This is a genomic window from Trueperaceae bacterium (assembly GCA_036381035.1).
GTDB lineage: Bacteria > Deinococcota > Deinococci > Deinococcales > Trueperaceae > DASRWD01.
Genome location: DASVDQ010000150.1, coordinates 1 through 57671, shown reverse-complemented (window position 1 = coordinate 57671; position 57671 = coordinate 1). Strand labels below are relative to the sequence as shown.

54 protein-coding genes (1 of these 54 running past the window's edge) are annotated in these 57671 nt (G+C 73.5%); 25 read left to right on the top strand and 29 right to left on the bottom strand.

The annotated features are described in order from the left end of the window. The 9 genes from VF202_15500 to VF202_15460 form a co-directional block, all read right to left on the bottom strand. Nucleotides 1-706 carry the 5' portion of an ABC transporter permease gene (locus VF202_15500; GenBank protein ID HEX7041521.1) on the bottom strand. Its footprint begins 38 nt before the window's first position, so only the first 706 of its 744 coding nucleotides appear in the window; it begins with the start codon at nt 704-706; its stop codon lies off the left edge, out of view. 1 nt (nt 707) lies between these two features. After that, on the bottom strand, nt 708-1634 hold the full coding sequence (locus VF202_15495; GenBank protein ID HEX7041520.1) for an ABC transporter ATP-binding protein: 927 nt from the start codon (nt 1632-1634) through the stop codon (nt 708-710). 137 nt (nt 1635-1771) lie between these two features. Further along, on the bottom strand, nt 1772-2524 hold the full coding sequence (locus tag VF202_15490) for an MBL fold metallo-hydrolase (GenBank protein ID HEX7041519.1): 753 nt from the start codon (nt 2522-2524) through the stop codon (nt 1772-1774). A gap of 143 nt (nt 2525-2667) precedes the next feature. Continuing rightward, nucleotides 2668-2976: an EthD family reductase gene (locus VF202_15485; GenBank protein HEX7041518.1), complete on the bottom strand. Its 309-nt coding sequence runs from the start codon at nt 2974-2976 to the stop codon at nt 2668-2670. After that, the gene (locus tag VF202_15480; protein HEX7041517.1) at nt 2973-3416 is read right to left on the bottom strand and encodes a thioesterase family protein; all 444 of its coding nucleotides are present in this window, start codon (nt 3414-3416) and stop codon (nt 2973-2975) included. Before VF202_15480 ends, VF202_15485 begins: the two co-directional genes overlap by 4 nt. Beyond that, nucleotides 3413-4750, bottom strand: coding sequence for a phenylacetate--CoA ligase (locus VF202_15475; GenBank protein HEX7041516.1), 1338 nt, complete (start codon nt 4748-4750; stop codon nt 3413-3415). Before VF202_15475 ends, VF202_15480 begins: the two co-directional genes overlap by 4 nt. 81 nt (nt 4751-4831) lie before the next feature. After that, nucleotides 4832-6043 (bottom strand): acetyl-CoA C-acyltransferase, encoded by a 1212-nt coding sequence (locus tag VF202_15470; GenBank protein ID HEX7041515.1) that lies wholly within the window; start codon nt 6041-6043, stop codon nt 4832-4834. Next, nucleotides 6040-7764 (bottom strand): 3-hydroxyacyl-CoA dehydrogenase NAD-binding domain-containing protein, encoded by a 1725-nt coding sequence (locus VF202_15465; GenBank protein HEX7041514.1) that lies wholly within the window; start codon nt 7762-7764, stop codon nt 6040-6042. The genes VF202_15470 and VF202_15465 overlap by 4 nt, the downstream gene beginning before the upstream one ends. Continuing rightward, nucleotides 7761-9293, bottom strand: a complete 1533-nt coding sequence (locus VF202_15460) for a helix-turn-helix domain-containing protein (GenBank protein ID HEX7041513.1) — start codon at nt 9291-9293, stop codon at nt 7761-7763. Before VF202_15460 ends, VF202_15465 begins: the two co-directional genes overlap by 4 nt. A 124-nt stretch (nt 9294-9417) precedes the next feature. Between VF202_15460 and VF202_15455 the strand changes: the two genes are divergently transcribed. The 12 genes from VF202_15455 (at nt 9418) to VF202_15400 (ending at nt 22958) form a co-directional block, all read left to right on the top strand. Beyond that, nucleotides 9418-9972, top strand: a complete 555-nt coding sequence (locus VF202_15455; protein HEX7041512.1) for a flavin reductase family protein — start codon at nt 9418-9420, stop codon at nt 9970-9972. A gap of 113 nt (nt 9973-10085) precedes the next feature. Further along, nucleotides 10086-11501 carry a dipeptidase gene (locus tag VF202_15450; GenBank protein HEX7041511.1) on the top strand — a complete coding sequence of 472 codons (1416 nt, stop codon included), beginning with the start codon at nt 10086-10088 and terminating at the stop codon, nt 11499-11501. Nucleotides 11502-11669: 168 nt separating this feature from the next. Further along, nucleotides 11670-12635, top strand: a complete 966-nt coding sequence (gene dapA / locus VF202_15445) for a 4-hydroxy-tetrahydrodipicolinate synthase (GenBank protein HEX7041510.1) — start codon at nt 11670-11672, stop codon at nt 12633-12635. Beyond that, nucleotides 12632-13480 (top strand): fumarylacetoacetate hydrolase family protein, encoded by an 849-nt coding sequence (locus VF202_15440; GenBank protein HEX7041509.1) that lies wholly within the window; start codon nt 12632-12634, stop codon nt 13478-13480. Before dapA ends, VF202_15440 begins: the two co-directional genes overlap by 4 nt. Further along, a complete protein-coding gene (hpaE, locus tag VF202_15435; GenBank protein ID HEX7041508.1) occupies nt 13477-15021 on the top strand; it encodes a 5-carboxymethyl-2-hydroxymuconate semialdehyde dehydrogenase in 1545 nt (514 codons plus the stop codon). Before VF202_15440 ends, hpaE begins: the two co-directional genes overlap by 4 nt. A 13-nt stretch (nt 15022-15034) precedes the next feature. Then, complete coding sequence (hpaB, locus tag VF202_15430) at nt 15035-16519, top strand: 4-hydroxyphenylacetate 3-monooxygenase, oxygenase component (protein HEX7041507.1); 1485 nt, start codon at nt 15035-15037, stop codon at nt 16517-16519. Between the two features lies 1 nt (nt 16520). Beyond that, nucleotides 16521-17507: a 3,4-dihydroxyphenylacetate 2,3-dioxygenase gene (gene hpaD / locus VF202_15425; GenBank protein ID HEX7041506.1), complete on the top strand. Its 987-nt coding sequence runs from the start codon at nt 16521-16523 to the stop codon at nt 17505-17507. 38 nt (nt 17508-17545) lie between these two features. Then, the gene (locus tag VF202_15420; GenBank protein HEX7041505.1) at nt 17546-18718 is read left to right on the top strand and encodes an ABC transporter substrate-binding protein; all 1173 of its coding nucleotides are present in this window, start codon (nt 17546-17548) and stop codon (nt 18716-18718) included. Between the two features lie 86 nt (nt 18719-18804). Continuing rightward, entirely contained in the window at nt 18805-19845 is a 1041-nt protein-coding gene (locus tag VF202_15415) for a branched-chain amino acid ABC transporter permease (GenBank protein ID HEX7041504.1), read from the top strand. Continuing rightward, nucleotides 19842-21677, top strand: a complete 1836-nt coding sequence (locus VF202_15410) for a branched-chain amino acid ABC transporter ATP-binding protein/permease (protein ID HEX7041503.1) — start codon at nt 19842-19844, stop codon at nt 21675-21677. Before VF202_15415 ends, VF202_15410 begins: the two co-directional genes overlap by 4 nt. Continuing rightward, nucleotides 21674-22528, top strand: a complete 855-nt coding sequence (locus tag VF202_15405; protein HEX7041502.1) for an ABC transporter ATP-binding protein — start codon at nt 21674-21676, stop codon at nt 22526-22528. Before VF202_15410 ends, VF202_15405 begins: the two co-directional genes overlap by 4 nt. A 169-nt stretch (nt 22529-22697) precedes the next feature. Then, nucleotides 22698-22958, top strand: coding sequence for a DUF378 domain-containing protein (locus VF202_15400; GenBank protein HEX7041501.1), 261 nt, complete (start codon nt 22698-22700; stop codon nt 22956-22958). Between the two features lie 18 nt (nt 22959-22976). Here the strand turns inward: VF202_15400 and VF202_15395 are convergent, their stop codons facing one another. Further along, on the bottom strand, nt 22977-23822 hold the full coding sequence (locus VF202_15395; GenBank protein HEX7041500.1) for a deoxyribonuclease IV: 846 nt from the start codon (nt 23820-23822) through the stop codon (nt 22977-22979). Nucleotides 23823-23856: 34 nt separating this feature from the next. Between VF202_15395 and nucS the strand changes: the two genes are divergently transcribed. The 5 genes from nucS (at nt 23857) to VF202_15370 (ending at nt 28261) form a co-directional block, all read left to right on the top strand. Beyond that, on the top strand, nt 23857-24612 hold the full coding sequence (nucS, locus tag VF202_15390; GenBank protein ID HEX7041499.1) for an endonuclease NucS: 756 nt from the start codon (nt 23857-23859) through the stop codon (nt 24610-24612). Nucleotides 24613-24886: 274 nt separating this feature from the next. Beyond that, nucleotides 24887-26077 carry a hypothetical protein gene (locus VF202_15385; protein ID HEX7041498.1) on the top strand — a complete coding sequence of 397 codons (1191 nt, stop codon included), beginning with the start codon at nt 24887-24889 and terminating at the stop codon, nt 26075-26077. Nucleotides 26078-26180: 103 nt separating this feature from the next. After that, nucleotides 26181-27164, top strand: coding sequence for a hypothetical protein (locus VF202_15380; GenBank protein ID HEX7041497.1), 984 nt, complete (start codon nt 26181-26183; stop codon nt 27162-27164). Continuing rightward, nucleotides 27161-27451 carry a hypothetical protein gene (locus tag VF202_15375; protein HEX7041496.1) on the top strand — a complete coding sequence of 97 codons (291 nt, stop codon included), beginning with the start codon at nt 27161-27163 and terminating at the stop codon, nt 27449-27451. The genes VF202_15380 and VF202_15375 overlap by 4 nt, the downstream gene beginning before the upstream one ends. Next, nucleotides 27452-28261 (top strand): mechanosensitive ion channel domain-containing protein, encoded by an 810-nt coding sequence (locus VF202_15370; GenBank protein ID HEX7041495.1) that lies wholly within the window; start codon nt 27452-27454, stop codon nt 28259-28261. It abuts the gene before it with no gap. Between the two features lie 88 nt (nt 28262-28349). Here the strand turns inward: VF202_15370 and VF202_15365 are convergent, their stop codons facing one another. The 8 genes from VF202_15365 to VF202_15330 form a co-directional block, all read right to left on the bottom strand. Next, nucleotides 28350-28727: a DUF3208 family protein gene (locus tag VF202_15365; protein ID HEX7041494.1), complete on the bottom strand. Its 378-nt coding sequence runs from the start codon at nt 28725-28727 to the stop codon at nt 28350-28352. 41 nt (nt 28728-28768) lie between these two features. Continuing rightward, entirely contained in the window at nt 28769-29467 is a 699-nt protein-coding gene (locus VF202_15360) for an HAD-IA family hydrolase (GenBank protein ID HEX7041493.1), read from the bottom strand. A gap of 22 nt (nt 29468-29489) precedes the next feature. Next, nucleotides 29490-30329, bottom strand: a complete 840-nt coding sequence (locus VF202_15355) for a cytochrome c oxidase assembly protein (GenBank protein HEX7041492.1) — start codon at nt 30327-30329, stop codon at nt 29490-29492. A gap of 18 nt (nt 30330-30347) precedes the next feature. After that, entirely contained in the window at nt 30348-31373 is a 1026-nt protein-coding gene (locus tag VF202_15350) for a c-type cytochrome (protein ID HEX7041491.1), read from the bottom strand. A 15-nt stretch (nt 31374-31388) separates the two neighbouring features. Continuing rightward, the gene (locus VF202_15345; GenBank protein HEX7041490.1) at nt 31389-32027 is read right to left on the bottom strand and encodes a cytochrome c oxidase subunit 3; all 639 of its coding nucleotides are present in this window, start codon (nt 32025-32027) and stop codon (nt 31389-31391) included. Further along, entirely contained in the window at nt 32024-33910 is a 1887-nt protein-coding gene (ctaD, locus tag VF202_15340) for a cytochrome c oxidase subunit I (GenBank protein ID HEX7041489.1), read from the bottom strand. Before ctaD ends, VF202_15345 begins: the two co-directional genes overlap by 4 nt. After that, nucleotides 33910-35016, bottom strand: coding sequence for a cytochrome c oxidase subunit II (coxB, locus tag VF202_15335; protein HEX7041488.1), 1107 nt, complete (start codon nt 35014-35016; stop codon nt 33910-33912). Before coxB ends, ctaD begins: the two co-directional genes overlap by 1 nt. 259 nt (nt 35017-35275) lie before the next feature. Continuing rightward, on the bottom strand, nt 35276-36760 hold the full coding sequence (locus VF202_15330) for a YifB family Mg chelatase-like AAA ATPase (GenBank protein ID HEX7041487.1): 1485 nt from the start codon (nt 36758-36760) through the stop codon (nt 35276-35278). A gap of 214 nt (nt 36761-36974) precedes the next feature. On the opposite strand from VF202_15330, the gene VF202_15325 reads away from it, so the two are divergent. Beyond that, nucleotides 36975-37688 (top strand): hypothetical protein, encoded by a 714-nt coding sequence (locus VF202_15325; protein HEX7041486.1) that lies wholly within the window; start codon nt 36975-36977, stop codon nt 37686-37688. Between the two features lie 149 nt (nt 37689-37837). Here VF202_15325 and VF202_15320 read toward each other — a convergent pair whose 3' ends face one another. Next, nucleotides 37838-38692, bottom strand: coding sequence for a DegV family protein (locus VF202_15320; protein HEX7041485.1), 855 nt, complete (start codon nt 38690-38692; stop codon nt 37838-37840). 72 nt (nt 38693-38764) lie between these two features. Next, nucleotides 38765-39808 carry an aspartate-semialdehyde dehydrogenase gene (locus tag VF202_15315; GenBank protein HEX7041484.1) on the bottom strand — a complete coding sequence of 348 codons (1044 nt, stop codon included), beginning with the start codon at nt 39806-39808 and terminating at the stop codon, nt 38765-38767. An 89-nt stretch (nt 39809-39897) separates the two neighbouring features. Here VF202_15315 and proB point away from each other — a divergent pair, with 89 nt between their 5' ends. The 4 genes from proB to hisG are packed head-to-tail and all read left to right on the top strand — an operon-like array spanning nt 39898 to nt 43386. Beyond that, nucleotides 39898-41040 (top strand): glutamate 5-kinase, encoded by a 1143-nt coding sequence (proB, locus tag VF202_15310; protein HEX7041483.1) that lies wholly within the window; start codon nt 39898-39900, stop codon nt 41038-41040. Next, the gene (locus VF202_15305) at nt 41037-41501 is read left to right on the top strand and encodes a DUF4345 domain-containing protein (GenBank protein HEX7041482.1); all 465 of its coding nucleotides are present in this window, start codon (nt 41037-41039) and stop codon (nt 41499-41501) included. Before proB ends, VF202_15305 begins: the two co-directional genes overlap by 4 nt. Further along, nucleotides 41498-42751, top strand: coding sequence for an ATP phosphoribosyltransferase regulatory subunit (locus VF202_15300; protein ID HEX7041481.1), 1254 nt, complete (start codon nt 41498-41500; stop codon nt 42749-42751). The genes VF202_15305 and VF202_15300 overlap by 4 nt, the downstream gene beginning before the upstream one ends. After that, nucleotides 42748-43386 carry an ATP phosphoribosyltransferase gene (gene hisG, locus VF202_15295; GenBank protein HEX7041480.1) on the top strand — a complete coding sequence of 213 codons (639 nt, stop codon included), beginning with the start codon at nt 42748-42750 and terminating at the stop codon, nt 43384-43386. The genes VF202_15300 and hisG overlap by 4 nt, the downstream gene beginning before the upstream one ends. Nucleotides 43387-43440: 54 nt before the next feature. On the opposite strand, the gene VF202_15290 is transcribed toward hisG, so the two are convergent. From VF202_15290 to VF202_15275, 4 genes are all read right to left on the bottom strand, one after another. Continuing rightward, complete coding sequence (locus tag VF202_15290) at nt 43441-45018, bottom strand: hypothetical protein (protein ID HEX7041479.1); 1578 nt, start codon at nt 45016-45018, stop codon at nt 43441-43443. Between the two features lie 10 nt (nt 45019-45028). Continuing rightward, complete coding sequence (locus VF202_15285) at nt 45029-46090, bottom strand: DUF6384 family protein (protein ID HEX7041478.1); 1062 nt, start codon at nt 46088-46090, stop codon at nt 45029-45031. A gap of 8 nt (nt 46091-46098) precedes the next feature. Next, entirely contained in the window at nt 46099-47352 is a 1254-nt protein-coding gene (locus tag VF202_15280) for a hypothetical protein (GenBank protein ID HEX7041477.1), read from the bottom strand. A 174-nt stretch (nt 47353-47526) separates the two neighbouring features. Next, nucleotides 47527-48324 (bottom strand): MBL fold metallo-hydrolase, encoded by a 798-nt coding sequence (locus tag VF202_15275; GenBank protein HEX7041476.1) that lies wholly within the window; start codon nt 48322-48324, stop codon nt 47527-47529. Between the two features lie 56 nt (nt 48325-48380). Here VF202_15275 and VF202_15270 point away from each other — a divergent pair, with 56 nt between their 5' ends. Further along, nucleotides 48381-51278, top strand: coding sequence for an AAA family ATPase (locus VF202_15270; protein ID HEX7041475.1), 2898 nt, complete (start codon nt 48381-48383; stop codon nt 51276-51278). 67 nt (nt 51279-51345) lie between these two features. Here the strand turns inward: VF202_15270 and VF202_15265 are convergent, their stop codons facing one another. From VF202_15265 to VF202_15255, 3 genes are all read right to left on the bottom strand, one after another. Next, on the bottom strand, nt 51346-51789 hold the full coding sequence (locus VF202_15265; GenBank protein HEX7041474.1) for a hypothetical protein: 444 nt from the start codon (nt 51787-51789) through the stop codon (nt 51346-51348). After that, nucleotides 51786-53357, bottom strand: a complete 1572-nt coding sequence (locus VF202_15260) for a histidine kinase (protein HEX7041473.1) — start codon at nt 53355-53357, stop codon at nt 51786-51788. Before VF202_15260 ends, VF202_15265 begins: the two co-directional genes overlap by 4 nt. Before the next feature lie 63 nt (nt 53358-53420). Next, nucleotides 53421-54059 (bottom strand): response regulator transcription factor, encoded by a 639-nt coding sequence (locus tag VF202_15255; protein HEX7041472.1) that lies wholly within the window; start codon nt 54057-54059, stop codon nt 53421-53423. A 158-nt stretch (nt 54060-54217) separates the two neighbouring features. On the opposite strand from VF202_15255, the gene VF202_15250 reads away from it, so the two are divergent. Further along, nucleotides 54218-54964 (top strand): hypothetical protein, encoded by a 747-nt coding sequence (locus VF202_15250; GenBank protein ID HEX7041471.1) that lies wholly within the window; start codon nt 54218-54220, stop codon nt 54962-54964. 126 nt (nt 54965-55090) lie between these two features. Here the strand turns inward: VF202_15250 and bshB2 are convergent, their stop codons facing one another. Next, complete coding sequence (gene bshB2, locus VF202_15245) at nt 55091-55942, bottom strand: bacillithiol biosynthesis deacetylase BshB2 (protein ID HEX7041470.1); 852 nt, start codon at nt 55940-55942, stop codon at nt 55091-55093. Nucleotide 55943: 1 nt separating this feature from the next. Continuing rightward, nucleotides 55944-56297 (bottom strand): YojF family protein, encoded by a 354-nt coding sequence (locus VF202_15240; GenBank protein ID HEX7041469.1) that lies wholly within the window; start codon nt 56295-56297, stop codon nt 55944-55946. A gap of 114 nt (nt 56298-56411) precedes the next feature. On the opposite strand from VF202_15240, the gene VF202_15235 reads away from it, so the two are divergent. Beyond that, on the top strand, nt 56412-57593 hold the full coding sequence (locus VF202_15235; GenBank protein ID HEX7041468.1) for a Xaa-Pro peptidase family protein: 1182 nt from the start codon (nt 56412-56414) through the stop codon (nt 57591-57593). Nucleotides 57594-57671: the final 78 nt, after the last annotated feature.

Genomic DNA, 57671 nt, shown 5'->3' with positions numbered 1-57671 from the left:
ACAGCACGGCGTAGGCCGCCATCACCAGGAGGTCGCGGGTCTCCGGCATCGCACCGCCCATCGTCGCCACGAGGCCGGCGACGACCGCGCCGCTGGGCATCAGGTCGGCGACGGCGCGCAGCGGCCCGGCCATGCCCTCGAGCGGGAAGTAGACGCCGGCGAAGAACAGCAGGGGGAAGTAGAAGGCCATGCCCATGCCCTGCGCCGCCGAGGACGTGGGGGCCAGCGCCGCCACGAGCATGCCGATGCCGAAGAGGCTCGCCATGCCGAGGGCCAGCACGAGGGCGAACGCCAGCGGGGCCCCCGGCAGCGGGACGCCGTAGGCCAGGCGGCCGACGACGAGCGCGGCCACGGTCGCGACCACGCCCACGGACGCGTGCACGAGGAGCTGCACGAGCACGAGCCGCGCCGGGCGCAGGGGCGTGGTGGCGAGGCGCCTCAGGAAGCCGCGCTCGCGGTAGGTGACGAGCACGGTGGGCAGGACGTTGATGCCCAGCGTCACCAGGCTGAAGGCGATCACCGAAGGGGCGTAGAGGTCCACGAAGCGCCGGCCGCCGAGGTCGGGGCTGGGCTCGCGGGCGCCCGGGACGACGGCGCCGATGACGAGGAGCAGCAGCGAGGGGAAGACCAGCCCGAAGAACAGCGCGAGCGGCTCGCGCGCGAAGAGCTTGGCCTCGGTCCTGGTGATGGTCAGCAGCGCTGTCATCTCATGCCTCCGTGGCGGCCGCTGGCTCGAGCCGACGGCCGGTCAGCGCGATGAAGGCGTCGTCGAGAGTAGCCTGCTCGACGCGCAGCTCGTGTGCGATGACCTGACGGGTGGCCAGCAGCGAGGTCACGGCGTGGACGACCTCGCCGCCGCCCGAGACCACGACGCGCTCGCCGTCGCGGGCCACCGAGCGGACGCCCGGCAGCCCGCGCAGCTCCTCGAGTTCGAGGGGCGCGCCGGGCCTGAAGCGCATCACCTGCGGAGCCACAGCGGAGGCGACGAGGCCCGCCGGCGTGTCGAGCGCGACGAGGCGACCCGCGTCGACCAGCGCCACGCGGTCGGCGAGGCGCTCGGCCTCCTCCATGAAGTGGGTCACGAGGACGACGGTGACGCCGCGCCCCTTGAGGCGCTCGACCAGGCCCCAGGTCTGCCGCCTGGCGTTGGGGTCGAGGCCGGTCGTCAGCTCGTCGAGGATCGCCACCCGGGGACGCCCGAGTAGCGCCACGGCGATCGACAGCCGCTGACGCTGGCCGCCCGAGAGCTTCGCGAACGGGGTGTTCCGCTGGTCCTCGAGGCCGAGCTCCGCCATCAGCTCGCGCCATGGCGCCGGCGACCGGTAGAAGGAGGCGAACAGCTCGAGGGCCTCGGCCACGCGGAGGCGGTCGGGGAACCGGCTCTCCTGGAGCTGTACGCCGAGGACCTCCTTCACCGCGTCGGCGTCGGCCACGGGGTCGAGGCCCGCCACCCGCACGGTGCCCGCGTCAGGACGCCGCAGGCCCGCCACCGTCTCGACGATCGTCGTCTTGCCGGCGCCGTTCGGCCCGAGGAGCCCGAAGGTCTCGCCCTCCTCGACCGCGAAGCTGACGTCGTCGACGACGGTCCTGTCGCCGTACCTCTTGGTGAGTCCCTGGACCGTGATCATCGTCATGACCACGAGGTTCGCAGGGGCGGGGCCCCGCGCGCGTCGACCGGTCGGTCGCGCCGACGCCGCCGAACGGTGGATGCCCGGTCGGCCGGTAGGTCCCCGGGCGCTCGTCCGCTTCCGGGCCTAGCTCCCCCCGGGGGTCAGAACTCGATCCTGTCCCCGTCGCTGCCCATGACGGTGTCGGGGAACGACGCGCGCGCGGCTTCCAGCCACTCGGCGGCCCTGCCGTTGAGCGGGGGGAGGTGCACCAGCACGAGCCTGCCCACGCCGGCCTCCTTCGCCACCCGGCCGGCGGAGGCCGACGTGGAGTGGCCGGGACCCTCGCCCGTCGCCTCGTGGAGGAGCAGGTCCGCTCCCTCGGCCAGCCTGACGATCGACGGCGAGTACTCGGTGTCGCACGAGTAGGCCACGGAGCGGCCGGTCCGCTTCGAGTCGAAGCGCAGGCCCACCACGGGCACCGAGTGCCTGCCCGGCGCGGCGCGCACGACGAAGTCGTCGTCCTCGAGGACGAGGGCGCCGTCCTCGAGCGCGAACTCGCGGTAGTCGAGCCGCGGGTAGTTCGGCCAGGAGCCGATGTCGAAGGCGTCGTGGATCTTTCGCGCCTGGTCGAGCGCCGGCCTGATGCCGCGCACGGCGAAGCTGGCGCCGATGCCGGCGAGCCACAGGCGCTCCATGAGCAGGGGGAACCCGGAGACGTGGTCGGCGTGCTCGTGCGTGACGATGAGGTCGGAGACGGTGGGCAGCTCGATGCCCGAGGCGAGCAGGCGCTGGGCGGCGTCGCCGCCGCAGTCGACGAGGTGGAGCGACGAGCCGCCCTCGACCGCCAGCATGGTCGTGGTGCGCTCGGGGTCGGACAGGGCAGCGCCCGTGCCCAGGAGATGTACGGTGGCCACGCGACCTCCCTGCCAGGCCAGAGGATATCCGTCAGGTCGCCGGCGCAGATAGGACGCCTAGCACACGCCGGAGACGAGGCGCGCCCGGCCGGTGCCGCCGCGAGGCGCCGTCGACGGGACCTCGGAGCCTCGCCGCGTACGCGCTAGACCTCCTTCACCTCGCTGACCAGCACCCTCACCTTGCCCTTGGCGAAGCTCATGAGGTCCGCGGCCAGGCGCTTGTTCTCCTCCGAGCGCATCGCGGCCTTGAAGGCGTCCCTGTCGGCGAAGGACATCGTGGCGACAAGGTAGTGGGGCGGCTCGCCGCCGAAGGCGTCGGCGGTGACCCGCAGCAGCTCCAGCCCCTGGAGGCCGGGCAGCTCGCGCGTGAGCGGCGCGTGCACCTTCTCGTAGTGGTCCCAGAACGCCGCCTCGTCGTCGGGCTTGTCGTAGATGGCGATGAGCTTGATCACGTCGCGCTTCCTCCGGCGTGCACGCGCGCCCGCTCGCGCAGGCGCGCGAAGTTGGCCTCGAGCCTCTCCCGCGGCAGGATCACCTGCACCGTCGCGCCCTCGCCGATCACGTCGCCCAGCTCGTTCCTGGCCACGCAGTCGGCGTGGACGCGGTTCTTGACCATCTCGCGGAAGCGGGCCTCCACGCGCACGCGCATGCCGGGCAGGGCGGAGGCGAGGTGCGTGACCTCGACGCGGAAGCCGATGCCCTCCTCGCCCTCCTCGAGGAACGGCAGGATGACCTTGCGGCTGGCGAGCTCCATGTGCTTCGCCATCCAGTACGTGGCGTACACGGGGTGGAGGGCCCCGAGCCCGGGGTCCTCCTGCTCGAAGTCCACGGTCATCGCGGGCGTCACGACCAGCTCGTGCGCGGCCACGTACCCCGTCGGGATCTCCCTCACAGCTTCCTCTCGTCGACGATCCGCCGCAGCTTGCCCCCGGCCGAGCGCGGCGCGGTGCCCGGGGCCAGCAGCGTGACCTTGATGCCGATGCCGACGCTGTCCCTGATGCGGTGCTCCACCTCGTGCGCGAGGCGCTCGACGGGGTCCTCGACGTTGAGGGCGCCGTCGTCGCGCGGCGCGACGCCGAGGCGGGCGTAGGTCTCCTGGTCGAGCTCGAGCCGCAGCTCGACCTCGTCGAGGGTCCGCTCGCGGCGCACGACGAGCTGGTAGTGCGGCGAGGCGTGGGGCACGTGCTCGAGCACGGCCTCGATCTGGGTCGGGTAGACGTTCACGCCGCGCACGATGATCATGTCGTCGGTGCGCCCGCGGATCATGCCGATGCGCGCGTGGGTCCGCCCGCTCGGCCCCACCTCGCGGGTGAGGCTCGTGATGTCGCCGGTCCAGAACCGCAGCAGCGGCAGCGCCTCCTTCGTCAGCGTGGTGATCACGAGGACGCCGTCCTGGCCGTCGGGGACGGGCTCGCCGGTGTCCGGGTCGAGGATCTCCGGGTAGAAGTGGTCCTCCCAGACGTATGAGCCCTCGCCCTCGCCGACCGCCTCGTTCGCCACGCCGGGGCCGATGACCTCTGAGAGGCCGTAGATGTTCGTGGCCTGGATGCCGAGGCCCCTCTGCACGTCCTGCCTGATCGCCTCCGTCCACGGCTCGGCGCCCAGGATGCCGTACTTCAGCGGGATCTCCTCCGGCGAGACGCCGCGCGCCGCGAACGCCTCGGCGAGCGTCTGCGCGTAGCTCGGCGTGCAGGCGATCATCTCCGGTCTCAGGTCCATGATCAGAGTCACCTGGCGGTCGGTCATGCCGCCGGAGACGGGCACGACGCACATCCCCAGCCGCTCCCCGCCGCCGTGGAGGCCCAGGCCCCCGGTGAAGAGCCCGTAGCCGTAGGCGTTGTGGAACACCATGCCCGGCCTGCCGCCGGCTGCGGCGAGGCAGCGGGCGTTCACCTCGGCGAAGAGCGCTAGGTCGTTCTTCGTGTAGCCGACCACGGTGGGCTTGCCCGTGGTGCCGGAGGAGGCGTGCACGCGGGCCAGCTCGGAGGGCGGCACGGCGAAGAGGCCCATCGGGTAGTTGTCGTGGAGGTCCTTCTTGCGCGTGATGGGCAGGCGCCCGACGTCGTCTATGGACCTCACGGAGTCGGGGTCCACGCCCGCCTCGGCGAGCCTCTGGCGGTAGAACGGCACGCGCTCGTGCACGTACCGCACGAGCCGCCTCAGCCGCTCGCCCTGCAGCTCCCTGAGCCTCTCCTGCGGCATCGTCTCGATCTGCGGGTCGAACATCCGTACTCCCGTGCCTACTGCTCCCATCTGCCCTCCCGTGCCGGGCGCTCGCGGTCGCCTCCCGTGTCGGTCCCGCCCGACCTACGCGCGCTCCACGACCATCGCGATGCCCTGGCCGACGCCTATGCACATCGTCGCCAGGCCCACCTCGACGTCGGTCTTCACCATCTCGTGGAGCAGCGTCGTGAGTATGCGCGCGCCGGAGCAGCCCAGGGGGTGCCCCAGCGCGATCGCGCCGCCGTTGGGGTTGAGGCGCGCGTCCTCGGAGTCGAGCCCCAGCTCCCTCAGCACCGCCAGCGACTGGGCCGCGAACGCCTCGTTCAGCTCGATGAGCCCGACGTCTTCGAGCGTCATGCCGGCCCGCTCGAGCGCCCGGCGCGTCGCCGGCACCGGCCCTATGCCCATGATCCGCGGCGGGACGCCGGCGACGGCCGTGGCCACGACGCGCGCCAGGGGCTTGAGGCCGTGGGCCTCGGCGTAGTCGCGCGAGGCCACGAGCAGCGCGGCCGCGCCGTCGTTCAGCGAGCTCGAGTTCCCGGCCGTGACGGTGCCGCCCTGCCGGAACGCCGGCCGCAGACGCGCCAGGGCGTCCATGCTGGTGTCGGTGCGGGGTCCCTCGTCGGTGTCGACGAGCGTCACGCCCTTCCGCGTCGGCACGCCGACCGGCACCAGCTCGTCGGCGAAGCGACCAGCGGCGATGGCGGCGGTGGCCTTGCGGTGGCTGGCCAGGGCGAAGGCGTCCTGCTCGTCGCGCGAGATGCCGTACTCCTCGGCGAGGTTCTCCGCCGTCTCGCCCATCGACTCGGTGCCGTACTCCTCCTGCATGCGCGGGTTCACGAAGCGCCACCCTATGGACGTGTCGTAGGCGGTCACGGAGCCCGTGGGGTAGCCGCGCCCCGGCTTCGGCACCGCCCAGGGCGCGCGGCTCATCGACTCGACGCCGCCGGCCGCGTAGAGCTCGCCGTCGCCGAGCATCACGGCGCGCGCCGCCTGCGCCACGGCCTCGAGCCCAGAGCCGCACAGCCTGTTCACGGTCACGCCGGGCACCGCGACCGGGTAGCCGGCCAGCAGCGCGCTCATGCGCGCGACGTTCCTGTTGTCCTCGCCGGCCTGGTTGGCGCAGCCGAGGACCACGTCGGCCACGTCGCCCTTGGGCACGCCGGCGCGGTTCGCCACCTCGTCGAGGACGAGGGCCGCGAGGTCGTCTGGCCTCACGTCCGCCAGCGCGCCGCCGTGGCGGCCTATCGGCGTGCGCACGGCCGCCACGAGCCAAGCCTCCCTGACGCTGCTCACGTCTCCCTCCCGACGGCCTCCGGCAGGCCGGACGCGCCCGCGGACGCGCGGCTCAGCAGCCACGGGTGCGGCGCGAAGCGCCCGTCCATGGTCCCCTCGGCCAGGGACCTCAGGGCCTCGGTCACGTCCACCGAGCCTAACGCCTCGCCCCACTCGAGCGGGCCCGCGGGGTAGTTCACGCCGAGCCGCATCGCGAGGTCGAGCTCGCGGCGCGGCGCCAGGCCCTCGAGCAGCGCCCGCACGGCCTCGTCGAACAGCCGCCCCACGACGCGGAACGCCACGCCGCCGGGCACGTCGGGCACGACGACGACGTTCAGCCCCGCGGCGGCCAGCGCGTCCGCGGCCCGCGCCAGCGCCGGCGTGGGCGCGTCGCCGGGGAGCGCGCCGGCGGCGCAGAGCTCGACGGTGAGCCTGCCGCCGCCGGGCGGCGGCACGGCGCTGAAGCCGAGGGCGGCTCCGGCCGCGGCGGCGCTGCGCCCCCAGGTGAGCACGGCCACGTCGTCGCGCCCCGCGGCAGCCGGCGCCTCGAGCCGTGCGTCGAGGACGAGGTCGGCGCGCTCCTCGTCGTCGGCGAGCGGGAGGGACGCGCGCAGGGCGCGGGCCACGGCGCCGTCGCCGCGCACGGCGAAGGCGGGCGCGTCGCCGGAGCGCCAGGCGTGACGTCCGGGAGCGGCGCCGGCGACCGCGGTCGCCGGTTGCGCCCCCGCGGACGCGGCGGGTCCCTCGTCGCCGGCGGCTCCGCCGCGGGCGCCCGTCGCCGCCGGCGCGCCCGCGTCCCCGACGCGCGCGCCGTCCTCGTCGTAGCGGTAGAAGCCGCGCCCCGTCTTGCGCCCGAGCAGGCCGGCCGCGACCATGGCGCGCTGGAGCGGGTGCGGCCGGAAGCGCGGTTCCTCGAAGAAGGCGCGGTAGACGCTCTCGCTGGAGGCGAGGTTCACGTCGATGCCGATGAGGTCGAGGAGCTCGAACGGGCCCATGCGGAAGCCCGCGCCCCGCAGGGCGGCGTCCACGGTCTCGACGGGCACGCCCTCGGCGTGGAGGCGCACGGCCTCGAGGTAGAAGGGCCGCGCCAGGCGGTTCACGACGAAGCCGGGGGAGTCCTTGGCGACGATCGGCTCGCGCCCCAGGCGCCGCGCCAGCTCCACGGCGGCGGACACGACCTCGGGCGCCGTGCGCACGCCGGGGACCACCTCGACGAGGCGCATCAGGCCGGGCGGGTTGAAGAAGTGGAGGCCCACGACCCGCTCGGGCTCGGGGCAGGCGGCGGCTATGGCCGTGACGGAGAGCGTCGAGGTGTTCGTGGCCAGGCGGGCGCCGGGCGCGGCGGACGCGGCGCGGGCGAAGAGGTCGCGCTTCAGCGCGAGGTCCTCCGGAGCCGCCTCGATCACCCACGCGGCGCCGGCGGCGGCGCGCAGCTCGCCCGAGGTGGAGAGGCGCGCCAGCAGCGCGCCCGGCGCCTCCTCGAGGCGACCCTTGGCCGCCAGGCGCGAGAAGACCTCGCCCAGGCTCGCGACGGACCGCTCGAGCTGCGCCGCCGACGGGTCGACGAGCGCGACCTCGGCTCCGGACTGCAGGAGGAGCTGGGCGATGCCCGTGCCCATCGTGCCGGCGCCGAGCACGGCGGCCCGCAGACGCGGCCCCGCCGCGCTCGCCCCACGTGCCGGCAGCGGCGCGGCCCTCTCGCTCGGCCGGCCGACGTCGGCGGGCGGCGGGGCGGAGCTCACGCCGCGCCCTCCCGCTCGAGCATCGCGTCGATCTGCTGGGCGAGGTAGAGCTTGGCCAGCGTCTCGGGCCGCGTGAGGTCGGCGCCGAGCAGGTTGGCGATGCGCTTCAGGCGGTAGCGCAGGGTGTTCACGTGCACGTGCAGCTCCTCGGCGAGGGCGCCCAGGTCGTTCGGCGCCCGCAGGTAGGCGGTGAGGGTCCGCCACAGCTTGCCGTCGTCGGCGTCCTTGACGGGCCCCACGAGCCTGTCGCGCAGGGTGGCGAGGTTGGCGGGCGGCTGCTGCTTGAGGACCCAGTAGACGGGGTCGACGAGGTCGAACCAGGCGAGCCCGTCGGGCGCGGCGAGCGACTGCACGGCCAACACGGCCTGGTGGTAGGCGTCGGCCACGCCGGTGAGGTCGCCGCGCGGCAGGCTGAGGCCGAGGCGCACGGGCGTCCTGTCGCCGGCGGCGGCCTTGAGCGCTCTCAGCAGCGGCTCGGCCTGGGCGCGCGGCGCGCCGCCCGAGTAGACCCACACGACGTGCTCGGCGCGCGTCTCGGACAGCGAGCCGTAGCCGCGCGTGCGGAAGTACTCGTCGGCGGCCTCCCTCAGCCTCTCGAGCAGCGCCTGGCCGCGCGCGGCCGCCATCCGGCCGCTCCGGGCGCGCGAGCCCACCTCGGCGACGGCGACGACGTACTCGCCCTCCTCCTCGATGCCGGCCGCCACCAGCCGCGGCAGCAGCATCGGCGCCGCCTGCGGGCCGGCCAGCCACTCGGCCAGCAGCGCGCCCTTGCGGCTGCGGTCGTGCTGGGCCTCGGCCGACCGCTGCAGCGCCGCGGCCACGAGCAGGGTGCGGGCGAGCTCGAGCCACGCGGCCGAGCCGGGACCGGCGTCGAAGCCGATCAGCGTGAAGCGCACGCGGCCGCGGACCGCCACGCGGGCGACCAGCGCGTCGCGCCCGCTGAGGCGCACCCTCCCCTCGGCGAGGGCGGACGGGTCGCCGCCGCCGAGGCGTCCGCTCGTGTCCCCCGCCCGCGCCACGACCTCGCCCCAGGGGCTCAGCGCGGCCATGCCCATGCCGGAGAGGCGGCTGACCCGCTCGAGCACCTCGCGCTCGGGCTTCGGTCCCTCGAGGGTCGCCAGGAGCTGGCGCTGGAGGTTCGCGAGGCCCGCCAGGGCGGGGCCGGCGCTCTCGACGAGCAGGCGCAGGGCGGCCTCCTCGACGACCCCGGGACCCACCGTGGGCGGCGAGACGACGAGCGCCACGCCGGCGGTGCGGCAGCGCTCGACGAGCGCCTGGGGCACGGTGCGCTGGCGCGGCGAGAGCGCGTGCAGCACGGCGGCGGGCGGCGGGTCGAGCACGGGGTCGGCCGGCGGGCGCGGCAGGGAGAAGCGCCCCTCGTGCAGGCGCAGGTCGCTGGCGGCGAGCCAGGGCCTGTCGGACTCGCGGCCCACTACGGCCACGGACCCGTACGCGGTCTCCGGGTCGCCGTGCAGCAGCGTGAGCCCTAGGTCCTCCCGCTCCAGGAGCGGTCTCAGTGTCGCCGACATGAGCTTCCACTGGAGTCTACGCCCGGCCCCGCCTCCGCGCTGTTGTCGTCTCGCACCAAGAGAACGCGGGCCCTTGTCGCGGGCTACGATTGACCGCCCGCGCGGCCCCGCCTAGACTCCGTCGATGAGCCTCGCCGGCGTCCGCACCGTCGCCCCCGACCAGGGAGCCGCCGCCCTCGAGGAGGGCGAGCGCGGCTTCGACGAGCTGGACTTCCGGCGCACCATGGGGCGTTTCCCGACCGGCGTCACCGTCGTCACCATGCTCGGCCCCGGCGGCGAGGCCTACGGCGTCACCGTCAACGCCTTCATGTCGGTCTCGCTCGAGCCGCCCCTCATCGCCGTCTCGCTGGGCAGGTCGGCGCGCGCCCACCCCACGCTCTCCGCCAGCGAGCGCTTCGCGGTCAGCGTCCTCGCCGAGGACCAGGGGGCCCTCTCCGACGTCTTCGCGGGCCGGCGCGCGCCCTCCGGCGAGGACCCGTTCGAGCCCTTCCACGGCTTCCCGGTCATCGCCGGGGCCGTCGCCCACGTGCTCTGCCGCATGCACTCGCGCTTCGACGCCGGCGACCACACGATCTTCATAGGCGAGGTCGAGGCCCTGCGCGCCGCTCCCGGCGCGCCGCTGGTCTTCCATCGGGGAAGGTACTGCGGCCTCGACCGCGGCGCCGACGGGGCGAGCTGAGGCGACCGCGAGCCGCGCGGAGCCCGGCGCTCGAGCCCGCCGCCGGGCCGCTGAGAGCGCGTGATCGCCCCCTCTCACGTTGACGACGCGTCGCGCCGCGGATAGGTTGTGGCGTGGACCCCGCAGAACCAGCCCTGGAACAGGCCTTGCGACACGTCGCCGACAGCGCGGAGCTCTACGTCTCCGACCTGCTCGAGTACGTGCGCATCCCCAGCGTCAGCACCGAGCCAGAGAGGCGTCCGGACGTCGAGGCCGCCGCGCGCTGGACCGCCGAGCGGCTGCGTAGCGCCGGCATCGACGACGTGCGGACCCTGCCCACGGCGGGCCACCCCGTCGTCGTGGGGCGGCTCCACCACGACCCGTCGCTGCCCACGGTGGTCTTCTACGGGCACTACGACGTGCAGCCGGCCGAGCCGCTGGAGCTGTGGCACAGCCCGCCCTTCGAGCCCGAGGTCAGTGACGGCAAGCTCTTCGGGCGCGGCGCCTGCGACGACAAGGCCGGCGTGCTCACGGCCGTGCAGGCCGTCGAGGCCTACCTGGCCGCCGGCGCGAAGCCGCCCGTGAACGTGACGTTCCTGGTCGAGGGCGAGGAGGAGATCGGCAGCCCGAACCTCGCGCCGGTGCTGCGCGAGCACGCCGAGCTGCTGAAGGCCGACCTGGCGGTCTGCGCCGACGGCGGCATCTTCGGCGTCGGCATCCCGTCGGTGACGGTGGGGTCGCGCGGCCTGGTGGGCGCCGACCTCGTCGTCGAGGGAGCCGCGAGCGACCTCCACTCGGGCATGTACGGCGGGTCCGTCGCCAACCCGCTGGCGGCGCTGGCGCGCATCATCGCCAGCTTCCACGACGACCAGGGCCGCGTCGTCGTCGAGGGCTTCGGGGCCGGCGTGCCGCCGCTGGCGCCCGAGGTGAGGCGGGCGATCGCCGCGCTGCCCCTCGACGAGGCCGCCGAGCTGAGCCAGCTCGGGCTGAGCGAGTGGTGGGGCGACCCCGACTACACGCCCGAGGAGCGCCGCACCGTGCGGCCGACGCTGGAGGTCAACGGCATCGGCGGCGGCTACCAGGGCGCGGGCGTGAAGACGGTGCTGCCCAACCGCGCGTTCGCGAAGATCACCTGCCGCCTCGTGGTCGGCCAGGAGCCGGAGGCGGTGTTCGAGGCGCTGAAGCGGCACGTCGAGCGCCACACGCCGCCCGGCGTGAGGGCGACCCTGACCCCCATCCCCGGCAGCGGGCGGCCGTACCAGATGCCCCTCGACCACCCGGCCCTCGCGGTGGCCGCCGACGCGATGAGCGCCGTGTTCGGCCGCAAGCCGTTCCCGGTGTGGACGGGAGGCACGGTGCCGGTGGCCGAGCAGTTCCAGTCGGTGATGGGCATCTGGTGCCTCTACTTCGCCTTCAGCGAGCCGGACAACGGCCCCCACGCGCCCAACGAGTTCTACCGGGTGAGCATGCTGCGCCAGGGCACGGAGGCCACCGTGCGCCTGCTCGCCGGCCTGGCGCGGCGCAGCGACGCGTTCCAGCGCGCGGCATGACAATGTGACACTCAATCACTGTGGGCGACTACAAGTCGGAGGCACCGGCTTGTAGGTCTCGACGATTGCCGCCCGCGTCCCCCCGCCGTAAGGTCTAGCCATCGACAAGCGACCCGTGGACCGCCCGGGGCCTCGAGCCGGCCGGGTCGGCCACGACGCGGGAGGCGCATGCGGGTACCAAGAGGCTCGATCGTCCCGCTCCCCACGCCCTTCGTGGGCGAAGACGCGCGCATCGACTGGGACGCGCTCGAGCGGCTCATCGAGTTCCAGATCGCGAACGGCAGCCACGGGCTCTCGTGCACGGGCACCACGGGCGAGCCCAGCTCGCTCTCGCGCGGGGAGCGCAAGGCGGTCGTCGAGTTCGTCAAGGAGCGGGTGGCCGGCCGCGTGCCGTTCGTGCCGGGCACCGGCTCGAACAACCTGGACGAGACGCTGGAGCTCACGCGGCACGCCGTGGAGCTCGGCGTGGACGGCGTGCTCGTCATCGCGCCGTACTACGTGCGGCCGAACCAGGAGGGCCTCTACCGCTACTTCGCGCGCGTGGCCGAGGAGGTCGCGTCCCTCGACCCCGAGGTGCCGGTGGTCCTCTACAACATCCCCGGGCGCGCGGCCGTGGACATCGCGCCGAGGACGATAGGCCGCCTGCGGCGCGACCACCCCAACGTCGTCGGCGTGAAGCACGCGACGAAGAACCTCGACGACGTCTCCTACACGCTCAAGGAGGCGGGTCGCGACTTCGCCGTCTACTGCGGCGCCGAGACGATGACCTACCCCATGCTGGCGCTGGGCGGCAGCGGCCACATCAGCGCCACGGGGGTCGTGGCGCCCCGGCAGGTGGCGCGCATCTACGACCTCGCGTCCGCGGGCCGCTGGGACGAGGCGCGCGACCTCCACTTCGAGATGCTCGAGCTCAACGACGTCCTCTTCATCGAGGTGAACCCGGTGCCGCTGAAGACGGCCCTCGCGCTGATGGGCCTGTGCGAGGCGCGGTGGCGCCTGCCACTGGGGCCGATGCTGCCGGAGAACGAGGCCAAGCTCGTGGCCACGCTGAGGCGGTACGGGCTGGTCGGCGATGTGGCGGGGGCGGAGCCCGGGGCGCGCTCCTCGGGGCGGGAGGAGGTCGCCGACCCGTGAGCGCGGCGGGCGTGGAGGCGCTCGGCGCCGGCTGGGCGCACTCCGGCGGCGACCGGCCGTGGGGCCGGGCCCTGGTGGCCGGGCGCGAGGCCGCCGTGCTCCTCCAGGACGACGGCGCGCTCACGAACGCGGACGGCGAGCGCCTCGACGAGGCCGAGCTGACCTGGCTGCCGCCCGTCGAGGCCCGCACGATCGTCGCGATCGCGCTGAACTACCGCGACCACGCCGCCGAGCTCGACCTGGCCGAGCCGGAGCAGCCGGCGCTCTTCCCGAAGTTCGCCAACGCCATGGTCGGCCACAGGCGGCCCATCGTGCGCCCCCGCGGCATCAGGTTCATGCACTACGAGACCGAGCTGGCGGCCGTGATCGGCCGGCCGGCGCGGCGCGTGCGCGCCGCGGACGCCCTGGCGCACGTGGCCGGCTACACGATCGCCAACGACCTGGTGGTCAGGGACTTCGTGATCGACCACTTCCGGCCGCCGATCAAGCCGAAGAACTTCGACACCTTCCTGCCCATGGGCCCGCTGGTCGTGCCGGCCGCGCGCGTCCCGGACCCGCAGGACATGGGGATCCGCACCTACGTGAACGGGGAGCTGCGGCAGGAGGGCAGCACGCGCGACATGGTGCACACCGTCGCCGACCTCATCGCCTACGTCAGCGAGTTCATGACGCTGCGTCCCGGCGACGTCCTGCTCACTGGCACGCCCAAGGGCATCAGCCACGTCCACGCCGGCGACACGCTGCGCTGCGAGGTCGGCGACCTGCCGCCGCTCGAGAACCCCGTCGTCGCCGAGGAGGACGTGGCGGCGGCGCCCGCGGCCGCCGGGGCGAGGGTGGCCGGGTGAGCGCCGAGGCCGCCGTGGCCGACGTGGCCGCCCGGCGTGAGGCGGCGCTCGGGGCCGTCTCCCGGCTCGTGAGCAGGGCGGGAGGCTCGCTCGTCGGCAACCTGATAGGAGGCGAGTGGCGTCCGGCGCGCTCCGGCGCGACCTTCGCGACGCTCAGCCCCGTCGACGGCAGCGAGCTGGCGCGGGTGGCGTCCTCCGACGCCGAGGACGTGGCCGACGCCGCGGCTGCGGCCGCGCGGGCGTTCCCGGCCTGGGCCTCCCTCGACCCCAAGGAGCGCAAGCGCCTGCTCCTGCGCCTGGCCGACCTGATCGAGGAGCGCGCCGAGGAGATCGCGCTGCTCGAGGTCGTCGACACGGGCCAGCCGCTGCGCTTCATGCGCCAGGCGGCGGCCCGCGGCGCCGAGAACTTCAGGTTCTTCGCCGAGCGCGCTCCCGGCGCACGCGACGGCCTCAGCCTCCCCACGCCCGAGCTCCTCAACTACACGACCCGCAAGCCCATCGGGCCCGTGGGCGTGATCACGCCCTGGAACACGCCGTTCATGCTCTCGACCTGGAAGGTCGCCCCGGCGCTCGCCGCCGGCTGCACCGTCGTGCACAAGCCGGCCGAGTGGGCGCCGCTCTCCGGCGCACGCCTCGCGCAGCTCGCTCTGGAGGCCGGCCTGCCGCCCGGCGTGCTGAACGTCGTGAACGGGCTCGGGGAGTCGGCCGGCAGGTCCGTGACGGAGCACCCGGCGGTCAAGGCCATCGCCTTCGTGGGCGAGAGCACTACCGGCGCGAAGATCATGGCCCAGGGCGCGCCCACGCTCAAGCGCGTGCACTTCGAGCTCGGCGGCAAGAACCCCGCCGTGGTGTTCGAGGACGCCGACCTGGAGAGGGCCCTCGACGCGGTCAGCTTCATGATCTACAGCCTCAACGGCGAGCGCTGCACGTCGGGCAGCCGCGTGCTGGTGCAGCGCGGCGTCTACGAGGAGTTCACGTCGGCGCTGGCGGCGCGCGCGCGCAGCATCAGGGTCGGCGACCCGTTCGACCCCGCCACCGAGGTCGGGCCCCTCATCCACCCCGACCACCTCGCCAAGGTGACCTCGTACTTCGAGGTCGCCAGGGAGGAGGGCGTCGAGGTGGCGGCCGGCGGCGGCGTCCACCCCGGCCTGGGCGGCCTCTACGTGGAGCCGACGCTCTTCCGCGGCGCCGCGCCCCACATGCGCGTGGCCCGCGAGGAGATCTTCGGCCCCGTGCTCACGGCCCTGCCGTTCGCTGACGAGGCCGAGGCGCTCGCCATCGCGAACGACGTCGACTACGGGCTGGCCGCCTACGTCTGGACCCGCGACGTCGCCCGCGCCCACCGCTTCTCCCAGGCCCTCGACGCGGGGATGGTCTGGGTGAACTCGCACAACGTCCGCCACCTGCCCACGCCCTTCGGCGGCATGAAGGCCAGCGGCATCGGCAGGGACGGCGGGGACTACAGCTTCGACTTCTACATGGAGACCCAGAACATCGCCGTGGCGCTCACGGAGCACCGCGTGCCCCGGCTGGGGAGCTGAGGGGAGGGACAAGGTGGCGGCACGCACCGGCAACGAGTTCCTGGAGGGGCTGAGGAGGCGGCCCCCGACGATCTACCTGAACGGCGAGCGGGTCAAGGACCCCACGACGCACCCGGCCACGGCCGGCATCGCGCGGTCCATAGCCGAGCTCTACGACCTGCAGCACCGCCGCGACCTCGTCGACGTCATGACCTACGAGGTCGAGGGCGTCGGGCGCGTGGGGATGAGCTTCCTCGAGACGACCACGAAGGAGGACCTCAGGCGCCGCTCGCGCATGCACAAGGTCTGGGCCGACCACAGCCTCGGCTTCATCGGACGCAGCCCCGACTACCTGAACGTCAACCTCATGGCCGCGGCGCGGGCGGCCGACTACTTCGCGCAGAACGACCCCCGCTTCGGCGAGAACATCAGGAACTACTACCGGCACGTCAGGGACAACGACCTCTGCCTCACGCACGCGCTCACGAACCCGCAGGTCAACCGCAGCGTGCGCGCCGACCAGCTCCCCGACCCCTACATCGCCCTGGGGCTGGTGCAGGAGACGGAGGAGGGCATCGTCGTGCGCGGCGCGCGCATGCTCGCGACGCTGCCCATCGCCGACGAGATCCTGATCTTCCCCTCGACGGTCCTCAAGGAGCAGGAGGAGCTGACGCGCTACGCCCTGGCGTTCGCCGTGCCCTGCGACACGCCGGGCCTCTCCTTCGTGGGGCGCGAGCCGCTCGACCAGGGGCGCAGCCACCGCGACCACCCGCTCGGGTCGCGTTTCGACGAGATGGACGCCCTCGTCGTCTTCGACGACGTGCTCGTCCCCTGGGACCGCGTCTTCCTCATGAACGACGTGCGCCTGGCGAACCGCGCCTACCAGGAGACCGGCGCCGTGCTGCACATGGCGCACCAGGTCGTGAACGTGAAGATCGCCAAGGCCGAGGCCTTCCTGGGCGTGGCGAAGAAGATCGTCGACGCCATCGGCTCCGACCAGTTCCAGCACGTCCAGCAGAAGATGGCCGAGCTGATCATCGTCCTCGAGACCCTGAAGGCGTTCAGGACCCAGGCCGAGGAGACGGCCGCGCCCGACCGCTGGGGCACCATGACCCCCGGCAAGGACGCGCTGAACGCCGCCCGCAACTACTTCCCGATGGTCTACCCGCGCATGGTCGAGCTGCTGCAGCTCCTCTCGGCCAGCGGGATGATCATGATCCCCACCGAGGCCGACCAGGGCGGCCCCATGGCAGACGCCATCGACAGGTTCCTGCAAGCGTCGAACGCCACGGCGCAGGAGCGCATCCAGCTCTTCAGGCTGGCCTGGGACATGACGATCTCGTCGTTCGGCGGCCGGCAGAACCTCTACGAGAAGTTCTTCTTCGGCGACCCGGTGAGGACGCAGGGCGCCCTCTACCAGGGCTACGACCTCTCCGACCTGGTCGCGCGCATCGACGCGTTCCTGGCGCGCGCCGACGAGCCGCGCGAGGAGCTGCTGGCCGCGGGAGCGGCCGACTGAGGTGCCGCTGACCCCGTCCAACCCTCGTCCGCCCTTCGACGTCCTGCGCGTCTCGCACGTGGAGCTCGGCGTGGCCGACCTCGAGCGCTCGCGGTCGTTCTACGAGGACGCCCTCGGCATGGTCGTCACGGCGCGGGACGACGAGGCGCTGTGGCTGCGCGGCCTCGAGGACTCCTGCCACCACTGCCTGGTGCTGCGGCGGGGGAGCCCCGGCTCCTGCCTGCGCATCGGCTTCAGGGTGCGCGAGGAGGGGGACCTGGACGCGGCCGCCAGCTACTTCGCCTCGCGCGGCCTACCGGTCGAGGAGGCCCGCCCGCGCGGCCAGGGACGCACGCTGCACGTGCGCGACCCCTTCGGCGTGCCGCTGGCCTTCTACGAGCGCCAGGATGCGGTCGAGAGGCGCCTGCAGGACTACCAGCTCTACCGCGGCGCCGCCGTGCAGCGCCTCGACCACGTCAACGTCTTCGCCGCCGAGCTCCAGGACACGCACGACTGGCTCGCCGGCGAGCTCGGCTTCCGCGTCAGCGAGTACACCGAGACCGAGGAGGACGAGCCGCGCCTCTGGGCGGTGTGGCTGCACCGCAAGGGCAACGTCCACGACATCGCGCTCACGAACGGGGTCGGCCCGCGGCTGCACCACGTGGGCCTGTGGGTACGCGGCGAGATGGACGTGATACACGCCTGCGACGTGCTGGCCGCCTCCGGCCGGGTCGGCGCCATGGAGCGCGGGCCCGGCCGCCACGGCATCTCGAACGCGTTCTTCCTCTACCTGCGCGACCCCGACGGGCACCGCGTGGAGCTGTTCACCGGCGACTACCGCACGATGGACCCCGAGTTCGCGCCCATCAGGTGGACGCTAGACGACCCGCGCCGGCAGACGCTCTGGGGCCACCCGGCACCCAAGAGCTGGTTCGAGGAGGGCAGCCCCTTCGTCGGCGTCGCGCCCAGGGAGCCCCAGCTACCGGTAAGGCCGGTGGTGGCGAGGTGACTCGCGCCGCCGTCGATGGAACCAAGGGAGGAATGAGGATGAGAAGAACGTTGCCCACGCTTCTGGCCCTCGCGCTGCTCCTCGCGCCGTCGGCGCTGGCGCAGACGCTGCGCATCGGCGCGGCGGCCGCGGCGACCGGCGCCGCCTCCGCCCTCGGCGAGCCGGAGGCGAACACCTTCCGCATGCTGCAGGACCAGATCAACGCGGCGGGCGGCATCAACGGCGTGCCCGTCGAGATCGTCTTCCTCGACACGGCGTCGGACACCGCGCAGGCCGTCACGAACGTCAGCCGCCTGATCCAGGAGGAGGACGTCCACGTCGTCATCTGCTGCACGATCTCGGCGAACAGCCTGGCGATCATCGACACCGTGCAGGAGGCCGGCGTCCCGAACATCAGCATGGCGGCCGCCGCGAACATCATCGAGCCGGTGGAGGACCGCCACTGGGTCTTCAAGACGCCGCAGACCGACAGGCTGATGATCCGCGGCATCGTCCAGGACATGATGGCCAACGACCTGCACACGCTCGCCTACCTGGCCATCGACGACGCCTACGGCGAGGGCGGCCTCACCGAGCTGAACGCCGCGATCGAGGGCACCGACATCGAGGTCGTCGCGATCGAGCGCTACGGACGCTCCGACACGAACGTCACCGCCCAGGTCCTCTCCGCGATCCGCAGCCAGCCCGACGCCGTGCTGATCTGGGGCGTCGTGCGCGACACCGCGCTCGTCGTCGAGGAGCTCGCCAACCGCGGCTACGAGGGCCAGGTCTACGTCAGCCACGGCGTGGGCAACCCGAGCTTCCTCGAGCTGGCCGGCGACGCCGCCGACGGCGTGCGCCTGCCGATCGGCCCGATGATCGTCGTCGACGAGCTGCCGGACGACAACGAGATCGCGCCGGTGGCCGCCCAGTACGTGGAGCAGTACGAGGCGCTCTACGGCGAGGGCACCGCCAGCACGTTCGGCGGGCACGCCTGGGACGCCGTCAGGGCCATCCAGCTCGCGCTGGAGTACGCCATGGACCAGGGCGAGCTGGACTGGGACGACACGGCCGCGGTGCGTCAGGCGCTGCGCGACGCGCTCGAGGAGATGGGGCCGTTCACGGGCGTGGGCGGCGTCTTCGACTTCACCGCCGAGGACCACCTGGGGCTCGACGAGCGGGCCCTGGTGATCGTCGAGATCCAGGACGGCGACTGGACCCTCGCCCGCTGAGGTGAGGGCCTAGGCGCATCACCCCCGGTGGCGGCGGGGCGGGCTCAGGCCTAAGCCCGCCCCGCCTCTCCGGCAGCGGAGGGCGCTTGCTCGACATCCCGCTGATCCTCCTCTTCGAGGGCCTCACGAACGGGGCCATCTACGCCCTCATGGCGCTGGGCCTCGTCGTCCTCTACGCCGTCACGGGGGTCATCAACGTCGCCATCGGCGAGTTCGTGATGATCGCGGCGCTCACGGTGGCGAGCCTGCGCGCCGGGGCGGTGCCCGGCAGCGTCTACCTCCTGGTGGCGGGGCTGCTGCTGTGGGCCGTCTACGACGGCATCCGCTTCGCCCGCGAGCGCCGCGCCGGCCGCCTGGCCCTCGGCCTCGTCTGGCCCGTCGCGGCCGCCGCCGTCGCCTACCTGGCGGTCGTGCTCCTCAGCCGCGCCCAGCTCCCCTACGTCGCCCACATCGCCGTGGCCCTGGCCCTCACCACGGCCCTCGGTCCCGTCTCTTACCGCGTGATCATCCAGCCGCTGCCCAGGGCATCGGCCCTCGTCTATCTGATCATGACCATCGGCCTGCACCTCGCGCTCACCGGCCTCGGCCTGGCGTTCTGGGGCCCGCAGCCGTACACGCTGCCCCCGTTCACAGAGGGGCGCGCCCGCTTCGGGCCCGTCCTCTTCGACCACCAGGACCTGTGGCTGCTCGCCCTGAGCGCCGTTCTGCTCGCCGCGCTGTGGTGGTTCCTCGGCCGCACGCTGCACGGCAAGGCGCTGCGCGCCGCGGCCGTGAACAAGCTCGGCGCCAGGCTCTCGGGCATCTCCGTCGTGCGCGCGGGCTCCACGGCCTTCACGATCTCGGTCTTCCTCGCCGCCGTCGCCGGCGTGCTGATCACGCCGATCACGAAGATGGCCTACGACTTCGGCTTCCTTATCGGCCTCAAGGGGTTCGTCGGCGCCATCATCGGCGGCCTCAGCAACCCCGCGGTGGCCGTCGCCGGCGCCGTGTTCGTGGGCGTCGCCGAGCAGTTCAGCGCCTTCTACGTCTCCTCGGCCTACAAGGACGTCCTCGTGTTCCTGCTGATCATCCCCGTGCTCCTGGTGCGCTCGCTGCAGCACGTGGACTTCGAGGAGCACGTCGAGTGAGCGGCGGACCCGACCCGCGCGGCGGTCCCGGGAGCGCGGTCCTGGGAGCCTGGCTGCGGCGCGGCCTGTTCCTGGCCTTCGCCGTCATCGTCGTCGTCCTGCCCTTCGTCTCCGGCGCGTTCGGGCTGCGGCTCGCGAACCTCATCGGCATGTACTCGCTCGTCGTGCTGGGGCTGGTGCTGCTGACCGGCTACGCCGGCCTCGCCTCCCTGGGGCAGGCGGCGTTCGTCGGCACCGGCGCGTACACGGCCGCGATCCTCGCCAGCCGCTTCGGCCTCAGCCCCTGGCTCTCGATCGTCGCCGGCGTCCTCGCGTCGGTGCTCATCGCCTGGCTGATGGGGCTCATCACGCTGCGGCTCAAGGGCCACTTCCTGGCGCTGGCCACGCTGGCCTGGGGCCTGGTGATCACTGGCGTCCTGCGCAACTGGATCGCCGTCACCGGCGGCAACACGGGCTTCGGCAGCGCGACGGGCAACCGCATCCCGCCGCTCACGCTCCTCGGCGACCCCATCCGCGGCGACCGCGAGTACTACGTGCTCGTGTGGGGCGCGCTGCTCCTCACCCTGTGGCTGGTGACGAACCTGATGCGCTCGCGGGTCGGTCGGGCGATCAAGAGCCTGCGGACCGGGTCAGTGGCGGCGGCCAGCTTCGGCGTCGACGTCCAGCGCGTCAAGATGATCACGTTCCTCGCCGCGGCCGCGCTGGCGGCGCTCTCGGGCGGGCTTCACACCTACCGCGAGCTGTTCATCGTCCCGAACCTCGCCTCGCTGAGCGACAGCATCGACTACCTGATCATGGCCGTGATCGGCGGGCTGACGAGCGTGTGGGGCGCCCTCGTGGGCACCGGCGTCTTCGTGCTGCTCAAGGAGCAGCTCCAGCAGGTGCTGCCCGCCCTGCTCGGACGCACCGGCAACTACGAGATCGTCGCGTTCGGCTTCATCCTCATCCTCGTCCTGCAGTACGCGCGGCGCGGGCTCGTGCCGATGGTCGACTCCCTCCTGCCGCGCCGGCCCGAGAGGCCGGTGCGCGAGGACGCGCCGCCACTGCCGGCCCGCGAGCGCGTGCGGGTCAGCGGCCCGTTGCTCGAGCTCGAGGGCGTGACGCGGTCGTTCGGCGGCCTCACCGCCGTGCACCGCCTCTCGTTCGCGGTCGGCCAGGGCGAGGTCGTGGGGCTCATCGGCCCGAACGGGGCCGGCAAGACCACGGCGTTCAACCTCATCACGGGCGTGCTGTCCGTGGACGCCGGGCGCGTGCGCTTCGCCGGGCGGGACATCACGCGCCTGCAGCCCCACCAGGTGGCCGGCCTCGGCCTGGCGCGCACGTTCCAGCACCTCAACCTGAGCCCGAGCCTCAGCCTGCTCGAGAACGTGGCTCTCGGCGCCTACTCGCGCACCAGCTCCGGTCTGTGGAGCGGCCTGCTGGGCCTGGGCGGGGCGGAGGAGGAGCGCGTGCGCGCCGAGGCCCTCAGGCAGCTCAGGCGCGTCGGCCTGGGGGACGAGCCGTTCGCGCGGGCGGACTCGCTGCCCCTCGGCAAGCTGCGCCTGCTCGAGGTGGCGCGCGCCCTCATGGCCGACCCCGTGCTGCTGCTCCTCGACGAGCCCGCCGCCGGCCTCAGGCGCAACGAGAAGGAGGACCTGAAGGCGCTGGTGCGGCGCCTGCGCGACGAGGGCGTCACGGTCCTGCTCGTCGAGCACGACATGGACGTCGTCATGGACCTCGTCGACCGCATCGTCGTCATGAACCACGGCGAGCTGCTCGCCGAGGGCACGCCGGCGGTGGTCAGGCGCGACCCGGCGGTCATCGAGGCCTACCTCGGCAGGGAGGTCGCGTGAGCGGCCCCGTCGACGCCCGGTTCGCGGCGGGCACGAACGGCGTTGCCGGGCCTCCCGTCGGCCTGGAGGGCGCCGCCGGGTCTCCGGCCGGCGCGGACGGCGCCGCGAGGTCCCCCGCCGGCGTGGACGGCGCGCAGCCGCTCCTCGTCGTCGAGGGCCTGAGCGTGAGGTACGGCGGCGTGCAGGCGCTCAGCGAGGTGGACGTCAGCGTCGGCCGCGGTCAGCTCGTCACCGTGATCGGCGCGAACGGCGCGGGCAAGTCGAGCCTGGTGAACGCGATCGTCGGCGTCGTGCCGAAGGCCGGCGGACGCGTGCTGCTGGGCGGCGAGGACGTCACGCAGGCGACGCCGGAGGCGATGGTGGGCCGCGGCGTCGTGCTGGTGCCCGAGCGACGCGAGCTGTTCGCCGCGTTGGCGGTCGAGGACAACCTGCGCCTCGGCGGCTACCGACGCTACCTGCGCGGGGAGCGCGACCTGCGGGAGTCCCTCGAAGAGGTCTACGCGACGTTCCCGCAGCTCGCCGCCAGGCGCCGCCAGGTCGCGGGCACGATGTCCGGCGGGGAGCAGCAGATGCTGGCGATAGGGCGCGCGATGATGGCCCGCCCCCGCCTCCTGCTGCTCGACGAGCCGAGCCTGGGCCTCGCGCCGCTGATCGTGGAGGAGATCTTCCGCGTCGTCGCCGCGCTCCGCGACGCCGGCGCGACCGTGCTGCTCATCGAGCAGAACGCGCGCGCGGCCCTGCGCCTCGCCGACCACGGCTACCTGCTCGAGACCGGCAACGTGCTCCTCTCGGCGCCGGCGGAAGAGCTGGCGCGCGACGAGAGGGTGGCGTCGGCCTACCTGGGCGGGTAGGGCGCCGCCGCGGGTCTCCCGTGCGCCGGCCCGGGCCTCTCCGCGCCTCTCCGCGCCTCGACAGGCGTCGACGCGACGCTCCGGGCGGCCGAGTACCGCCTCTCACCCCGAGCCCCTACCCTACGAGCGGGACCGGAGAATCCGGGCCCGCCGTGGGAGGGAGCAGGTCATGGGTGCTCTAAGGACGGTCGCGCTGCTGATCGTGATCATCGGAGCCATCAACTGGCTGCTCGTGGGGCTGTTCGGGTTCGACCTCGTGGCGGCGATCACCGGGAACGACTTCGGCGAGAAGAACACCATCTCCTCGATCATCTACGTGATCGTCGGCCTCGCCGGCCTGGCCCTGCTGCCCGAGCTGGGCCGCAACCCGACGCCCGACGTCACCGTCAGGCGCGACACGACGGTGAGGGACGACCTGCGGCCGCGGTGAGCCCCGCGAGCCCGCGCCCTACCCCCTCAGCTGCCTGAGCCGCTCCATGTCGCGGGCGTGGCCGAGGTCGTCGTCGCCCATGGGCGTCTCCAGCACCATGGGCAGGTGCGCGAGGCGCTCGTCGGCGAGCGCGCGGGCGAAGAAGGCCTCGCCGATCAGCCCCTCGCCTATGTTCTCGTGCCTGTCCTTGCGGCTGCCCAGCGGGTGCTTGGAGTCGTTCAGGTGGATCGCCTCCACGCGCGAGAGGCCGAACGCGGCCTCGGCGGCCTCGAGGGTGGCCTCGTAGCCGTCCTCGGTGGACACGTCGTAGCCGGCCGCGAAGGCGTGGCAGGAGTCGAGGCAGACGCCGAGGCGGTCCTTGGCGTCGACGAGCGCGATGATCGCGGCCAGCTCCTCGAAGCGCGAGCCCAGGGCCGTGCCCTGGCCGGCCGTGTTCTCGAGGAGCACGCGGGCGTCGCCCGTCTCCGGCTGCGACAACACGGCGTCGAGGGAGCGGGCGACGAGCTCGATGCCGGCCTCCGGGCCGGCGCCGAGGTGCCCGCCGGGGTGCAGCACGAGCCCGCGCAGCCCCAGGCGGGCGCAGCGCGAGAGCTCGTCGCGGAGGCCCTCGACGGAGCTCTTGAGGATGTCCTCCTTGGGCGAAGCCAGGTTGATCAGGTAGGCGGCGTGGGCGATGACGGGCTGGCCGTCCCTGCCGTGGCGCTCCTTGAAGCCGGCGACGTCCTCGTCGGTGAGCGCCTTGCCGCGCCACTGGTTGGGGCTCTTGACGAAGACCTGGAGGCTCTCGCAGCCGATCGCGTCGGCCCTGTCGAAGGCGTTGGCGAGTCCGCCGGACGTGGAGACGTGAGCGCCGATGAGGCCCATGGGGGCGAGTCTAACCGGTGGTACGCTTCTCGCCGTGCTGCGGGCCGTGCTCACGCAGCCCGCCCCTGACGAGCTCGTCGAGTTCCTCGAGGGGGCGCTCAGGGACAAGGGCGCCGTCGTGCAGGTGGCGGGGGAGTTCGAGGTGTTCTACCGGGGACGCGCCGCCTCGGTCGCCGAGGCCGGCGACTACCTGCTCATGGTCAAGCCCGACGGCAGCGTGCAGGTCCACGGACCGCGCGGCGTGAAGCCTGTCAACTGGCAGCCCCAGACCGACGACGTGCGCGTGACCTGCGAGGACGGCAGCGCGGTGCTGATCGCCGAGCGCTTCGCGCCGCCCGAGACCCTGCGCGTGGGCTTCCTCGCCCCGGCGTTCGCGCAGGCCTTCGAGCTGCGCGACGGAGGGGGCTTCGTGCTGCTGGGCAGCGAGGCCGAGATGCAGGCCGCGCTCGCCTCCGACCCCAGCGTGATCGAGCCGGGGCTGACGCTCGTGGACCTCGAGATCCCCACCGACGTGGGCGGCATCGACCTGCTGGCGCGCGACGCCTCCGGCGCGCTCGTCGTCGTGGAGCTCAAGCGCGGCAAGGCCAACCACGAGGCCGTGCACCAGCTCGCGCGCTACGTGGAGAGCGTGCGGTCCTTGTGGCCGGGCCGGGTCAGGGGCGTCCTCGCCGCGCCCGCGGTCACCGCTCCGGCGCTCAACCGCCTCGGCGCTCTGGGACTGGAGTTCCGCGAGGTCACGGCCCTGCCCGGTCCGCAGCGCGAGTCGGCTGTCCAGGAGGCGCTCTTCTGAGATCGGGCGGTGCGTCAGAAGCGAACCTGGCAGGGCCATGGGGAACCTAGACCTTCACGGTCCACGCTTCCGTCCCGTCTTCGCCGTCCTGTCGTGCGCACGATCCTAGACAGGGGCTTGACCCTGACGCAGACTATCTTGGCGGTCTCAGCGGCCCCTCCTGCCTACGAGAAGCCCCAGTCCACAGTCCTCGAGCGACTCCTTGCCATCTGACTCCGCCCGGGCGTCGGCCTCCGGCCGATGATCCGCGGACCGTTCGTATAGGGGGACGAGGATGGGAAAGAAGTTCCGTACCCACAAGGTAGATTCATCGAGCGACAGCCTCGCCGACATCGCCAGGGATTCCGCTGAGACGGTCATCATCAATCCTCATCGCGAGGGACCCGGGGTCTTCCTCCCATCTGAGGCGAAGATCCGGCAGAAGTACGAGAGTCTCGGCGGCGAAGCCACATCAGGACCGAGCGTCGAGACCCACCTGGGAAAGATGTGGCGCTTCGCTAACGCCGCCATCGTCTACGACCAGGGCACGGACGCAGCCTATGAGATCCACGGAGCGATTTACGAGTGTTGGATGGAAGCTGGCGGCCTAAAGTACGGAACTCCCACTACCGACGAGATGCCGACGTCGGACGGTGTGGGCAGGTTCAACCACTTCAACGGCGGCACGGCCTCGATCTACTGGAGTCCGCAGACCGGCGCTCACACGATCTACGGAGACATCCGGCGCCGTTGGGCCGCGCTGGGTTGGGAGAGGTCCTACCTGGGCTATCCGATCTCCAACGAGGTTCCCTTCGCCGACGGGGGTCGCGCCAACGAGTTCCAGCACGGTGGAATCTACTGTTGGCCCGATACGGGACCCATCGACCTTCGCGACGTCAAAGTGCGTTACACGGGGCTGCACTGTTTCGGCGAGACAGATTGGGACCAGGGGTCGGATTCGGACGAGCCCTACGTGATCTTCGCCCTTACTACTCCAGAGCACGCTTGGGCGACCACCAGTCGGGTCTACCAGGACGTTGATGCCGGGGAGCAGCGTCCCGACAGTCTCGAACTCTACGAGGGTCGGCCATACGGGTTGAACATCGGTATCGCCCTCATGGAGAGAGATTTCGGCGATCCGGATAGATATCGCGAGCGGGTCCTCAAGGTCGTCCAGGGCGTTCACGAAGCAGGCCGAGTCGCTCTCGGTCTCATCCCGATAGTCGGACCTGTAATCGCGGACAAGGTAGGGTCGGCCTTGGGAGAGCTCATGCCATCGGTTGGGCAAGCTCTCAGCGACACGTTCAACTGGGGTGACGACCGCGTCGGATCAGCGACAGTCACAGTCGGCGCGCGCGAGCTGGTGCTCCTCGCGACGCGAGGCAGCAGTCATGCGAACGGCTCTATCGCGTTCAAGATCGAGAGCCCGCTGGTCGCAGGGCTCGGGGCCTCCTACAAGGTCTACTTCGACGTGCAGCCCGCCTAGACCCATCCTGGATCACATCGGTCAGCGGACTGGCATCGGAAACCGCTGGTCGCCGTGGAAGAACCGACGCCGAGGCGCCCGGGGCCGCTGCTAGACTCGCTCCGTGCCAGTGTTCCGCAAGGACACCTTCGGGCGCGCCTGGGTGCTGCTCTCGCCCGAGCGCGGTCTGCTCGCCTCGGACTTCGGCAGCGTGCCGGAGGGGCCGGAGCGCAGCCCGCTCTCGCCCGGCTCGCGCTCCGTGAGGGAGGTCGCCGCCTTCGGCGGCGACGCCGGCGCCCCGTGGAGCATGCGGGTCGTGGAGTACCCGCACGACGCGTTCGGCGAGCGGAGCTTCGTCGAGGAGGGCGACGCGCTGTTCCGGCACGGACCCTCGGCCGGTTACCAGGAGCTGATAGTCGAGCACCCCGACGCGCGGCAGACGCTCGACAGGATGCCCCGCGCCCACGTCGTCGACGTCCTGCGGCTCTACCGCGACCGCATCGCCCTGCACGGCGACAGGCCCGGCGTGAGGCACGTGCAGCTCACCCGCAACGTCGGCCGCGCCGCCGGCGCGCTCTTCGACCACCCCCACGCCCACCTGCTGGCGCTGCCGGTGCCGAGCCGCTGGCTGGAGGAGGAGCTCGAGGCGGGCAGGCAGCACCACGAGCGGCACGGCCGGTGCCTGTTCTGCGACGTGATCGAGAGGGAGCTCGAGGCCCGCGAGCGCGTGGTCACCGCCAACGAGGGGTTCGTCGCGCTGGCGCCCTTCGCCGCGAAGACGCCGTTCGAGACCTGGGTCCTGCCGCGCCGACACGGCAGCAGCTTCGCCGCCGTGGCGGCCAATCACCTCCCGCTGCTGGCTGATATCCTCCAGGGCGTGCTCCGCGCGCTGAACTACGCCCTGGACAGGCCGCCCTACAACATGGCGCTGCACACTGTCCCCGGCCCGGAGCGCCAGTCGTTCCACTGGCACCTCGAGGTGCTGCCGCGGCTGACCACGCAGGCGGGCTACGACTGGGGCGCTGGCTTCTTCGTGAACCCCACGCCGCCGGAGGACGCCGCTCGCTTCCTGCGCGAGGCGCTGGCGCTCCAGGAGGTCGCCGGGTGACCGACCTGCGCAGCAGGCGCGTGCATCCGGCTCTAGTCGTCCTGGCCGTGGCGGGCTGCCTGCACCTGTTCTTCCTCATCGGCGTGGAGCTCGACCGCAACCTCGTGTACCGCCGCGACGTCGCCCGGCTCGAGGCGGAGGTGGGAGCGCTCACGACGGAGCTCGCCAGGCTCGACGAGGTCGCCGCGCACGGCGACGACCGCGCCTTCCGCGAGGCGCTGGCGCGGCGCCAGGGCTACGTCTACCCGCACGAACGCCTCGTGGTGACCGCGCTGCCGGAGCGCTGAGTGGAGCTCGGCTTCACCTGGAGCGACGTCGGCCCCGCGCTCTCGCGGCTCGCCGTCAACCTGTTCACGGCCGCGGTGATCCTCGTGGCCGGCTACCTCGCGGGCCGGCTCGCCGAGCGCCTCACGCGCCAGGCCGTCGAGCGCGCCACCGGCATCAGCTTCGACCACACGCCCACCCTGGCCCGCGTCGCGCGGGCCGTGGTCATGATCCTCGCCGCCGTGGCGGCGCTGGGGCGCCTCGGCGTGCAGACGGCCAGCATCACCGCCCTGGTGGGCGCCGCCGGCCTCGCCGTGGGCTTGGCGCTGCAGGGCACGCTCTCGAACGTCGCCGCCGGCATCATGCTGATGACACTGCGCCCGTTCAAGCTCGGGGACGGCATCGAGGTCTCCGGCACGTCCGGCACGGTTACCGACATCGGCCTGTTCATGACCCGCGTCGTGACCTGGGACGGGGTCGTCGTCTACCTGCCCAACGGCGGCGTCTGGGGCGCGCGGATCGTGAACTTCTCGCAGGCCGTGAGGCGCCGCTTCGACCTCGTCGTCGGCATCAGCTACGCCGACGACGTGTCGCGGGCCCTGGCGATCCTGCGCGAGGTCGTCACCTCCGACCCGCGGGTCCTCACGCACCCGGAGCCGCTCTTCAGGACGAGCGGGTTCACCGACATCTCCGTGGGCCTGCTGGCGCAGTACTGGACGACGGCGTCGGACTTCCTGGCCACGCAGTCCGACCTGACGAAGCGCGTCAAGGAGCGCTTCGACGCCGAGGGCATCACGATCCCCACGCGCCAGGTGCCGGTGGCGGGTCGCTGAGGACGCCCGTCGCGCTCGGCGACCTTCGCGCCAGGTCTCGGGGACGAGGCGCATGTCCACCCGGTCCTGGCACCGCGGCCGGGCCCCCTCAACCGATCTCGCGCAGGTCCTCCATGAGCTGCCAACCGACGCTGGGCGGCGTCGCCTCGAGCCGCGCCTCGACGAGCGGCGCGACCTCGACCAGCACCCGCGCCGGGTCGACGCCTGGCGCCACGATGGCCAGGAGCGTGAGCTGGTAGACGACCTGCGTGCTCGACGGCGTGCCGTCGTCGAAGAACGCGAACGGGGCGCGCGGCATGGCGTCGAGGAGCAGGTGGACGTCCTCGGCGACCTCGCCGGCCAGCGTCGCGGACAGGTCCAGCCCCGCGTCGCGCGGGTGCCACACGTAGCCCTGGAGGAGCTTCACGGGGCGCGGCGCGTCCTCGGGCCCGCGCCACAGGTCGCGGTCGTCGCGTACCTCGCTCACGCGGCCACGTTACCGCGCGCCCTCAGGCGGCCGTGTCGGCGTCAGCCCCAGTAGGCGCCGGCGAGGGCGTCGGGCAGCGCGATGCCCGGCACCGCCTCGCGCCAGCGGCGCGGGAACTCGGCGTCGAGCAGCACGCCGACGATGCCCAGCTCGCGGGCGGCGGCGACGTTCGCCGGGTTGTCGTCGACGAAGACGACCTCGCCGGCCTCGGCGTCTAGCGCCGCCAGCAGCGCCTCGTAGGCGGCGGGGTCCGGCTTGCGCACGCCGATCTCGTTCGAGAACACGAACGCGCTCACGCGTCCCAGGCGCGGGTCGGAGCGCACGAGGTCGCAGAGCTCGGCGACGTTGTTCGAGAGCATGCCGACCCTCACGCCGGCGGGCAGGGCGTCGACGAGCTCGTAGGCCTCCCGCCTCTCCCTGACCGCGCCGAGGAACGCCGCGCGGAACGCCTCCAGGTCCGGCCGGTGGCCGGTGGCCGCGCAGAAGCGCTCGTGGAAGCCGGGCAGGTCGCAGGCGCCGGCCTCGAACTCGGCCATGAGGGCCAGGTAGGTGGGCTCGAGCGCGCGGGCCTCGACGCCGACGAGGCGCGCGAGGGCCCTGACGGCGCTCGAGTCGAACGTCCCGACGGTGAACACGCCGCCCCAGTCGAAGGCCACGCAGGACGGCGCGGCGCGGCGCCGGGACGAGGCGGCTCCCGCCGCGGACGGACCCGGGTCGTGCGCGGCGTCGTCGCGTCTCAAGCTCGCGGGAGGGCCCGGCGCCTCAGGGGTGGACGCCCTGGCTCACCGGACCGCCGGGGCCGCCCACGTCCGTCGACGGGGCGAGCTCGCTGCGGTACCAGTTGAAGAACGTGACGATGAAGGTGGGGCCGAAGGCGAGGAGGCCGAGGATCTTCATGATCACGCCGGCCAGCGCCTGGTCCTGCATCACGCCCAGCCCGTACGCGCGCACCGGGATCACGGCGTAGGCCTGGTAGAGCGGGACGTCGGAGAACGTCACGCCCCCGAAGATCGGGAGCTGCGCCACGGGCAGCAGGAAGATGTAGGCGAGGCGCGGGAGGAAGCCGGGCTTCGGCAGCTCGGGCAGGCCGCCGATGAGCGGCCACCACATCATCAGCGACGTGACGAGGAGCACGAAGTGCACGGCGTGGTGCAGCGACGTGTTCGCGAGCGTCAGGTCGTAGACGGCCGGCACGTGGTACACGGCCAGCGCCAGGCTGAAGGCGAAGAACGTCACCACCGGCTGCAGCACGACCCGCGAGACGGGCAGGGCCCGCCGGGAGGCGAGCACCGCCCGCAGGAGCCAGGTGGGCACGCCGGCCAGCAGGACCGGCGCGACGGCGTAAGAGAGCAGCAGGTGCTGGACCATGTGCGCCGAGAGCAGGTAGCGCTCGGCCAGGTCGTGCAGCGGCGAGCCCTCGTTGAGGAAGAGCATGAGGAGGCCGAGGCCGAAGACGACGGCCCGGCCCGTCGGGTACGTCTCGCCGGGCGCGATGAAGCGCCGCAGGGGCCCGACGGCCAGGTAGTAGGCGACCGCGGCAGCCACGAGCCCGCCCACGAGGACGGGCTCGAGCTGCCAGCTCAGGTAGAGGACGTCGCCCATCGGCCCCGACTCTAGCCGTCAGTCGAGTCCGAGCTGGTCGCGCACCTCGTGGACCTCGGCGGACGTGAGCTCGTCGCCGCGGTGGGCCGCGACGTCGTCCGCGGTGTAGGGCACGAAGCCCTCGGGCGCGTCGCCGAGCTCGGCGACGACGTGGTTGATGACGGCGGCGATCTGGTCGTCGGAGAGGTGGCCCCAGGCCGGCATCATGCCGTTGTAGGTCATCCCCTCCACCTGGATCGGCCCTTGGAGGCCGTAGAGGAGGACCTGAGGGAGGTACTCGCGGCCGCCGGCGGCGTACACCTCGGCGGCGTGGCCGGCCAGGGGCGGGAAGGCGCCCGGGATGCCCTGGCCGTTCGCCTGGTGGCAGCCGACGCAGTTGGCGGCGAAGACCTGGTTGCCCAGCTCGCGGTCCCAGTCGGCGGCCTGGGCGGCCTCGGCGGGCGCGGCCGGCTCCTCGGCCTCCTCCTGGGCCGCGGCGGCCTCTTCGCCCTGGACCGCGGCGGCCGGGGCGGGCGGAGCCGCAGCCTGCGGCTCACCGACCTCGTAGTCGGAGCCGTCGTTGGCGGCACGCGGGGCCTCGATCGGCACCGAGCGGTCGACGGGCGCCGGGACGTCGGCCCGTTCGGCCGCCGGGCGCGAGGCGCCGTCGCTCTCGATCAGCGCCGCGACGTCCTCGGGCACCTCTGCCTCCCCGTGCGCCGCCCTGCCCTCGAGGCTCTCGGCGCGGGCGCGCGCCTCGCCGTAGCTCATCGCGCGCGGCAGTAGGAACATCGCCGTCATGGCGATGAAGGTGGCCAGCGCGATGACCATGCCGCTGGAGAAGAAGCCGGAGTACATGCGGTCGTCGTTCTTCAGGTGCATGAAGAACATGACGACGAGCACGAACTTCAGGACGGAGAGGGCCGCCAGCGCGACGTAGGTCATCGTCGAGCCGAGCCAGGCCTGCGGGTACTCGACCAGCGCGTACTCGAAGTACGTGACGACGCCGAGTATCAGCGCGATGAGGATGTAGGTGCCTACGGAACCGTGGTTGTCTCTAGCCATGTCGGGGATCCCGGCTCACACGAACTCGACGAGGTAGACGACCGTGAAGATCACGATCCAGACGATGTCGACGAAGTGCCAGTAGAGGCCCGCGATCTCCAGGTACACGGCGTCCTTGCTGCTCGTCGGCCTGACGTACGACTGGACCAGGAAGGCGAGCAGCCACAGCACGCCGACCGTCACGTGGATGCCGTGCGTGCCGGTGAGGACGAAGAACGTCGTGCCGAACAGGTTCTGGTGGATCGAGAGGCCCTCGTTGACGAAGTGGACGAACTCGTAGACCTGGAAGCCGAGGAAGATCGAGCCGAACAGCGCGACGCCCGCGGTCCAGAGCCGGAACTTGGGGATGTCGTCGATCCTCAGCGCGTGCAGGGAGAGCACCATGAGGAAGCTCGACATCAGGAGCACGAACGAGCTGATCGTCGTGAGCGGGATGTTGAGGACGTCGACGGGGAACGGCCCGACGACGCTGCGGTTGTGGTAGGCGAGGTAGGTGCCTATCAGCGACCCGAAGAACATGCAGTCGGACGCCAAGAAGATCCACATCAGGAGCTTGACGTCGGGCAGTCGGGTGCTGCGCCAGCCGTGCGCCGTGATGGCGCCGCGAGTGCCGGGCTGGGCGGGCGCCGCGGTGTCGACGGCGTGCGCGCTCATGCTGTCTCTCCTTCGAGCTCAGGGTGCACGTGGTGGCCGCCCACGCCCTCGAACGCCCAGCCGAAGACCGTGAAGATGAAGAAGAAGCCGCTCACGATGGCCAGGACCCAGTTGTCGTAGATCAGCCCGTACGAGCCGACGACGATGGCGATGGAGGCCAGCAGGGGGTACCAGGACTGGCCGGGCACGTGGATGCCGTGGGCGTCGTACTCGCGGCCGGCCTGGCGCGGGTCGACGGGCTCGACGTTGAGGGTCTCGGGGTGCTTGTAGGCCCAGAAGGCGTCGAGCGAGTTGACGACCGGCTGCGTGGGGAAGTCGTAGTAGGGGGGCGGCGAGGAGGTCGCCCACTCGAGCGTGCGGGCGTCCCACGGGTCGTTGCCGGCGGGCTTGCCCGAGCGGAAGCCGCGGATGACGTTGACGAGGAAGACGATCAGGCCGACGCCCATGATGAACGTGCCGAACGTCGACATGAAGTTCCAGACCTCGAGCCCGATGCCGGCCGGGTAGGTCTGGATGCGGCGCGGCATGCCCATGAGGCCGGCGAGGTGCTGCGGGAAGAAGATCGTGTGGAAGCCCAGCACGATGAACCAGAAGGCGACCTTGCCGAGGCGCTCGTCGAGCAGCTTGCCCGTGATCTTCGGGAACCAGTAGTGGACGGCCCCGAGGAACGTCAGCAGCGCGCCGCCGCCCATCACGTAGTGGAAGTGCGCGACCACGAAGTAGGTGTCGTGCGCCTGGGCGTCGAACGTCGGCATGGCGACCATGATCCCGGTGATGCCGCCGAGCGTGAACGTGACGATGAACGCCAGGCAGTACATCAGCGAGGTCGTGAACTTGATGTTGCCGCCCCATAGGGTGCCCAGCCAGTTGAAGATCTTCACGCCCGTGGGGATGCCGATCGTGAACGAGGTCAGCGAGAACGCCGTGTTCACCACGGGGCCGAGGCCGGTCGTGAACATGTGGTGGGACCAGACGGCGAAGCCCATGAAGGCGATGAGGATGGCGGACAGGATCATCACCGGGTAGCCGAACAGCGGCTTCCGGGAGAAGGTCGGCACCATCTCGGAGATCATCCCGAAGGCCGGCAGGATGATGATGTAGACCTCGGGGTGCCCGAAGATCCAGAACAGGTGCTGCCACAGGATGGGCAGCGCGCCCGCCTCGGGGACGTAGAACAGCGTGCCGAAGGTGCGGTCGAGGATGACCTGCACGAACGCGATCGTCAGCGGCGGGAACGCGAAGATGATCATGAACGCCGTGATCAGCATCATCCAGACGAACACGGGCATGCGCATGAACGTCATGCCGGGCGCCCGCATGTTGATGATGGTCACGATCAGGTTCATGGCCGTCGCGGTCGTGCCGATGCCGCTGATGAACAGGCCGAACATGTAGAAGTCGACGCCGAGGCCGGGGTTCGCGGAGAGGCTCGTGTTCGGCGCGTAGCCGGTCCAGCCGATGTCGGGGGCGCCGCCGAGGAAGAAGCTCGTGTAGAGCATCAGCCCGCCCAGCGCGTAGACCCAGTACCCGAAGGCGTTCAGTCGCGGGAACGCGAGGTCGCGTCCGCCGATCATCAGGGGCACGAAGTAGTTCGCGAACCCGATGCCCAGCGGCATGATGGCGAGGAACACCATCGTCACGCCGTGCATCGTGAAGAGCTGGTTGAAGGTCTCGGGCGAGACGAGCTGCTGCCCCGGCCTCATGAGCTGGAGCCGCATGAGGAAGGCCTCGACGCTGGCGAGGCCCATGAACAGGAAGCTCGAGAGGATGTAGAGGATCCCCAGCTTCTTGTGGTCGACGGTCGTCAGCCAGCTACGCAGTCCGGTCTGCCAGGTGGGCCTGACGAACAGCGCGGGCCTGGCGACGTTCGCAGACGTGGCCATCAGTTACCTCCCGGCGCGCTCACGGCCAGAGTGTCCCCCGCGTCGGCGGTCCTCTGCTCGGCGCCGAGGCTGAGCAGGTAGGCCGCGATCGCCGTGGCCTCTTCTTCTCGGTTCGGGTCGTCCTCGGCCCACAGCGTGGGCATGTGGTTGCCCGGCTTGACCGACTGCGGGTTCATGATCCACTGCGCGACGTTCTCGAGCGTGGCGTCGAGGACCCCGGCCCCCACGGTGTGGCGCAGCCCGAAGTTCGTCAGCTCGGGGAACTGCGGCTGACCGTAGGAGACGCCCTCGGCGTAGTTGTCGTTGGCGTGGCAGCCGATGCAGCCCTTCTGGGCGAACAGCGTGCGTCCCTGCTGGACGCGCGGGTCGTCGGAGACCGTCTGCACGACGGGCTCCTGGAACGACGCCACCCAGCGGTCGAAGTCCTCCTGCTCCTCGACGACCACGCGGAAGCGCATGTAGGCGTGCGCGCCCAGGCAGAGCTCGGCGCACTGGCCGCGGTAGACGCCGGGCTCGTCGGCCTGGAGCCAGAGCTGGTTGTCCTGGTGGGGTATGAGGTCGACCTTGCCGCCCAGCCTGGGGGCCCAGAACGCGTGCAGGACGTCGCCCGACTGGAGGTCGAGCACGACGCGGGCGCCCACGGGGACGTGCAGCTCGTTGGCGGTGGTGATGCCGTACTCGGGGTACTCGAACTTCCACCACCACTGGTAGCCGGTGACCCTGACCTCCACGTCGCCTTCGCCGGCCTCGATGTAGGTCTGGGTCTTGAAGATCGAGCGCACGGTCGGCACCGCGACGAGGATGACGATGATGACCGGGATCGTGGTCCAGAGGACCTCGAGCAGCACGTTGCCGTGCGTCTGTCCGGGTATCGAGTCGTCACCTTGTCGACTGCGGTAGCGGACGATCACGTAGACCAGCACCCCGCCCACCAGGAGCATCACGGGGATGCTCAGGTACCAGGTCCACATGAACAGACCGAGCTGCTCTGACGCCAGCGGGCCCACCGGCGAGAACACCGACTGCTCGCCGCTCAGCGAGCAGCCGCTGAGCACGAACGTCAGTACTGCGCCGGGCAGAGCCCGCCACAACCAGCCTCTACGCACGTCTTTTCCCTCCTAGGGCGCATGGATGAGGGCATCTGAGCGGCGCCCCCTAAGGATACCCGGCCAATCTAGCACAGGGCTTCGAGCATATATCTCGGTCCCGACGCGGTGTTCTGACGTAGGGACATTCGTCCCGGAGGGGGTTCCCGGGGTAGGGACATATGTCCCGTCCGGGGCACCGGGAGCCCGGTTCGGGCCAGGCGGCCCGCTGGCCCCGCGGCGGCGCGCGGCGGCGGTCTCCGGGCCGCGCGGCCGGGCGCTAGACCCTGAACGCCGCCGCCTCGGCCAGGTGCTCGGGCCCCACGGAGGCCGCGCCGGCGAGGTCGGCGACCGTGCGCGCCACCCGCAGCAGGCGGTCGAAGCCGCGCCCGGTGAGGTGGAGGCGGTCGACGAGGTCGCGCAGGAGCGAGGCGCCCTCGCCCGCGGGCAGCGCCAGGCGCCGCAGCTCGGCTCCGGCGAGGTCGGCGTTGAGGCAGCCCTGGCGCTCGAGCGCGACCCGCCTGGCCGCCGCCACGCGCGCGGCCACGACGGCGCTGGGCTCGCCGGGCGGCGCTGCCAGGAGCTCGTCGCGCGTGAGCCGCGGGACGACCAGGTGGAGGTCGACGCGGTCGAGCAGCGGGCCAGAGAGCCGGGAGGCGTAGCGCAGGCGGTCGGACTGCGAGCACGTACAGGACGTGGGGTCGTCGTCGAGGGCGCGCCCGCACGGGCAGGGGTTGCGCGCCGCCACGAGCTGGAACCTGGCCGGCAGCGCGACCGCCCCGCTGGCGCGCGAGATCACGATCACGCCGGACTCGAGGGGCTGCCGCAGGGCCTCCAGCACGGGCCGGGCGAACTCGGGGGCCTCGTCGAGGAACAGCACGCCGAGGTGGGCGAGGCTGGCCTCGCCCGGACGCACAGCGCTGCCGCCGCCCACGATGCCCGCCTCGGAGCCGCTGTGGTGCGGCGCCCTGAAGGGCGGCGTGAGGTCGAGGCCTGGGCCGCGCGACAGCCCGGCGGCCGAGTAGACGCGCCCGACCTCCACCGCGCTGCGCGTGTCCAGGGGCGGCAGCAGCCCCGGCAGGCGGGTGGCGAGCATCGTCTTGCCCGCGCCGGGAGGCCCGGTGAGGAGCGCGTTGTGGCGCCCGGCGGCCGCGACCTCGAGGAGGCGCTTGCCCAGCTCCTGGCCCCTGACGTCGGCGAGGTCGAGGGGCTCAGGCGGCGCCCCCGCGGGCGGCGCCGCCACCGGCCTCAGCGTGCGGCGTCCGCGCAGGTGCTCGACGGCCTCGGCCAGGGTGCGCGGCGCCAGCGCGTCCACGCCGGGGACGGCGGCGGCCTCCGCGGCGTTGGCCGGGGCGCAGAGCAGCGCCAGGCCGCCCGCCAGCGCCTCGACGGCCACGCTGACCGCCCCCCTCACCGGCCGCAGCGTGCCGTCGAGGGCTAGCTCGCCGAACGCCAGGTGGCCGGCGAGGCGCGCGGCCGGCACCGCGCCCGCCGCGGCCAGCAGGCCCAGCGCGATGGGCAGGTCGAACGCGGGGCCGTCCTTGCGGACGTCGGCCGGCGCCAGGTTCACGGTCACGCGGCTGGGCGGGAGGGGCCGGCCCAGGCGCTTGAGCGCGGCGCGCACGCGCTCCCGAGACTCCTGCACCGCCGCCCCCGGCAGCCCGACGATCGTGAAGCTCGGCAGCCCGCCGCTCACCAAGACCTCGACCGTGACCCTCACCGCGTCGACGCCCACCACGGTGGCCGAGGCGACGCTCGCGTACATCGCCCCCGAGGCTAGGCGGCCCGGGCGTCCGCCGGCGGACCTTCAGGGCCGCAGGCCGAGCGTCCCTCGGCCTGCGCCGAGGCACAGGGGTTGGGCGCCGAGCGCCGCCAGGTAATAACCTGGCGATGACCTGGCCATGTCGGGCAACGACCACGGGGCGGCGCCCTGGTGGGCGCGCGCCACATGGGCCAGCGGAGAGCAGGAGGAGGCGAGCATGCAGACACGACCTCGACCAGCGACCACCCATCCCGCCGCCGGGCGCGCGGGCGCGATCAGGGCGGCGCTACTCGCCGCCGTGGGCACGGTAGCCCTCGCCGGCTGCGGCCTCGTGCCGCCCGTGCCGGTGGACGACCCCCTGGGCCTCGACGGCAAGACCGCGGCCGTCTCCTTGGGCAGCGCGAGCCTCACCGCCGCGTTCGCGCCGGCCGCCGTGGACGGCTCCGGCGAGGTGTCGTTCACCTTCGACGACGCCGACTGGCCCGACGTGCCCCTCTCGCCGGGGCGGCTGACGAACGAGCTGAGCATCGCCACCGCCACGCTCGACGCCGGCGAGGCGGAGGCGCCCGAGACGATAGAGCTGTCGGACATCGACGTCGAGGTCACCCTGTGGCAGGGCGCCGCGACCTACGAAGCGGCCGCGCCGGATAGCCGCGCCGCGGCCAAGGTCGACGGCGCTGGCCCCATCACCCTCGTGCGGGGCGCCTGCGACGCCGACAGCTGCACCTACAGCTACGAGGGGTCCGTGCCCGCCTTCGGCGAGGTCACCTTCAGCGGCGACGCCGTCGCCAACGCGGTGAAGGTGATCACCCAGGCGCCGCAGCCGAACCACGTGCGCGCGGTCGTGACGCTGCGCGCCGACCCGGACACGCTCGACGGCCGGACGCTGACCATCGAGTTCGACGCGGCCACGGGCAGCGTCGCTCTCTAGCCGCACGCGACCCGGCGCGCGGACGAGTCGAACGAGGGGCGGCCGGCCGGCCGCCCCTCGGCTCTCTCGGCGCTGCGCGCGGCCCACCTCGGCTCGTCGGCGGGCGCGGCACGCCGCACGGAACGCCCTCGCTCCGCGGGCCCGCCGCGCTAGAGGACCTCCTCGTGGGCGTAGATCCCGAAGGTCCCTGGCCCGACGTGGCTGCCGATGACCGCGCCGATCTCGGCGATGCCGCGTAGCCGGTACGGGACGCCGGCGGCGGCGATGCCCTGCTCGAGGCTCTTAGCCGCGCCCTCGTCCTGGATGTGGATCAGGTTCGCCACCACCGGGCCGGAGGCGGCCTCTACGTAGCGCGCGAAGCGCTCGACCATCTCCTGTTGGGCCTTCTTCAGCCCGCGAGCCCGGGTCACGGGCTCGATCCTGCCGTCCTGCAGCGTGAGGAGCGGCTTGATGTTGAGCAGGCTGCCGACGAGGGCGCTGGCGCGGCCGATGCGCCCGCCCTTCTGCAGGTACTCGAGCGTGCCCACCGTGAACAGCACGAAGTTCGTGTCCCGGATGCGCTCCAGCGCCGCGAGGACGTCGTCGAGCGAGGCGCCGCGCTCCCGCAGAGCGGCGGCGGCGCGCACCATCTCGCCGTGGCCGAGGCTGGCGCCCCGCCCGTCGAAGACCGTCACCGGCACCTCGGCGCCCTCCGACGCGATCTTCGCCGACTGGTAGGTCCCCGACAGCTCGGAGGAGATCGTCACGACCAGCACGTGGTCGGCGCCGGCAGCGGCGACGCGGCGGTAGACCTCGGCGAAGTCCTCGGGGCTGGGCTGGCTCGTCGTCGGCAGGTCGGCTCCCGCCGCGACGCCCTCGATGATGTCCTTGGGGGTGATGTCGACCCAGTCCTCGTGCGTCTCGCCCTTGAAGTGCACGTAGAGCGGCACGCGCTCCACGCCGAGGCGCTCCAGCTCCGCGGCGTCGAGGTCCGAGGTGGAGTCGGTGACGATGGCCAGGTTCATGTCGCTCCAGGCGCGCGGCTCGGCCAGCTGGCTGGTCCTCGCCTCAGCGCTTCGCTCTGTGGTCTCGCGGCATCATACCGTCAGGGTCGCCGCGGACGTCCCGCCCGGCGCGCGAGCCGCGCCGACCCCGAACAGCGCCTCGGCGATCTGCACCGCGTTGAGCGCCGCGCCCTTCCTGATCTGGTCGCCGGACACGAAGAGCGCGAGCCCGTTGGGCAGCGCCGTGTCCTCGCGCAGGCGCCCCACCAGCGTCACGTCCTGACCCGCGGCGTCGAGGGGCATGGGGAACGTGTTCGCCTCCCTGTCGTCGACGACCCTCACGCCGGGCGCCCGCGACAGGACCTCGCGCGCCGACTCCGCGCTCACCGGACCGTCGAAGGAGGCGTGGATCGCCTCGCTGTGCGCGCGGTACACGGGCACGCGGACGCAGGTGGCCGACACGGCGAGGTCGGGCAGGCCGAGGATCTTGCGCGACTCGAGCAGCAGCTTGCGCTCCTCGGCGTTGTAGCCGTCCTCGCCCACGGCGCTGTCGTGGCTGAAGACGTTGAAGGCGATCTGGTGGGCGAAGCGCTCGTGCGCCACCGGCTCGCCGGCCAGGGACGCCGCCGTCTGCCGGCGCAGCTCCTCGAGGCCCCACAGGCCCGCGCCAGACACGGCCTGGTACGTCGCCACCACGGCGCGCCGCAGGCCGAAGGCGCGGTGGAGCGGCGCCAGGGCCATGAGGGCGATGATCGTCGAGCAGTTCGGGTTCGCGATCACTCCCCGGTGGCCCGCCAGCGCCTCGGGGTTCACCTCGGGCACCACGAGCGGCACGCGCTCGTCGAGGCGCCAGGCGCTGGTGTTGTCCACGACGACGGCGCCGTGCCCGGCCCACTTCCAGGCGCCGTCCCGCGAGACGGCGGTGCCGGCCGAGGAGAAGACGACGTCGGCGCCGAGGTCGCCGTCCTCCGGCAGCGCCTCGACCACGACCTCGCCGCCGGCGAAGGCGACGCGGCGCCCGGCCGAGCGCGGCGAGGCGAACGCCCGCAGGCTCGAGACGGGGAACGAGCGCTCCGCGAGCAGGCCGAGGAGCTCCGTCCCCACGGCTCCCGTGGCTCCGACTATCGCGACCCTCACCTAGGCGCACCTCCGGGCCGGGACCCCGGCCTTGGCGCGGGAGTCTAGCACGGGCGCGCGGTCCGTCGGGCGGGCGTAACATCGTCCGCATGCCGGTCCTCGGGCGCACCATGCGGCGTCTCGTCGTCAAGGTCGGCACCTCCACGCTCACCGACGAGGCGGGCCGCCTCGACCCGGCCAGGCTCGCCGACGTCGCGCGGGGCGCCCGCGCCCTGGCCGCCGCGGCGGGCGCCGGGCGACGACCCGCCGAGCTGGTGCTGGTCTCCTCGGGCGCCGGCGCCGCGGGCCGCGAGCGGCTGGGCCTCAGGCTGCCGCTGACGCTGCCGCAGAAGCAGGCCGCGGCCGCCGTGGGCCAGGCGCGGCTGATGCTCGACTGGGCGGCCGCCTGGGACCCCACGCCCGTGGCGCAGCTCCTCCTCTCGGCGCACGACGTGCGGACGCGCCGGCGCTACGTGAACGCGAAGAACGCGCTCGAGGCGACGCTGGCGCTGGGCGCCGTGCCGATCGTCAACGAGAACGACAGCGTCGCCACCGCGGAGCTGAAGGTCGGCGACAACGACACGCTCTCGGCGTGGGTCGCCTACTTGGTCGACGCCGACCTCCTCGTGATCCTCACCGACGTCCCCGGCCTCCACGACGCCGACCCGCGGCGCGTGGCGGGGGCCCGGCGGCTGAGCGTCGTGGAGGACGTGGCCAGCGTGGCGCCACTGGCGGGCGGCGCGGGCAGCGAGAGGGGCACCGGCGGCATGACGACGAAGCTGCAGGCGGCGCGCATCGCGGCCGACGCCGGCATCGAGACCGTCGTGCTCGGCGGCGGCGGGGCCGGCCTCGAGGCCCTGGCCCGCGGCGAGGACGTCGGCACGCGCTTCCTGGCCGGCGCGGGCGTGCCCGCCCGCAAGGCGTGGATCCTCAACCAGCCCATCGCCGGCGCCGTGCTCGTCGACGCCGGCGCCCGCGACGCCCTCAGGTCCGGCCGCAGCCTGCTGCCGCGCGGCGTCGTGGGCGTGCGCGGCGAGTTCGCCTTCGGCGACGCCGTGGCCATCGAGTGCGAGGGCGAGCGCGTGGCGGTGGGGCTGACGAACTACGCCGCGGCCGACCTCTCGCGCATCGCGGGCAGGCACACGCGCGAGATCCCCGACCTGCTCGGCCCCCACCACTACGACGAGGCCGTGCACCGCGACAACCTCGTCCTCGACCGGACGCGCTCCGGTGGTACCATCGTCTCTCCATGAGGCCACCCAGGGGCGCCAGCGAGACGCCGACCGCCGAGCCGGCGCCCGCCCCTCGTCGGCGCCCGACGCGCAGCCAGCTCGCCTACGTCGCCGCCGGCGTGGCGATCCTGAGCGGCCTGCTTGGCCTCCTCAACCCGCTCCTCGCCGTGAGCCTCTACGGCCTCGAGGTCGTCGAGCCGCGCGGCCTCAGCCAGGCCCGGGCCACGTTCGGCGGCCTCTACCTCGCCCTCGGCGGCATGCTGCTGTGGGCCGCGACCCCGCGCGCGGACGGCGGCGCCGGCGTGCGGCCCTACCTCCGTGCCGCGGCCCTGCTCGTGGGCAGCGTCGCCGCCGGTCGGCTGCTCTCGATCGTCATCGACGGCGTCCTGTCGCCCCTGAACCTGCTGTTCCTCGCCTTCGAGCTGGCCGTCTGCGCCCTGTCGCTCCTGGCCAGCGCCCCCCGCCGACCGGCCGCCCCGTGAACCGCGCGCCCCTGCCCGAGGGCATCCGCTTCCTCGCCCCCGAGGAGGCGGCGGCGCGCGCGGCCGCCGTCGCGACGCTGCGCGACCTCTACCGCGAGTGGGGCTACCTGCGCGTCGAGGTGCCCGCGCTCGAGCGGCTCGAGGCCGACCACCCGCGCGCCTCGAAGTCGTTCAAGCTCGTCGACGTGGGCGGCAGCGTGCTGGCGCTGCGCAGCGACTTCACGCCCGCCCTGGCGCGCCTGGTCAGGACCGCCTACCCCGCGGTGGCGGCGGGCGAGGAGCGCCCGCTGCGCCTCTCCTACGACGGCCTCGTGTGGCACGCGATCGACCCGGAGCTGGCGCGCGGGCGCGAGTTCACGCAGGTGGGCATCGAGCTGATAGGCGTGAGCTCGGCGCGCGCCGACGCCGAGCTGATACACCTGGCGCGCGAGTCGGTGCGGGCGCTGGGCCTGACCCCGCGGGTCGAGGTCGGCAACCCGGCCTACGTGACGGCGCTCTTCGACGCCGCCGGCGTGGCGGACGGAGCGCGGGGCGGCCTCGCCGACGCCATCGACCGCAAGGACCAGAGCGAGGTGAGGGCCCTCGTGGACGCTCACGGGCTGCGCGGCGCCGCGGCCGACGCGATCGTCGCGGTGCCCGACCTCTACGGCGGGCCGGAGGTGATCGACGAGGCCATGGCGCGCGTGCCCACCGCCGCGGCCGCGAGCGCGCTGGAGCGCCTGGCGGGCGTGCTCGCTGAGTTCGAGGACAAGGGCGAGCTGATGATCGACCTGGGGATGGCGCGCCGCCTCTCCTACTACACCGGCGTCACGTTCCGGGCCTACACGTTCGACTTCGGCCAGCCGCTCCTGGGGGGCGGGCGCTACGACGGCTCGCTGCTGCCGCGCGCCGCCGGCTTCGCGCTCGGCCTGGGGCGCGTGCTGGCGGCGGTCGAGGCCGCCAGGGAGCAGCGCGGGGACGGCGGGGGGAGGGTCGGCGCCGCGGCGCGCCGCGCCGAGGACCCGCTGGTGGCGTCGCTCGACGACCCGGCCGCGCGCGTCCTGCGCGCGAACGGCGTGCGCGTCGTGCGGTGCGTGACCGCCGACCCCCAGGACGCGCGCGCCGAGGCCGTGACGGTGGGCGCCGACTTCCTCCTCGTGCCGCGCGAGACCGGCGGCAGCGCCGCCGAGCGCCTCGTCGCCCTGCGCGACGGGCTCGACCCGAGCGTGGCCCAGCGCCTGCGCTCGCTGCTGGCGGAGGAGGGCGCGTGACGGACGCCGGCGCGAGGGAGCGTCCCTGGCTCGTCGTCGCCCTGCCCAAGGGCCGGGTCCTCGGCCAGGCACTGGCGGCGCTGAGGCGGGTCGGCCTGTCCGTCGAGGTGCCCGCCGACGCGCGGGCGCTGCGCTACGAGGGCGACGGCGTGAGCGCGCTCGTCATGCGCAACGCCGACGTGCCCACCTACGTCGACCTGGGGGTCGCCGACGCCGGCGTCGTGGGCTACGACGTCCTCCTCGAGTCGGGCAGCCGCCTCTACGCCCCTGTGGACCTCGGCTTCGGCCGCTGCCGCATCTCGCTGATCCGCCCGCGCGGCGCGACGGGTCCCGTGCGGCGCGTCGCCAGCAAGTACCCGCGCATGACGGCCGAGTACCTGAGGCGGTTGGGCAGCCCCGCCGAGGTCGTGGCCCTCTCCGGCAACGTCGAGCTCGCCTGCCTCTCCGGCCTCGCCGACGCGGTCGTGGACGTCGTCGAGACCGGCGCCACGCTGGCGGCCAACGACCTCGAGGAGGTCGACGTCATCGCGCTCTCCTCGGCGCGCTTCGTCGTGAACCGCGCCGCCCTGAAGCTGAAGAGCGCGCGGCTGCGGCCCCTGATCGCGTCCCTGCGCGAGGGCGCCGAGCGGGCCTAGACCTTCCTGCCCGTCCTGAGGCGTCGGTCCGGGCGGCCGGCCCGGTGATCTGGCCTAGACCTTCCTGCCCGTCCTGAAGCCCCCGCCGCCGACGCGCCCGCCGGTCCTGAAGCCGCCCCCGCCGACGGCGCGGCCGCCCCCGCCCGACGAGCGGGCCCTGCCGGTGCCGCCGAAGGGCCCGCGCCACGAGCCGCCGTGACCCCAGCCCCTGCCGCCCCCGCCGAGGATGTCGCCGAGGCCGCCGAGGACGTCCTCGAGGACCTCCCTGCCGACGTCGTGCCCGGTGCGGCGCAGGGGCCCCCACACCGACCCGCGCCCGAAGCCTCCGGAGCCGAAGGTGGGGTCGGCCCGGCGCTGGCTGTAGGTGTGCTGCTGCTGGAGGATGCGCCAGAACGCCTGGCTCGTCAGCGCGCCCATGAGGAGCTGCGTGAGGACCGTGCCGATGACGCTGCCGTTCGAGAACGTCGAGCCGGGCACGTCGTACTGCCGGCGGGTGAACTCGCGGCGCACCTGCTCGAGCTCCGAGAGGCGCTTGCGGTTGGCCTCGGCGACCTCCTTGAGCTCGGCGAGGGTCTTGGCGTGGCGCTCCTTGGCCGCCTCGACGTCGAGCAGGCGCGCCACGATCACGTCGTCCTCGGGGAACGGCGTGGCCAGCGCCTCGCGTCGCAGGGCCTTGAGGTCGTCGCGCCCGAGCTCGGAGGAGAGGTACTGGACCGCCTTCTTGAACTGCTCGTCCTCGCCCTTGGCGTAGCGCTCCAGCTCGGCCAGGGCGCTCGTGATGGCCTCGGCGACCTCGGCGATCGCGGCGTCGACCTCGGCGATGGCCCCCTCCACCTCGGCGCGCTCGGCCTCGAGCCGGGGCACGCCGGCGGCCGCGAGCGCCTGCTCGTCGAGCGCCTTGAGCTTGGCGAACTCCTCGTCGGCCAGCGCGCCCATGCGCTCGGCGTGCTCGCGCAGGCGCACCGGCAGCTCGACGAGCCTGGCGTAGTTCGCCTGCGCCTCGGCGTAGCCGATGAGCCGCGCCACCTTGCCGTCGAGCCAGCGCACCACGCCGCCGGCGCGGTAGCGCGGCGTGAGGTAGCCGCGGTTCCAGAGGTACATGAACAGCGGGTCTGCGCGGTAGGCCTTGCCCTTGCCGGCCTGCTCCTGCTCGGAGAGGGTCGCCTTCTCGTCGGCGTGGACGGCGACGCGCTCGGCCGCCTGCGCGGCCTCCTTCTGCGCGACGTAGGCGGGGTCCTGCGCCAGGCGCGCCTGGGCCTCGGCCTCGGCGTCGTCGATCGCCTCGGCGACCTTCTCGAGCTGCTGCCTGAGCTCCTCGCGCCTGGCCTCGAGGTCGGCCCGCCTGGCCTGGAGGTCGTCGAGGCGCCCCTGCACCTCGGCGGTCGAGGCCTCGCGCGCCTCGAGCAGCTTCAGGACCTGCTCGTCGGACCGCTGCAGCTCGCTGGCCGCCTCGGGCGAGAGCAGGTACTTCACGCGTACCTCGGCGAGCTGGCCGAGGAGGCGCTTGCGCTCGACGTCGAGCTCGACGAGCTGAGCGTTCGCCCTGGCCAGGTCGGCGTCGAGCCGGCGCGTGCGCTCCTGCTCCTGCCTGATCGCGTCGGTGATGGCGGAAAGCGCCTGGGCGCCGCTCATGCTGGCCATGTCAGTCCCACTCCGTGATCGCCCCACCGAGGGTGGGGAACTCGTAGTCCGGCTCGAGGCGTCCGGGGCGCTTCACCCCGAACGTCGAGTCCTGCACGATGCCGTCGTCGAGCTTGTCCCGGGCGACGCGCTCGAACGTCGCCTCGTCGACCCGTACGCCCCAGGTGCTCACCTCGCGCACCTCGCCGGTCTCCTCCGACGCGATGGGCACGCGCACGCGCTGCCCGTTGGGCCCCACGGCCTCGACGATGACGTAGTAGTTGCTGGCCTCCTCGTTGACGTCGGGGATGCGCTCGAGCGCCGTGACCGGGTCGTTGACGATGCGCAGCGTGTAGGCCTGCTCGAGCCGCGCGCGCAGGTCCTCCATGGCCGCGAGCACCTCCCTCGCCTGGTCCTGGTCGCCGCGGCTCAGGGCGATCTCGGCCTGCCGGTAGAGCTCGTTCGCCTCGCTCGTGGCGGCGGGCACCTCGGAGAGCGCGACGATCGCCGCCCTCGTCTCGGTCAGGCCGCTCACGAGGGCGCGCCGCGGCGCGCGGACGGCGGCGTCGTAGGCGTAGACCGCGGCGGCGACGAGCACGACGAGCCCGAGCGCCACGGCGGCCACGCGCCCGCGCCTGACCCACAGCAGCGCCCAGCGACGCGCGCCGGGCGAGCCCTTGGGCGTGTAGACGAAGCGGTTCTCCCTGAGCGCCGCCACGCCCTCGCGGAGGATGTGGTCGGGCACCTCGATGCCCTGCGCCGCGTAGACCTGGCGCAGGCGGGCGACCATGTCCTCCTCGCGGGCGCCCTCGGCCAGCTCCCTGGCGATGAGGTGCTCGCGGTGGCGCAGCGTGTCGACGACGTCCATGGCCAGCATGACCTCGTCGAGCTGCACGGGCTCCTTGGCGGCAGCGGTCGTGTCCGCGGCGGTCTCTGACCCCTCGGGCGCCGCGGCGGACGCGCTCGCCGCGGCTGCCGGCTCCGCGGCGGTCTCGGCTCCCCCGCGCGCCGCGGGGGCGCCGGCCGTGTCCTGGGCGGCCGCGCCCGCGCCGGCCGCGTCGGCGTCGTCGCGACGGTCTGTCATCTACCCCTTCAGCCCGCCTGCTCGGGTGGCGCCGCCTGCTCGGCCAGGCGGTCGCCCGACCTGGCCAGCTTCGCCAGCCTGCGCTTGCCGTCCTCGACGGCGTCGCGGATCTCGGCGGCGTTCTTCGTCGAGAGCTCGCGCATCTCGGCGATGATGTCCTTGCTGCGCTCCTGGTACTCGACCACCGAGTCGACGAGCTTCTTCACGGCGTCGGCGCGGATCGTGGGACCGTAGCCGGCCTTGAGCGCCTCCTCCTGGATCTTGCCGCCGATCTCGGAAAGGGTCTCGAGCGAGCGGCTCACGCCCTCCTTCATCGTGTCCAGTGTGCGGGTGGCCTCGTGCAGGCCGAACATCCCCGTGAACGAGGCCGAGAGGGCCGTGAGGACGGTCTCGTTCGTGCTGAAGAAGCTGACCGCCTGCGCGCGCACGCGCTCCTTGGCCGTGGTCGTCTGCATGAGGCGCGCCATGACGACCTCGGAGGTGTTGTAGCTGACCGTCAGGTTGTCGGAGAGGTCCTTGGCGATCTGGTAGCGGGCGTCGGAGTCCTGCAGCGCCCGCACGGCCTCGTCGCGGGCCAGCTCGAGCCTCGCGCGCTCGGCCAGGTCCTCGCCGGCGTACGACTCGACCTCCTGGTTGCGCTGCTCCACGAGCTGCCTGGCGGCCTCCAGCTCGGCCTCGGCCTTCTTCAACACCTCGAAGGCCAGCACCTCGGACTGCTTCAGCGCCCCGCGGAAGTCCTGGTAGGCCTCGAGGATCGTGCGCTCGCGCCTGATCTGGTCGTGCGTGTCGGCGGTGACGTCGAGGTACGTCCTCTTGATCTTGTCGAAGCGCGTGGCGATGTCGCCGCGGGTGAACTTCATCCACATGTTCGCCAGGCGCTCGAACGTGGAGACCTTGCCGTCCTCGATCTGGTCGACGAGCGCCTTGGCGTCGTCGCGGATCGAGTCGAAGGACTGGGCGATCTGCTCGTAGCGGGTGCCCACCTCCATGGCCGCCACCTGCTCGCGCACGACGTCGTTGAACAGCGAGGCCTGCGAGAGCGTGCGCGTGATCGCCACGATGCGCTCCTCGTCGAGGTCGCTGATCCGCTGCAGCAGCGCGACGATGGGCGCCTCCTCGGTCGTCGCCCCGTCGCGGACGAGCCCGAGGTCGCGCAGGGCGTTCATGGCCTTGTCGAGGTAGCGCATGGGGGAGAGGCCGCCCGTGGCCTGGGCCGGGCTCGTCGCGGTCTCGGTCCTGGCAGCGTCCGTACGGTCCGTCATGTCGGTACCCTCCTCCTCGCCCCCAGCGTGGGCGTCCATCATAGGGGCGCCTCATGGGCGCCGGCATCAGCCGAAAGTCGGTGTGGTGGCCGGCCTCGCCCGCCGCCGAGCGGGCGTTCGTGAGCGCGGGGCGGTCCGCCGGCGGCGGCGCTCGGGGGCTGCGGTCCGCCGTCCTCAGCCGGCGCCGCTGAAGCCGTCGAGCACTTGGTAGATGCCCTTGACCGCGCCGGGCCAGCGCGCCCGCGCCTGTGGCAGCGCGGCCAGGCGTTCGGGCGGCCCCTCCTCCGCCGCCTTCTCCACGGGCACGCCGGCCGTGTACCGGCCCTTGACCGTCTCGTAGACGTCCTCGATGAGGGACCGCTGCCAGGCGACCGTGCGGGCGTCGCCCAGGGGCCCGTGCCCCGGCACGACGTGCCTCGGCTCGAGCCGCTGCAGGCGGTCGAGGGCCGAGAGCCAGCGCTCGACGTCCTCGCGCACGAGGGGGAAGAGGCCGTTGAAGACGACGTCGCCGGTGACGGCCACGCCCTCGGTGGGCAGCCAGACGATGCTGTCGCCCTGCGAGTGCGCCGGGCCCACGTAGGTGACCTCCACCGGCAGTTCCCCGAGGTCGGTCTCCCAGGCCGCGTCGAACGGCTCGTCCACGCGCGCGACGCCGCCCTCGGCGAGGCTGCGGTGGGCGACGACGCGGGCATCCGGGAACGCGCCGTTGCCGCCGACGTGGTCCCTGTCGCCGTGGGTGTTCAGCACGATGGCGACGGGCCTCCCGCCCAGGTCGAGCGCGGCGGACCTCACCGGGGCGACGAGCTCCTCCGAGATCATCGTGTCGACGACCATGGTCGCGGACGCCCCGGCCACGACGGTGCTGTTCGACAGGGCGCGGTCGCCCTGCACCGGTCCGAGGCCGACGACGACGCGGTCGGTGAGCGTGTGTAGCGTGACGGGTCGGTCCCCTCCGAGCGGCGCTGCTCCCACGTCCCGAACATTAGCGCCCGAGAATGAGAGCGGGCGTCACGCTGTAACCTCTGCTGGTGCCGAACGACGGAGCGACCGTCCCGGGCGCCTTCACCGGCCGCGAGGACGAGCTCGGCCGGCTGCTCCACCACTGGGAGCGCGTCAAGGCCGGCGAGGGCCCGCGGGTAGCGGTGCTGCTCGCCGAGCCCGGGCTGGGCAAGACGCGCCTGGCGCAGGAGCTCTACGCCCGCCTGGTCGCGGCCGAGCAGGGCGGGCCCGGCTACTGGCCGGCCACCCTCGGCGCCGAGGGCGACAACCTCAGGGTGAACCCGGCCGTCGAGGCCTGCGACGGCGCCGCGGACCTCCCCTTCCTGTGGTGGGGCGTGCGGCTCACCGATCCCGGGGGGCACAACCAGGCGGTGTCCGGCGCCTTGGCGGGGCACGTGGAGCCGTACCTCGTGCCCCACCTCGAGCCCTTCCACCGCGCGCAGCGCCGGCGCCGTCGGCTGGTGAGGGCGGCCCGCCTGGGCGGCGCCGTCGCGGCCGACGTGGTGGGCGACCTGGTGCCGTTCCTCGGCCTGCTGAAGAAGGTCGGCGAGATCGGCCTGGAGGTCAAGGGCCTGCACGACGAGTGGCGGCGCGACGCCGCGCCGCTGGACTTGGGGGCCGTCGCCGGCGCCGGGCGCGCCTCGCTGGCCGAGCGGGTGACGAGCGACCTCGGCACGCTCTTCGGCGCGGGCGCGGGCGTGCCGGCCGTCGTGCTCCTCGACGACCTGCAGTTCTCCCACGCCGACCCCGGCGTCACGGCCTTCGTGGAGGAGCTCACGCGGGCCATGGTCTCGGGCCGCTGGCCCCTCCTGCTGCTCGTCACGCACTGGGAGCGCGAGTGGCGGGTCGCCGGCGGCGAGGCGGAGCCGGACGACACGCCGGCGTCCCCGGCCGGCGCCGCGCTCGCCGCGCTGGCCGGGCGAGGGCGGGGCCTCGTGGACGTGATCGGGCTCGGTCCCGTGGAGGACCTCGCGCCGCTGCTGCGGCGGGCGCTTCCCGGGCTCACGCCGCCCCAGGAGCGCGCCCTGCTGGAGCGGGCGGGCGGCAACCCCCGCGTCCTCGACGAGCTGCTGCGCTACGCGCTCACGCAGCGCGGACGCGGGCTCTTCGTGGGCAGGGACCCCTCCGGGCAGCTCACCGAGAGGGGGCTGGATGAGCTGCTGAGCCGCGGGTCGAGGCTCGAGGAGCTGGTCGCGCGCCGCTTCGAGGAGGCGCCGGAGGCCGTGCAGCGCGCGCTGGCCCTGGCCGCGCTACAGGGGCAGGAGTTCGAGGACTGGCTCGTGGCGGAGGTCGCGAGGGAGCTGGCCGCCGACGAGCCGGCGGTCACGAAGCGGGCGCTGCGCGCGTCCGCGGACCCACACGCCATGACCGCCCGGCTGGCCGAGACGCGCGCCGCCTTCGCCCAGCGGGTCTACAGGACCGTCGCGCTCGACGCGCTGCGAGGATGGTTCGACGAGGACGAGGCCCGGGAGGCCCTCGCGGACCTGCTGAGGGAGTGCCTGCTGGGGCGGCTGGACGTGCCGGACGACCCGGCGAGCGTGAGGGGGACGATGGCAGCGGCCGCGGCGGCCTTCGAGGGGCGGCCGGAGGACGCGAGGTTCGCGGCGGCCGCCCTGCACTGGCTGGTGAGGGACGCCGCCGCCGCCGGAGACGTCCACGGGGCGGCCGCGCTGGCGCGCCGCCTGGCCGCGGTCCTGGAGACGCTCGGTGACGACCAGGACGGCGACCTCTCGTGGCTGCGCGACGCGCAGGGCGCGTTGGCGCAGGCCGGCGACACGGTCGCCAGGCGGCCCCTCCTGGCGCGGCTGCTCCGCCTGGCCGGCGACGCCTACGACGCCGCCGTCACCGAGTGGACGGTCTCCCTCTACCTGCACGCCCTGCTCGACGTCGCCGCCTTCCACGAGGACGCGGGAGACGAGGGCAGGGCCGGGGAGGCCCTGAGGGCGGCGCTGCAGGTCGTCGAGGAGTCCGCAGCGCGGGTCTCCGCCGACGACGTGAGCGTGCTGGAGGCCTTCGCCAGGGTGCACGAGACCGTGGCGGCGTGGCACGCGTCGCGCGGCCACGTGGGGTACGCGTCCGAGCTGCGCGAGGGCGCCCTGGCGATCGTCGAGCGCATCGCGGCCCTCGACCCCGGGCCAGAAGGTCCGCCGCGCCTGGCCGCGGCGCGCGTCGAGCTGGCCCGCCTGAGGGCGTCGGCGGGGGAGTGGGAGGAGGCCGAGGCCCTCGTCGAGGTCGCGCTGGGCGAGCTGCGCGCCCGCCTCGGCCGCGGCGGCGACGCGGTCGTCGAGGCTGGGCTGAGGGACGCCCTCGACGTGGCGGCCCACGTGGCCCACGCCCGCGGCGACGAGGCCGCGGCGCTGGACCGCCTCGAGGAGCGCCTGGCGATCGCCCGACGCCACCACGACGCGGCGCCGGGAGCGCCCGGCGTCACCAGGGCGCTGGCCCACGCGCTCGCGCGCGTGGCCGAGCTGCGGGCGCTAGCGGGCGACCTCTCCGCAGCCTGGGCGCTCGCCTGCGAGTCAGTCGAGCTGCGCCGGTCCCTGGCGGACCGCTCCGACAGCGAGGCCGTCTGGCTGGGCGCGAGCCTGTACGCGGCGGCCGGCCTCGCGGCGCGGCGCGAGGAGGTGTCCCTGGCGCACGGCCTGGCGCGCGAGGCGCTGGGGGTCCTGCGTCCGCTGCCGGTCGAGGCCGGCACCGCGCAGGGAGGGGAGCCGCTGGCGGCCCGCTGGCACCTGGTGAGGGCGCTGCTGGCGGCGGTGCCGCCCACGCTGGGGGTCGAGGGACGGGAGGCGGCCGCCGCGCTGCTGGCCGAGGCCAGAGGCCTCGCCGAGGGCGCGCCGGAGGCGGCGCGCGGGGCCTTCGCCGCGCTGCTGCACGACGTGGCGACGTTGGAGGAGCTCGTGGGGTCAGCCGCGCCGAGGCCCTGAGCGGCGGGCCGCGGCGCCCCAGCCCCGCTCCAGCGCCCTCAGCGGCCCCCGCCGCGGTCCGGCGCCGTCACCGGCCGCCCTTCGACCAGCCCAGGAACACGACGCCGGCGCCGATCATCGCCAGCGGCACGACCCAGCGTGCCAGCCCGCCCCAGGGGTCGTTCACGGCCAGGGTGATGAACGCCCAGGCCAGCGCCGGCCACAGCGCCCAGCGCGCGCCGCCGCGCTCGCGCGGCAGCAGGTAGACGGCCGTGAACGTCGCCGTCATGCCGAGCACGAACACCACGCCCCCGTCCCAGCGCGGGAAGACCGAGTCCACCGTCGCCGTCGCGGCGACGCTGGCCAGGACGCCGAACGCGATGAGCGGCCAGGTGCTGCGCCGCCGGTGGTAGGCGGCGTAGAAGGCCAGCGCCAGGCCCCACAGTATGGCGGGCCCCGTGAACCTGTCGGGGGCGAACGCCATGAGGCCGACGACGAGCAGCGCGGCCCCGACGACCTGGCTGCGGTTCACGACCCGACCTCCGCGCCCACCAGCGGCGCCTCGACGCGCACGCTCGTGCCCTGGCCCGGCGCGCTCTCGACCAGCAGGCTCCCGCCGAGGGCGGCGACGCGCTCGTGCATCGTGGTGAGACCGAGATGCCCCGGCTTCGCCGTCGCGGGGTCGAAGCCCACGCCGTCGTCCCTCACGACGATCACGACGCGGCCGTCCGCGGTGCGGAGGCTGGCCGTCACCAGGCTCGCCCGCGCGTGCTTCGCGACGTTGTGGAGGGCCTCCTGCACCACGCGCAGCAGCTCCTGCTTGGCGGCGAACGGCAGGTCGGGCTCCTCGCCCAGCTCGGCCTCGGTGCGCACGCCGTGGCGCAGCTCCAGGCCGTCGAGCTGCCGGCGCAGCGCTCCCACCAGGCCGATCTCGGCCAGCGCCTCGGGCCTCAGCTCGAAGATCAGGGCGCGCATCTCGGCCAGCGCCCCCTCGGCCAGCTCGATCGCCGAGTCCAGGGCCGCGCCGGCGCCCGCGGCGTCGTCCGCCTCGAGCTTGCGCCTGGCCGTGTGGGCCGACAGCACGACGGCGTAGATCGCCTGGCTCACCGAGTCGTGCAGCTCGCGCGCCAGGCTGCGCCGCTCCTCGTCGGCGGCCTGGCCCCTGGCGCGCTCGTAGAGGCGGGCGTTCTCGATGGCCACCGCCGCCTGCGCCGCCAGGCCGGCGGCGAGGTCGAGGTGCTCCTCGTCCCAGCCGCGCCCGGGCGGGGCGTAGGCGTGCAGGACCCCGACGACCTCGTCGCGAGCGCGCAGGGGCAGGGCCAGGGCGTCGCCGTCCACGACCGCCGCCTGGGCGATGCGCGAGGCCGCGGGACGCGCCGGCTCGCCCTCGGCGACGGCCAGGCGGCTCTCCGGCACCTCGCCGAGGGAGGCCACGGCGCGCAGACGGCCGCCGGGCTCGAGCTCGAGGACCTCGCCGGCGACGGCCGAGCCGGTCTCGACGAGCCGCTGGAGGACCGCCTGCAGCTGCGGCCCCAGGTCCGTGGTGATGGCGATGGTGTTCGAGAGCTCGAGGAGCGCCCGCAGCTCGGCGGTGCGGGCGGCGACGCGCGCCTCGAGCCTGTCGTGGGCGGCGGAGAGGGCGTCGGCCATCGAGTCGAACGACCGCGCCAACAGGCCGATCTCCGATGCGCTCGCCAGCCCCGCCCTGGCGCCCCTGTCGCCGGACGCGAACGCCCTGGTCGCCGCGGTCAGCCGGGCCAGCGGGTCGGCGAGGAGCGAGCGCGAGAACGCCGTCGCCGCCACCAGGGTGACGGCCACGACCGCCACGAGGTTCACCAGCGTGCTGCGCAGCACGGCCGCCGCCGCCCGCGCGTCGAGGGCGCCGAGACCCTGCTCGACCTCGCCGCCGGCGCCCAGCCCCGCGACCTGCACCAGGGCGCGCCACAGCAGCACGCCCATCGCCACGGTGAGGACGGCGACGACGCCGAGCAGCAGGAGCGTGAGGCGGGTCGAGAGGCGGTGGCGCCACGGCACGGCCGGGCCCGGGTCGAGGTGGTCCTCCGCGGCCCGGCTACCCGCTCCCAGGTCGAGCTCGTTCACGGCTGCCCTGCCCTCCGCTCCGGGGCGCCGGCGAGGCCCCGGCGGGCCGTCGGCGTCCGCGGCTCAGCCGTCACGGTCGACCAGCCCCTCGCGCAGGGCGAACAGCGCCGCTTGGGTGCGGCTCTTCAGGCCGAGCTTGGCGAGGAGGCTGGAGACGTGCGACTTCACCGTGGCCTCGGCCACGTCGAGGCGCTGCGCGATGGCCTTGTTCGTCAGCCCCTTGGCCACCAGGGCCAGCACCTCGGACTCGCGGTCGGTCAGGGGCTCGCGCAGCTTGGGGCCGCGCACCTCGCGCACGAGGCGCGCCTGCGCCCGCGGGTCGAGGCGCACCTCGCCGCGCGCCGCCGCCCGCACGGCCTCGAAGAGCTCGTCGGGGCGCGACTCCTTGAGCATGTAGCCGGCCGCGCCGGCCTCGATCACGTCGACGACGAGGCGGTCCTCCAGCACGGACGTGAGCGCCACGACCTCGACGTCGGGGAAGCGGCTCCTCAGCTCGCGCGTGGCCTCCACGCCGTCCATCACGGGCATGAGCAGGTCCATGACGACGACGTCCGGCCGCAGGCGCTCGACGAGCTCGAGCGCCTCGCGCCCGTTCCCGGCCTCGCCGACGACCTCCAGGTCGGCCTCGAGACCGAAGGCGAGCCTGAGGCCCCTCCTCACCACCGTGTGGTCGTCTACGAGCAGGACGCGGACCTTGTCCATAGGGTCACCCCGACAAGGCTACAGCCGGCGCGTCGGGCGGGGCGTCCGACTTTCGGCGGAGGAGCCCGCCCGCCCTCCGGCAGTGACGCCGCCCGACTTCCTCCTCTACGACTCGGGGCCGCGCCCGACTAGGCTCGGCGCAGAAGGAGGGTGCGACATTGAACGTGACCAGGGATAGGAACTCCACCGCGGCGGTCGTGCTCATAGCGATCGGCGTGGTCGCGCTGCTCGGTACGTTGGGGGTCTTCAGGTTCATCGCCGACCTGCTCGGCGCCCTGCTCTTCGGCGGCCTGGCGTACTTCGCCTACACGGAGGGCCGTCGCCGCGGCAGCGACGCCTGGCGCCTGGCGGCCTACCCGCTCGCCGGCCTCGCCGTCGCCGCGATCGCGCCGTTCGGACTCGGCCAGGGCGCCTTCCTCGCCTCCCTCGGCCTCGCCTTCGCCGTGTACTGGCACGCGGACAAGACCCGCTGGTGGGCGCTGATCCCGGCCGGCGCGCTGGGCACGCTCGGCCTCGTCGAGTCCTTCGACGGTCTCTTCGGCGGCGCCCCCGGCTGGCTGTTCCTCGCCGGCATGGCGCTGACGTTCTTCGCCCTCACGCGCCTCGAGGTCGAGCCGCAGCCGTGGGCGGTCTGGCCCGCCGCGGGCCTCGCGCTCCTGGCGTTCCTCTCGCTCGTCGACGGCGGCGGCTGGGTGCTGCCCCTGCTGCTCATCGCCGCCGGCGCCGCGATGCTCTTCCGCCCCAACGGCCTACTCGGCGTGAGCGTGAAGGTGACGCGCTCGGGGCCGCGCGAGCCCGTCGGACAGGCCGCCACGCCGCCGACGGTCGACGTCGAGCAGGCGCCGCACGCCCCGCAGCCGCCGCGGCAGGAAGGCACGCAGGACGCCGGACCCGGACACGCCTGAGCGTGGCCGGGGTCCGGCGGGGGCCGCCCCGGGCGTCGTCACCGGAGGCCGCGGCGCCCGGCCGACCCCGACCGGTCGCGCCGACGGCGCCGGCCGCGGCGGACCGCATCCGACCCCGGCGACCCGCTACTCGAGCAGGGTGCGGGCGTCGGGGTCGATCGCGTAGAAGCCCTCCTCCTCGGTGAGGCGCTTGCGCCACGCCAGCGTCTGCTCGTCGGGCTCGGGCGCCCCGGGCTTCGGCTCGAGCGTCTCGGGGTCCCACAGCTTCTCCCACTGGGCGAAGAGCGTGGCGGTCTGGCTGCGGTGCTCCCTGAGCGCCCCGATCTTCCGCCGGTAGACGGCGCGGATGTCGCTCACCACGTGCGGGTCGCCCAGCGCCCCGCCCTCCGAGCTCCAGCGCGGGTTGTTCTTGCCGCCCACTGCGACGCCCAGCAGGCGCGGCCGCTCCTCGCGCGGCAGGCCGCGCACGGCCAGCACGGTGGCGTGGCCGATGGCGTCGTGGTCGGGGTGCACGCCGTAGCCCGGGTAGAAGGTGATGACGGTGCTGGGCCGCAACCGGGCGATGACCTCGCGGATGCGCCCGGCCAGCTCCTGCGGGTCCTCGAACTCGACGCACTTGTCGCGCAGGCCCATGAACTCCACGTCGATGCCGAGCACAGCGGCGGCCGCCCTCATCTCGGCCGTGCGGATGTCGCGCAGCGACTCGCGGCTGGCGAAGGGCGGGTTGCCCATGCGCCTGCCCATGTCGCCGTAGGTGGCGCAGAGGTAGGTGGCTGGCACCCCCGCGTCGGCGCAGCGGGCCAGCGTGCCGCCCGTCGAGAACGTCTCGTCGTCGGGGTGGGGGAGCACGACGAGCAGCCCGCGCTCCGCGGCGGGGTCGAAGCGCTCCGGCTCGCGCCGCTCCGCCTCGCGCTCCCGTTCCACCGCGGGCTGCCCCTCCACCGCGGCCTCCCGTTCCACCTCGGGACTCCTCTCCACCTCAGGCCTCCCTGAACGGCGTGCGCGATACCTGCAGCGCCACCGTGAGCTGGCCCTCTGGGTCGTAGCCGGCCAGCAGCAGCTCGTCGCGGTCGTTGACCTCGAAGTGGGTGAGCCCGTCGGCGTAGACCCAGCCGCCCTGCAGCTTGAGGCCCACGCGGTAGGGTCCCTCGCCCTTGACGACGCCGCGGGCGTAGTTGACGCGCGCGTTGCGGACGAAGGCGATCACCGGGGGACGCTTCTCGGGACCCATGATGGTGTACGAGCCGGTGGTCGTCTCGAGGTGCAGGTAGACGTCCGACTCGGCGCGCCGGTCGAGCTCCGCCTGCACGGCTTGCCTGTCGATGGATCGCACATCTCCCTCCACGGCCCGCCCCGGGCGGACGGTCGAGCATAACGCCTGGCGCCGCGCTCCCCGACGCCCCGTGAGGCGCGCGGACGCGCGCGTCCGCGGCTGTAACATCGCGCCATGAACGAGCTGCAGGCCGTCCAGAGCGAGCTCCGGCGCTCCGGGATCGACGGGTGGCTGGTCTACGACTTCCGCGGCTCCAACCCCGTGGCGCGCCCCCTCCTGCGGGCGCTGCTCGGGGAGCGGCTCGGCTCGCGGCGCGTGTTCCTGTCGGTGCCGCGGGAGGGCACGCCGGTGCTCCTGGCGCACGCCATCGAGGCCGGCACGCTTTCCGGCGCCCGCGGCGTCGAGACGCGCGTCTACGCCAGCGGCGAGAGCCTCGACGCCGAGCTGGGGCGGGCCCTGGCCGGCATGGGGCGCGTGGCCATGGAGTACTCGCCGCACGGCGACAACCCCTACGTCGGCACCGTGGACGCCGGCACCGTCGAGCGCGTGCGCGCGCTGGGGGTCGAGGTCGTCAGCTCCGGCGACGTCGCCCAGGTGCTGCAGCTCTGGGACGAGGAGCGCCTGGAGCAGCACCTGCGCGCGGCCGACGTCGTGCTGCGCGCGAAGGACGCGGCGTTCGGCTTCATGGGCGAGGCGCTCGCCCTCGGCCGCACGGTGACCGAGACCGAGGTGCAGCGCGTGATCGTCGACGTCTTCGACCAGGCCGGCTGCGTGTTCGACCACGCGCCCAACGTCAGCTTCGGCGCGCACGCCGGAGACCCCCACCACGCGCCGACCCCGGGCGAAGGGGACGCGGAGCTGCGCGAGGGCGAGGTCGTGCTCGTCGACCTGTGGTGCCGCCTGCCGGAAGAGGGCGCGCCTTACGCCGACGTGACGTGGATGGGCCACGCCGGACCGCCGAGCCGGCGGGTGGCCGACGCCTTCGCGGCCGTCAAGGAGGCGCGGGACGCGGCCTTCAGGTGCGTCGCCGACGCCTACGCCGCGGGCCGCTGGCCCACCGGCGCCGAGGTCGACCGCGCGGCGCGCGGGGTGCTCGAGGCGGCGGGGTACGGCGAGGCGTTCAAGCACCGCACCGGCCACAGCCTCGGCTCGTCCTCGGCGCACGGCTCGGCCGCCCACCTCGACTCCTACGAGACCCGCGACGAGCGCCTCCTGCGGCCGGGCCTGGGGTTCACGATCGAGCCGGGCGTCTACTTCGACGACTTCGGCGTGCGTTGCGAGATGAACGTCTACGTGGACGAGGAAGGCCCGCGCGCCACCACCGACATGCAGGGCGAGCTGGAGGTGCTCCCGTAGGCCACCGGGGCGGCGCCGAGGCGAGCCGCGGGTCGCATGGGGCCGCCGGCGCCTCAGGGGGCGGCGGCGACCAGCTCG

Bases quoted from the DNA above. Each gene is read 5' to 3' on its own strand.
- VF202_15495 (HEX7041520.1), bottom strand. From the start codon at position 1,634: ATGACGATGATCACGGTCCAGGGACTCACCAAGAGGTACGGCGACAGG.
- VF202_15475 (HEX7041516.1), bottom strand. From the start codon at position 4,750: ATGTTCGACCCGCAGATCGAGACGATGCCGCAGGAGAGGCTCAGGGAG.
- VF202_15460 (HEX7041513.1), bottom strand. From the start codon at position 9,293: ATGTCGGCGACACTGAGACCGCTCCTGGAGCGGGAGGACCTAGGGCTC.
- VF202_15455 (HEX7041512.1), top strand. From the start codon at position 9,418: ATGAGCCTCGCCGGCGTCCGCACCGTCGCCCCCGACCAGGGAGCCGCC.
- dapA (HEX7041510.1), top strand. From the start codon at position 11,670: ATGCGGGTACCAAGAGGCTCGATCGTCCCGCTCCCCACGCCCTTCGTG.
- VF202_15420 (HEX7041505.1), top strand. From the start codon at position 17,546: ATGAGAAGAACGTTGCCCACGCTTCTGGCCCTCGCGCTGCTCCTCGCG.
- VF202_15400 (HEX7041501.1), top strand. From the start codon at position 22,698: ATGGGTGCTCTAAGGACGGTCGCGCTGCTGATCGTGATCATCGGAGCC.
- VF202_15395 (HEX7041500.1), bottom strand. From the start codon at position 23,822: ATGGGCCTCATCGGCGCTCACGTCTCCACGTCCGGCGGACTCGCCAAC.
- VF202_15385 (HEX7041498.1), top strand. From the start codon at position 24,887: ATGGGAAAGAAGTTCCGTACCCACAAGGTAGATTCATCGAGCGACAGC.
- VF202_15355 (HEX7041492.1), bottom strand. From the start codon at position 30,329: ATGGGCGACGTCCTCTACCTGAGCTGGCAGCTCGAGCCCGTCCTCGTG.
- VF202_15350 (HEX7041491.1), bottom strand. From the start codon at position 31,373: ATGGCTAGAGACAACCACGGTTCCGTAGGCACCTACATCCTCATCGCG.
- VF202_15345 (HEX7041490.1), bottom strand. From the start codon at position 32,027: ATGAGCGCGCACGCCGTCGACACCGCGGCGCCCGCCCAGCCCGGCACT.
- ctaD (HEX7041489.1), bottom strand. From the start codon at position 33,910: ATGGCCACGTCTGCGAACGTCGCCAGGCCCGCGCTGTTCGTCAGGCCC.
- VF202_15330 (HEX7041487.1), bottom strand. From the start codon at position 36,760: ATGTACGCGAGCGTCGCCTCGGCCACCGTGGTGGGCGTCGACGCGGTG.
- VF202_15325 (HEX7041486.1), top strand. From the start codon at position 36,975: ATGCAGACACGACCTCGACCAGCGACCACCCATCCCGCCGCCGGGCGC.
- VF202_15320 (HEX7041485.1), bottom strand. From the start codon at position 38,692: ATGAACCTGGCCATCGTCACCGACTCCACCTCGGACCTCGACGCCGCG.
- proB (HEX7041483.1), top strand. From the start codon at position 39,898: ATGCCGGTCCTCGGGCGCACCATGCGGCGTCTCGTCGTCAAGGTCGGC.
- VF202_15305 (HEX7041482.1), top strand. From the start codon at position 41,037: ATGAGGCCACCCAGGGGCGCCAGCGAGACGCCGACCGCCGAGCCGGCG.
- VF202_15290 (HEX7041479.1), bottom strand. From the start codon at position 45,018: ATGAGCGGCGCCCAGGCGCTTTCCGCCATCACCGACGCGATCAGGCAG.
- VF202_15285 (HEX7041478.1), bottom strand. From the start codon at position 46,090: ATGACAGACCGTCGCGACGACGCCGACGCGGCCGGCGCGGGCGCGGCC.
- VF202_15280 (HEX7041477.1), bottom strand. From the start codon at position 47,352: ATGACGGACCGTACGGACGCTGCCAGGACCGAGACCGCGACGAGCCCG.
- VF202_15255 (HEX7041472.1), bottom strand. From the start codon at position 54,059: ATGGACAAGGTCCGCGTCCTGCTCGTAGACGACCACACGGTGGTGAGG.
- VF202_15235 (HEX7041468.1), top strand. From the start codon at position 56,412: ATGAACGAGCTGCAGGCCGTCCAGAGCGAGCTCCGGCGCTCCGGGATC.